Here is a 57,474-nt window from a genome sequence, read left to right as displayed (position 1 = left end):
CTTGCGTTTCCGACTCTATCAGATCTTTCCGATCCGATTTCCTCGGTGCTTTCCAGGTTCCCGCTTCCGCGTTTCCCTTTCCGGCGGTTCCGACTTTATCAGAAGCTCTGAGTCGGATTTCCCTCCCCGGCCGGACATGGTCCCTGGTGCCTGAGTTGGCCCGGGTGCCCCGTCGGGAGGAGTTGTAAACCTACTGGAGCGGGGCGCCTCGATGCAAATCGAGGCGCCCCGCTCCCAGTTGGCGTGGGCTCAGGCCCTACGGACCGTCAGACCTCCACCACCACAGGCAGGATCATCGGCCGACGCCGGTAGGTGTCCGACACCCACTTGCCCAGCGTGCGGCGCACGAGTTGCTGAAGTTGGTGGGGTTCGACCACGCCGTCCTGCGCGGAGCGTTCCAGCACCTCCGTGATCCTTGGGATCACGTCAGCGAAGGCCGAGTCCTCGATGCCGGAGCCCCTGGCCTGGATGTGCGGACCGCCGGTGATCTTCCCGGTGGAGGAGTCGATGACCAGGAACACCGAGATGATGCCCTCGTCTCCGAGGATCCTGCGGTCCTTCAGGGCCGGCTCACCCACGTCACCGACGGAAAGGCCGTCGACGTAGACGTAGCCCGCCTGGACCTTGCCGGAGATCTTGGCCCTGCCCTCGACGAGGTCGACGGCGACGCCGTCCTCGGCGATGACGATGCGGTCGTGCGGGACACCGGTCAAGGCGCCCAGCTCGGCGTTGGCCCGCAGGTGTCGCCATTCGCCGTGCACCGGCATCAGGTTCTTCGGGCGGCAGATGTTGTAGAAGTACAGCAGCTCGCCCGCTGAGGCGTGGCCGGAGACGTGGACCTTGGCGTTGCCCTTGTGGACGACGTTGGCGCCCCAGCGGGTGAGGCCGTTGATCACGCGGTAGACCGCGTTCTCGTTGCCGGGGATCAGGGACGACGCGAGGATCACCGTGTCGCCCTGGACGATGCGGATCTGGTGGTCGCGGTTGGCCATGCGGGACAGGGCGGCCATCGGTTCGCCCTGGGAGCCCGTGCAGACCAGGACCACCTCGCTGTCCGGGAGGTCGTCGAGCGTCTTGACGTCCACGACCAGGCCCGGCGGGACCTTCAGGTAGCCCAGGTCACGGGCGATGCCCATGTTGCGGACCATGGAGCGGCCGACGAAGGCGACACGGCGGCCGTACTCGTGCGCCGCGTCCAGGATCTGCTGGATGCGGTGTACATGGCTGGCGAAGCTCGCGACGATGATGCGCTTGCCGGCGCCGGCGAAGACCTGGCGCAGGACGTTGGAGATCTCCCGCTCGGGCGGTACGAAGCCCGGTACCTCGGCGTTCGTCGAGTCCGAGAGGAGGAGGTCGATGCCCTCCTCGCTCAGGCGTGCGAAGGCGTGGAGGTCCGTGAGGCGGTTGTCCAGCGGGAGCTGGTCCATCTTGAAGTCGCCGGTGTGGACCACCATGCCCGCGGGGGTGCGGATGGCCACGGCCAGCGCGTCCGGGATGGAGTGGTTGACCGCGATGAACTCGCAGTCGAAGGGGCCGATGCGTTCGCGGTGCCCCTCCGCCACCTCCAGCGTGTAGGGGCGGATGCGGTGCTCCTGGAGCTTGGCCTCGATGAGGGCGAGGGTCAGCTTGGAGCCGATCAGCGGGATGTCCGGCTTCTCGCGCAGGAGGAAGGGGACGCCGCCGATGTGGTCCTCGTGCCCGTGCGTGAGCACGATGCCCTCGATGTCGTCGAGGCGGTCCCTGATGGACGAGAAGTCCGGCAGGATCAGGTCGATTCCGGGCTGCTCCTCCTCGGGGAAGAGCACGCCGCAGTCGACGATCAGAAGGCGGCCGCCGAATTCGAAGACGGTCATGTTCCGGCCGATTTCGCCGAGGCCGCCCAGCGGGGTGACGCGCAGGCCGCCTTCGGGAAGCGGCGGAGGCGTGCGGAGTTCGGGATGCGGATGACTCAAAAGACTCTCCTCAACCACGCACGCCACGTACCGGTGGGGCACGTGGCGCGCGTGACGTTCGTGCAGAAGCAATTGTCTGTGTGGGGTGCGGGCACCGGTGGCCCGCTTATTCAGTTGTGAAGCAGTTGCGCGGAGACCCGCGCGAAGTCTGATGTCAGAGCTGTACCCCGCCGGCGACAAGATCGATCTTGAGTTGCTCGATCTCGTCGGGCGCGCACTCGACCATGGGGGCGCGCAGCGGCCCACCGGGCAGTCCCTGCAGGGCGAGTGCCGCCTTGGTCGTCATCACGCCCTGGGTGCGGAACATGCCCGTGTACACGGGGAGCAGCCGCTGGTGGATCTCGGTGGCCTTCTGGACGTCGCCCGAGGTGTACGCCTCGACCAGAGCTCTCAGCTCGGGGGTGACGACGTGGCCGACGACGGAGACGAAGCCGACCGCGCCGACCGAGAGCAGGGGGAGATTCAGCATGTCGTCGCCGGAATACCACGCGAGGCCGGAGCGGGCGATCGCCCAGCTGGCGCGGCCGAGGTCGCCCTTGGCGTCCTTGTTGGCCACGATCCGGGGGTGCTCGGCGAGACGGACGAGCGTCTCGGTGTTGATCGGGACGCCGCTGCGGCCGGGGATGTCGTAGAGCATCACCGGGAGGCCGGTGGTGTCGGCGACGGCCGTGAAGTGCCGGTAGAGGCCTTCCTGCGGGGGCTTGTTGTAGTACGGGGTCACGACGAGAAGGCCGTGCGCGCCGGTGCGCTCCGCCGCCCGGGCGAGCTCCATGCTGTGGTGCGTGTCGTTGGTGCCGACTCCGGCCACCACGTGGGCGCGGTCTCCGACCGCCTCCAGGACCGCCCGTACGAGATCCGCTTTCTCCGCGTCGCTGGTGGTCGGGGACTCGCCGGTGGTGCCGTTGATGACCAGGCCGTCGTTGCCTGCGTCCACCAGGTGGGCGGCGAGCCGCTGCGCGCCGTCGAGGTCGAGTGCGCCGTCCGCCGTGAAGGGCGTGACCATGGCGGTGAGGACCCGCCCGAAGGGGGTCTGCGGAGTCGAGGTCGGAGCCATGGGTTACACGCTACTCGTTGCTCAGGACCGGGTCTGCCCGCGGGGCAGGTGACAAGTCGCGACAAAGGTGGAGCCCGGCACTGCCTGCTCGGGGGTTCAAGCAGTGCCGGACCCGTTTGATCAGGCTAGATGAACTTCTCCAAATGCCGCAATACGGACACTTCGCTCGGCTGAACCGTACATCTGTACCTGACGGGGGGACCGGGGCGTGGTCAGGGCGCCACGCGTCCGTTCGCGTTGAAGGCGGCGTACGTGAGCGGCATGAGCCGGGACCACTCGGCCTCCATCTTCTCGCCGACCATCTCGATCTCGCGCTGCGGGAAGGAGGGGACCTTCGCCAGCTCGTGCTGGGTGCGCAGACCGAGGAAGTGCATCAGCGAGCGGGCGTTGCAGGTGGCGTACATCGAGGAGTACAGGCCGACCGGGAGGACGGAGCGGGCCACCTCGCGGGCGACACCGGCGGCGAGCATCTCCTGGTAGGCCTCGTACGCCTGCCGGTAGGAGTCCTCCATCACACGGCCGACGAGCTCCTGCTGGGCCTGGGTGCCCTCCACGAAGACGTACTTGCCCGGGCGGCCCTCCTGGACCAGCTTGCGGGACTCGTCCGGGACGTAGAAGACGGGCTGGAGCTCGCGGTAGCGGCCGCTCTCCTCGTTGTACGACCAGCCGACGCGGTGCCGCATGAACTCGCGGAAGACGAAGATCGGGGCGCTGATGAGGAAGGTCATCGAGTTGTGCTCGAAGGGGCTGCCGTGCCGGTCCCGCATCAGGTAGTTGATCAGGCCCTTGGAACGCTCGGGGTCCTTCTTCATCTCGTCCAGGGACTGCTCGCCGAGGGTCGAGACGCGGGCGGCGAAGAGGACGTCCGCGTCGGACGCGGTGTGCTTGACCAGCTCGACGGTGACGTCACTGCGGTAGCTGGGCTTGAGGTCGTCGGCGGGGGTGTCGGTCACGGTTGGCAGGGCCTTCCCATCTCGTCGTGTGGCGACGCCACTCTACGGCCCGGCCAATTCAGTGCGATCGGTGCCGTGCCGCAATGAAGTCGGTGAAACAGGGCACCTCTGAGGGAGTTCGTTCGTCTCTACAGACGAAAGTGATCCGTTCCATCCTTGAAGGAGACGTACCCCTGATGTTCGGTCGGCGTGAACCCGTACCGTTTGCCTTCGTCGCAGAGGCCGACAGGTTCCGCAGCAATGTCACTCCCCCACCGCGCGAGCGGTCGTCCGTCGGTCAGATGGCCGGCCGCTGGCTGCTGGGTCTCACCATCGTGGCGGGGCTCGTGGGGTCCCTGGTCATCGGGACGCCCGCGCTGACGCCCGACAAGACGGCTGATCAGCCGCAGCAGTCGCAGGCGTCCGAGAAGCGCTGAACCACACCGCACCGACGGTGACTCATCCGGCCCCCCGCCAGTGGTGACCGGGGACGCAGATCGGTAGCCTCACCGGGCACAGCCCACGCATGGATCGAGTGAGGACCAGCCGTGCCCCTGCCCTTCCTGACGGCCGACCGCGTTTTCGAGGCGGCGGACGACGTTCCGTTGCCCTACGACGACCGTGACCGCTGGCGGCGGCCGTACCGGCCCGGGCCGTGGCGCGTCGGAGTCGCGGCGCTCGCGCTGCTGCTCGCCTCGTTCGTTCTGTTCGCGGCGGTCATCATCGCCGCGACGGCCGAACTGACGTCGGCCGGGGTCGTGTTCGCGCTCGCCCTGCTCGTCATCGCCGCGGCTCTGCGGCTGCTGCGCATGGGCGTGTGGGTCAGCGCCCGCGGGCTGCGGCACGTGGGTTTCCTCGCGACGCGCACGGCGTCCTGGGAGCAGGTCGTCTCCGTGCGTACGGTGCAGCAGCCGGTGCGCTGGCTGGGGCTGCCGCGGACCGTGCAGGGACAGGCGCTGCTTGCCGGACGCCAGGGCCGGGAAGCGGGCGGCCTGCCGCCCCTGATGACGACGCACAACGCGGACTTCCTGGGCCGCTCGGTGGCCTTCGACCGGGCAGCGGACTCGGTCGAGGCGTGGGCCGACGAATACGGCCCGCGCTGACCTCTTTCGACCTCATGCCGGCGGGGCCGGACCGTAGGTACGGTCCGGCCCCGCCGGCATGTTCGGGGTTGCGGGTCAGGCCGCTTCGGGCTGCTTGCCGTCGTGCAGCGCGATCGCGCGCTGCATCGCCTTGCGGGCGCGCGGGGTGTCGCGGGCGTCGTGGTAGGCGACGGCGAGGCGGAACCAGGTGCGCCAGTCGTCGGGGGCGTCCTCGGTCTCGGCCTTGCGCTTGGCGAAGACCTCGTCGGCCGAGTCGCGGTCGATGCGCCCGCTGGGGGTGCGCCGCAGTTCGTCGACGGGCAGGCCGCCCTCGGCGTCCAGTTCAGCGGCGAGTTGGTTGGCCCTACGGGCGAACTGGGTGTTCTTCCACAGGAACCACAGGCCGATGACCGGCAGGATCAGCACCGCGACACCGAAGGTGACGGTGAGGGGTGTGCCGGTCTCGATGAGCAGCACTCCGCGGCTGCCGACCAGGACGAAGTAGACGACCAGGACGGCGGCGGTGAGGGCGTAGGTGAGCTTCGCGCGCATGACGGTCAGGGGCTCAGTTCAGGTCCAGGAAGTGTTCCAGGCCGAACGTGAGGCCCGGGGTGCTCACCACGCGGCGGGCGCCGAGCAGGATGCCCGGCATGAAGCTGCTGTGGTGGAGCGAGTCGTGCCGCACCGTGAGGGTCTCGCCCTCGGCGCCGAGCAGGACCTCCTGGTGGGCGAGCAGTCCGCGCAACCGGACCGCGTGGACCGGGACACCGTCGACGTCGGCACCGCGGGCGCCGTCCAGGGCGGTGGCCGTGGCGTCGGGGGCCGGGGCGGTGCCGGCGGTGCGGCGGGCCTCGGCGATGAGCTGGGCGGTGCGCGTGGCGGTGCCGGAGGGGGCGTCCACCTTGTTCGGGTGGTGCAGCTCGACGACCTCGACGGACTCGAAGTAGGGGGCGGCGAGCTGCGCGAACTTCATGGTGAGGACGGCCCCGATGGAGAAGTTCGGCGCGATGAGCACGCCCGTCTCGGGGGAGGCGGACAGCCAGCCGTTCAGCTGGGCGAGGCGCTCGTCGGTCCAGCCGGTGGTGCCGACGACCGCGTGGATGCCGTGGCCGACGCAGAACTCGAGGTTGGCCATGACCGAGTCTGGCGTGGTCAGTTCGACCACGACCTGGGCGCCTGATTCGGTCAGCGTCTCCAGCTTGTCGCCCCGGCCGAGGGCGGCGACCAGTTCCATGTCCTCGGCGGCTTCGACGGCTCGTACGGCTTCCGAGCCGATCCGGCCCTTGGCGCCGAGGACCGCCACGCGCAGCTTGCTCATCTCTTGTGCTTCCTTCACCAGGGGATCTTCAGGCGACGGCGTCGTTCAAGCGGGCCGCCTGTTTGTCCTTCAGCGGGCCGATGACCGACAGGGAGGGCCGCCGTCCCAGGATCTCGTGGGCGACCTCGCGGACGTCGTCCGGGGTGACCGACGTTATCCGGGCCAGCATGTCGTCGACGGACATCTGCTCGCCCCAGCACAGCTCGCTCTTGCCGATACGGTTCATCAGCGCGCCGGTGTCCTCGAGGCCGAGCACCGTGGACCCCTGGAGCTGGCCGATCGCACGCCCGATCTCGTCGTCGGAGAGACCGTGCTCGGCGACGTGGTCGAGCTCGTCGCGGCAGATCTTCAGCACGTCGTGCACCTGCGAGGGCCTGCAGCCGGCGTACACGCCGAACAGACCGCAGTCGGCGAAGCCGGACGTGTACGAGTACACGCTGTAGGCCAGGCCGCGCTTCTCCCGGACCTCCTGGAAGAGGCGGGAGGACATGCCGCCGCCGAGGGCGGTGTTCAGCACGCCCAGGGCCCAGCGCCGCTCGTCGGTGCGGGACAGGCCGGGCATGCCGAGCACGACGTGTGCCTGCTCCGTCTTACGGTCGACCAGCTCGACGCGGCCCGCGGTGCGCAGGGCACGCTTGCCGCTGCGTGGGGCGACGGGGTCGGCGGCGAGGTCCTTGAGGGCACCGGCCTTCTCGAAGGCGGCGCGGACCTGCCGTACGACCTTGGCGTGGTCGATGTTGCCGGCACAGGCGACGACCAGGTGGGTCGGGTCGTAGTGCTTCTTGTAGAAGCGGCGGATGCGGTCGGCGGTGAGGGCGTTGACCGTGTCGACCGTGCCGAGGACCGGGCGGCCGAGGGGGTTGTCGCCGAACATCGTGTGCGCGAACAGGTCGTGCACGCAGTCGCCCGGGTCGTCCTCGGTCATGGCGATCTCTTCGAGGATCGCGCCGCGCTCGACGTTGACGTCCTCTTCGAGGATGAGGGAGCCCGTGAGCATGTCGCAGACGACGTCTATGGCCAGCGGCAGGTCGTTGTCGAGCACGCGTGCGTAGTAGCACGTGTACTCCTTCGCCGTGAACGCGTTCATCTCGCCGCCGACCGCGTCGAGTGCGGCGGAGATGTCCAGGGCGGACCTTCGGCCGGTGCCCTTGAAGAGCAGGTGCTCCAGGTAGTGGGTGGCGCCGTTCAGGGCCGGGGTCTCGTCGCGGGAGCCGACGTGCGCCCAGATGCCGAAGGTCGCGGAGCGGACCGAGGGCAGGGTTTCGGTGACGATGCGCAGGCCGCCCGGGAGGGTGGTCTTGCGGACCGTGCCGATGCCGTTGTGGCCCTTGATGAGGGTTTGGGTACGGGCGACGGCCCGCGCCTCCGAGGAGGTGCGGGCCGTCGCCTGGAAGCCGCGGGACGTCACTTGTCGCCGTCGTCCTTCTTCTCGTCGCCGTCTTCGCCCTCGATGACCGGGATCAGGGAGAGCTTGCCGCGGGAGTCGATCTCGGCGATCTCGACCTGGACCTTGTGGCCCACACCGAGGACGTCCTCGACGTTCTCCACGCGCTTGCCGCCGGCCAGCTTGCGGATCTGCGAGATGTGCAGCAGGCCGTCCTTGCCCGGGAGCAGCGACACGAACGCGCCGAAGGTGGTCGTCTTCACGACCGTGCCCAGGTAGCGCTCGCCGACCTCCGGCATGGTCGGGTTGGCGATGCCGTTGATCGTGGTGCGGGCGGCCTCGGCGGACGGTCCGTCGACCGCGCCGATGTAGATCGTGCCGTCGTCCTCGATCGTGATGTCGGCGCCGGTGTCCTCCTGGATCTGGTTGATCATCTTGCCCTTGGGGCCGATGACCTCACCGATCTTGTCCACGGGGATCTTGACGGTGATGATCCGCGGGGCGTTGGGGGACATCTCGTCCGGCGTGTCGATCGCTTCCATCATCACGTCGAGGATGTGGAGGCGGGCGTCGCGGGCCTGCTTGAGGGCCGCGGCCAGGACGGAGGCCGGGATGCCGTCCAGCTTGGTGTCGAGCTGGAGGGCGGTCACGAAGTCCTTCGTGCCGGCGACCTTGAAGTCCATGTCGCCGAAGGCGTCCTCCGCACCGAGGATGTCGGTGAGGGTGACGTAGTGCGTCTCGCCCTCGATCTCCTGGGAGATCAGGCCCATGGCGATACCGGCGACGGGGGCCTTCAGCGGCACACCGGCGTTCAGCAGCGACATGGTGGAGGCGCAGACCGAGCCCATGGACGTCGAGCCGTTGGAGCTCAGCGCCTCGGAGACCTGGCGGATCGCGTAGGGGAACTCCTCGCGCGTCGGCAGGACCGGTACGAGGGCGCGCTCGGCGAGGGCGCCGTGGCCGATCTCGCGGCGCTTCGGGGAGCCGACGCGGCCGGTCTCGCCGGTGGAGTACGGCGGGAAGTTGTAGTTGTGCATGTAGCGCTTGCGCGTCACCGGCGACAGCGTGTCGAGCTGCTGCTCCATGCGGAGCATGTTCAGGGTGGTGACGCCCAGGATCTGGGTCTCGCCACGCTCGAACACGGCGGAGCCGTGGACCCGCGGGATGGCCTCGACCTCGGCGGCCAGGGTGCGGATGTCGGTGACACCGCGGCCGTCGATGCGCTTCTTCTCCTTGATGACGCGCTCACGGACCAGGGTCTTGGTCAGCGAGCGGTACGCGGCGGAGATCTCCTTCTCGCGGCCCTCGAACTCCGGCAGGAGCTTCTCGGCGGCGAGCGCCTTGACGCGGTCCAGCTCGGCCTCGCGCTCCTGCTTGCCGGCGATGGTCAGCGCGGAGGCGAGCTCCGGCTTGACGGCGGCGGTGAGCGCCTCCAGGACGTCGTCCTGGTGGTCGAGGAAGATCGGGAACTCGCCGGTCGGCTTGGCGGCCTTGGCGGCGAGGTCCGACTGGGCCTTGCAGAGCACCTTGATGAAGGGCTTCGCGGCGTCCAGACCGGCCGCGACGACCTCCTCGGTCGGCGCCTCGGCGCCGCCCTCGACCAGCTTGATGGTCTTCTCGGTGGCCTCGGCCTCGACCATCATGATCGCGACGTCGCCGTCCTCCAGGACGCGGCCCGCGACGACCATGTCGAAGACGGCGTCCTCGAGCTCGGTGTGCGTCGGGAAGGCCACCCACTGGCCGCTGATCAGCGCGACGCGGACGCCGCCGATCGGGCCGGAGAAGGGCAGGCCGGCCAGCTGCGTGGACGCGGACGCGGCGTTGATCGCGACGACGTCGTACAGGTGGTCGGGGTTGAGCGCCATGATCGTGGCGACGACCTGGATCTCGTTGCGCAGGCCCTTCTTGAAGGAGGGGCGCAGCGGGCGGTCGATGAGGCGGCAGGTGAGGATCGCGTCCTCGGAGGGACGGCCCTCGCGGCGGAAGAAGCTGCCGGGGATCTTGCCGGCGGCGTACATCCGCTCCTCGACGTCCACCGTGAGGGGGAAGAAGTCGAGCTGGTCCTTGGGGTTCTTGGAGGCGGTGGTGGCCGACAGCACCATGGTGTCGTCGTCCAGGTACGCCACGGCGGCGCCGGCGGCCTGCTTGGCCAGGCGGCCCGTCTCGAAGCGGATGGTGCGGGTGCCGAAGGTGCCGTTGTCGATGACGGCCTCGGCGTAGTGGGTCTCGTTCTCCACTAGCGTTTTCTCCTCGTCCTCGTCGCCCTGCCCGTGTGGCAGGGGGACGGTTGCGGAGAAGCGCGCCGTGCTGTGCGGGCCGGTCTTCGATCGAAGCACCCGGGGTTCTCTCTCCCGGGGGCCACTACCGAGGACCGGCGGCGGCTGGGTGCGCCTCTCCTCTTCTTGTCGTGCTGTGTCGTCTTCTTGTCGTGCTGAGTCGTCCGTATTGCGTTGTGCTACCACACTACAAAGCAGTGGTGACACTCCGCACGTACAGCAAAAGGAGCGGTCCCCCGATTCTTCGGGAACCGCTCCCCTCACGGCGTCTTACTTGGCGCCCGCCGCACCACGGCGGATGCCGAGGCGCTCGACCAGCGCGCGGAAGCGCTGGATGTCCTTCTTCGCCAGGTACTGGAGAAGGCGGCGGCGCTGTCCCACGAGGATCAGCAGACCACGGCGGGAGTGGTGGTCGTGCTTGTGGGTCTTGAGGTGCTCGGTCAGGTCCGAGATGCGGCGCGAGAGCATGGCGACCTGGACCTCGGGGGAGCCGGTGTCGCCCTCCTTCTGGCCGAACTCGGTGATGATCTGCTTCTTCGTAGCGGCGTCGAGCGGCACGCGTACTCCTCGTAGTCTGTGATGGCCACCGAGTGCCCCCGGTCTGTGTCTCGGGGGAGCTTCCATGACTCGGAAGGCGGGGATCCGCTGGGCGCGGCCTCCAGAGCGGTGAGCTCCGGGGGTGCGTACACAAACGGCCGTCGACCAGCGTACCAGGCGGCCGGGGTCCTCTTTGCCCCGGTCTCTCGAACCTCCCGGCCGGAGCGTAGAGGGCCACTAGGGTGAGCAGATTCGGATCGTTCGTACGTCGGGAAGGGGTCGCTGCGGCATGGCGGAGACGGCTGAGGAGACCAAGGCACGCAAGGAGCGGGAGCGGGACGAGCTCTATGCCCTCGACATCTCCGGTGTCGAGTGGCACAGCGCGCCGGGCACCGAGGGGCACGAGGAGCGGGTCGAGATCGCCTACCTGCCCGAGGGGGCCGTGGCGATGCGGTCGTCGCTCGACCCGGACACGGTGCTGCGCTACACGGAGGCGGAGTGGCGGGCGTTCGTGCTGGGGGCCCGGGACGGGGAGTTCGATCTCGAGTCGGCGCCCCGCGGTGGGGGGCTCGGCGCGGAGTGACGGACGGGCCCGGGGCCCTTGGCGGGTCGTCGGGTACTTCCCGACGACCCGGTGATCGAGCCGGCGAGCTCCTGTGCGGCGCTGCTTCGTGGCGGTGGGCGGCGTGTCCGAGAGAGCGGGAAACGGGTCGCGCGGTGGCCCTGCGGCCACCGCTACCCCGCCGGACGGCGGACCGGCGCCCCGCTGCGTCGTTCGACGCTTCCCGTGGGTGTGGTGGATCCGCCGCCGGGATGCGCTGGGTGAACACGGAGCGGACTGCGTGAGCACGCAGGGACCGCGTGAGCACGGAGGGCAGTGGGGCGGGGCTCAGCTGGTCATCGAGCGGACTGCCGAGTACACGTCGAACACCGCCAGGGTCAGCGGCACCAGGGTCAGCAGCACGAAGCCCTCGGCGATCTCCAGGAAGCGTCCCCAGAACGGGGTGAGGCCGCCGCGCGAGACGATCAAACCGATCGCCGTGACGAGCGTGGCCGCCGCCGCGATCGCCGCGACGAGCCAGATGGTCCGGAGGTCGAGGTCACTGCGGTCGCCCGTGAGGGCCTCGCGGACGATCGAGTGCGGCGGATTGAGTGCCAGCCCCAGGCCGAGCAGTACGAGGGAGGCGAGACCGGCGGCCAGGAGGGGGGCCACCTGGCCGGTGTACCGGAAGAGATGGGCCCGCATCAGCATGGCCAGGCCGGTCGCCAGGGCCAGGAGCTGGGCCCAGACGTTCTCGGAGAACCCGAGGACCGCCGAGGAACCGACGGCGAGCAGCGCGCAGCCGCCCACCAGGCCGACCAGGAGTTCGTGTCCACGCCGCGCCTGGGCGGCGACCCGCTCGGCGTCGACCGGCTCCTGGGGGGCGGGGTCCGTGTCGTACGCGCTGCGCGGGGCCGTGTTCGGGGTGTCGAAGCCGATCGGGAGCCGGGCGAAGCGCATCGACAGTCCCGGCAGGAAGGCCAGGCCCCCGACGGCGATCGGGGCACACAGGGCGGCGATCTCGGAGGGCGTCCAGTCGGCGAGGATCGCCGCGAACACGGCGAGCAGGCCGATGGCGGAGGCGACGACGAAGCCGACGAACGGGCCGTCCCCGCTCGGCGAACACAGGGTGAGCAGGACCGAGGCCAGCAGCACCGCCGCGCAGGCGAGGAGGAACTGGAGCCTGCCGATGCCCTGTCCGTCGGCGAGCGGCAGGAGACCCGAGCCGGCCACGCCGACGTTGGGGAGGGCGCCGAGCCCCAGGGCGATGGCCGAGGCCCGATCGTCGTAGACCCGGGCACGCACGCAGGCCAGTACGACCAGGAGGACACCCGCGACGCCGGCGAGGATGCCGGGCAGGCTGTTCATGTCGTGCCGCGGGTCGCCCATCCAGGCCACGAAGGCCAGCAGGACCGGCAGCACGCCTCCCCCGACGAGACCCGCCGCGCGCGTCAGGTCGTCGCTCCACAGGGTGCGCTCGCTGGTCACGGCGGAGGCGACCGCCTCGGAGACGTCGTCGAAGACGGCGGGCGGCAGCGACTCGGAGAACGGGCGCAGCGCGAGGAGTTCACCGTCGAGGATGCGCTGGGCGGCGAAGGAACGGGCACTGTCGAGGACAGTTCCGTCGCGGCGGACCAGGTGGTAGCCGACGGGCGCGCCCTCGGCGGGGCTTTGCCGGGTGAGGGTGAGGATCTCCGGATAGAGGTCGGCGACCGGGATGTCGTCGGGCAGCGCCACGTCGATCCGGCTGTCGGGTGCGACGATGGTGACGCGGCAGAAACCGAGACCCGTGCCCGCCCCGGAGGGAGTTCCCGTACCGGGTCCCCTTCCGGTGGCTGCCGCGGAGGCCGTCATGCTCACCTGCTGCTCCCCCTCAGTGATGATTCTTTACCTACGGTACGGAAGCCCTGCGGCGGTTTCCCGTCCCCGGTGACCGATCGTGCGACCGGTCGTGCGACGAGGTCGCGGGAACAGCCCTGCGTGTCGTCGCCGGGCTTCCGGCAGTCGGCGGGATCTGCCGCAATGCCCCGTTTACTCCGGCTCAACTCGCGTGTGCCGACGCGAACTTACGGCACCCTATCGCCCCTTGCGTCCAGGGGAGTCAGTAGGATCGCGCGGCGGCCTGCGTCCGCCTGACACGGGGCGGCGGACGGACTCTCGGGCTGGTCGAGGGAATGGATGCCAGTGAGCCACATCGTCGTGAAGCGCCCGCCTCGGGTGCTGCCGTCCGAAGTGTCCACGCAGGACATCATCCTGCAGCCTCCACCGGAACTTCCGCGGGGCCATCGGGAGAGCGTGCTGATGCAACTCCTGCCGACGTTGGGCATGGGTGGCTCGGTGGTCTTCTTCTTCACGAGCGGGCAGCCGTTCATGCGGATCATGGGCATGGTCATGATCGCCTCGACCATCGCCATGTCGGTCGCGATGGTGATCCGCTTCCGCCGCGGCTCCCAGGGGGAGCTGGCGGACATGCGCCGCGACTACCTGAGCTATCTGGCGCAGACCCGGCGCACGGCCGTCGGCACGGCGAAGGCACAGCGGGACGCGCAGTACTTCCTCCACCCCTCCCCCGAACAGCTGTGGGCCCTGGTCGCCGAGGGCAGCCGGGTGTGGGAACGACGCTCCGGCGACGAGGACTTCGCCCAGGTCCGCGTCGGCCTCGGCGCGCAGTCCCTCGCCAGGCCCATCGTCGCCCCCGAAACCGCCCCCGTGGAGCAGTTGGAACCGCTGACCGCTGGTGCGATGCAGCGCTTCCTCGCCGTCCACGGCACCCTGGACGACCTGCCGATGGCGGTCTCGTTGCGGGCGTTCTACCACGTCACGATCAGCGGCGATCCGCAGTCCGTACGGTCCTCCGCCCGGGCCGTCACCGGCTCGCTGGCCGCGCTGCACTCCCCGGAGGATCTGCTCATCGTGGTGGCGGCGGGACGTGAGGCCCTGCCCCACTGGGAGTGGGCCAAGTGGCTGCCGCACGTCCAGGCGCCCGGCGCCGTGGACGGAGCGGGCAGCCGCAGGCTGATCGACAGCGACAGCCGCGAACTGGAGAACCTCCTCGCCACCCGGCTGACCGGCCGCCCGCGCTTCCATCCGAACGCGGCGCCCCTGCCGGAGGAGCCCCATATCGTCGTCGTGCTCGACGGCCTCACCCTGCCGCCGGACTCGGTCCTGGCCAATCCCGAAGGGCTCCAGGGCGTCACCGTCCTCGAGGTGGTCCCCGGCGAGCTCATCACGGGCGGCGGCGAGCTCTCCATCGTCGTACGGCCCGACGCGCTGCACCTGGAGTCGGGACACGGTGTCGTCTACGAAGGAACCCCCGACGTCCTCTCCCACGAGTCCGCCGAAGCCCTCGCCCGGCAGCTGGCCCCGCTGCGGATGGCCTCGGGCGGTGACGACGACGAACCGCTGCTCGCCAACCTGGAGTTCACCGACCTGCTGAACCTCGGTGACGCGGCGTCCGTCGACACCCAGCGCACCTGGCGGCCGCGGTCGCTGGCGGAGCGGCTGCGGGTGCCGATCGGTGTCGGCGAGGACGGACGCCCCGTGATGCTGGACCTCAAAGAGGCCGCGCAGGAGGGCATGGGCCCGCACGGCCTGTGCGTCGGCGCCACCGGCTCAGGCAAGTCGGAGCTGCTGCGCACCCTGGTGCTGGGCCTCGCGGTCACCCATTCGTCGGAGACGCTGAACTTCGTCCTCGCGGACTTCAAGGGCGGCGCGACCTTCGCCGGCATGGCGCAGATGCCGCACGTCGCGGCCGTCATCACCAACCTCGCCGACGACCTCACCCTCGTCGACCGCATGGGCGACTCCATCCGCGGCGAACTCAACCGCCGCCAGGAGATGCTGCGCGACGCGGGCAACTACGCCAACATCCACGACTACGAGAAGGCCCGCGCGGCCGGTGCCGCCCTGCGGCCCATTCCGTCACTGGTACTGGTCATCGACGAGTTCAGTGAGCTGCTGACGGCGAAGCCCGACTTCATCGAGATGTTCGTGCAGATCGGCCGCATCGGCCGGTCGCTCGGTGTGCATCTGCTGCTGGCGTCGCAGCGCCTGGAGGAAGGCCGCCTGCGCGGTCTGGAGACCTACCTGTCGTACCGAGTCGGTCTGCGCACCTTCTCCGCCGCCGAGTCCCGCGCGGCGATCGGCGTACCGGACGCCTACGAACTGCCGAACGTCCCCGGCTCCGGCCTTCTGAAGTTCGGTACGGACGAAATGGTGCGCTTCAAGGCCGCCTACGTCTCCGGCGTGTACCGCTCGGGCACGCAGCGCACCGCGCTGAGCGGCGGTCCGCTGCCGATGAACCGGCGGCCGGTGCTGTTCACGGCTGCCGAGGTGCCGGTGCAGTACATGGCCGTGCCACAGCAGCGCCCCTCCGCCTCGGACGGCCCGGAGGTCGACGACGCGCTCGCCGACACCGTGCTCGACGTGATCGTGCGCCGGCTGGAGGCCCAGGGCCCGGCCGCACACCAGGTGTGGCTGCCGCCGCTGGACAGTCCGCCGCCGCTCGACGCACTCCTGCCCGGCCTCACGGCGGTACAGGGCCGCGGCCTTACGCAACCGGGCTATGAGGGCGCCGGCCGCCTGGTCGTACCGGCGGGCCTGGTGGACAAGCCCTACGAGCAGCGCCGCGACCCGCTCTGGGTCGACTTCTCCGGCGCGGCCGGCCACATGCAGATCATCGGCGGCCCGCAGTCCGGCAAGTCGACGCTGCTGCGCACCCTGATCTCGGCGTTCGCGCTCACCCACACGCCGTACGAAGTGCAGTTCTACGGCCTCGACTTCGGCGGCGGCGGCATGGCGGCGGTGGCCGGCCTGCCGCACGTGGGCGGCGTCGCCTCACGCCTGGATCCGGAGCGGGTGCGACGCACGGTGGCCGAGGTGTACGGCGTGCTGAACCGTCGCGAGGAGTACTTCCGCTCCGCGGGCATCGCCTCGATCGCGGACTTCCGGGCCAGGCGGGCCCGGGGCGAGATCCCGGTCACGGACCAGCCCTGGGGCGACGTGTTCCTGGTCATCGACGGCTGGGGCAACTTCCGTGCGGACTACGAGGCGATGGACCAGGTGATCCACGACATCGCGGCGCGCGGTCTCGGCTACGGCGTCCACCTGATCCTGACGGCCTCACGCTCGATGGAGGTCAGGGCCAACCTCAAGGACCACCTCATGAACCGCCTGGAGCTGCGGCTCGGCGACACGATGGACTCCGAGCTGGACCGCAAGGTGGCCGCGAACGTCCCGGCGGGGGTGCCCGGCCGCGGACAGGCGCCGCAGAAGCTGCACTTCATGGCGGCGGTGCCGCGCATAGACGGACTCACCTCCGACACGGACCTGGCGGACGCCACGGCGGCCCTCGCAACCGAGGTCTCCCGGCACTGGCAGGCCCCCGGCGCCCCCGAAGTCCGCCTGCTGCCGCGCGAGTTCCCGGCCGACCGGCTTCCTCCGGGCGATCGCTTCCCCCGTCGCGGCGTCGCCTTCGCCCTCGATGAGGACAACCTCGAACCGGTCTTCGTGGACTTCGAGCAGGACCCGTTCTTCCTCGTCTTCGGCGAGAGCGAGTCGGGCAAGTCGAACCTGCTGCGGCTGCTGATCCAGCAGCTGACGCAGCGGTACTCCGGCGACGAGGCCAAGCTGTTCGTCATCGACAACCGGCGCTCACTGCTGGACGCGACGCCGTCGTCGCACCTCGCCGAATACATCCCCATGTCCAACTCCATGGACCACCACATGGCCGCCCTGGCCGACCTGATGAAACGCCGCACACCGACAGCCGACGTCACCGCCCAGCAGCTGCGGGACCGGAGCTGGTGGCGCGGACCCACGGTGTACGTCGTCATCGACGACTACGACCTCGTGGCCACGTCGAGCGGCAACCCGCTGGCTGGATTGACGGAGCTGCTGCCGTTCGCACGGGATGTGGGGGTGCGGTTCATCATCGCGCGGTCGACGGCGGGTGCGGGGCGGGCGGCTTACGAGGCGTTCATGCAGCGCGTGAAGGAACTGGGCGCGCAGGGCGTGGTACTGGCCGGCGATCCGGGTGAAGGTGACCTGCTCGGTGGGGTCCGGCCGCGGCCCATGCCTGCGGGGCGGGGGGTCTTTGTGTCTCGGCGGAGGGGGAAGCCGTTGGTGCAGGTGGGGTTGGTGGCGGAGGGGGTCTACTGAGGTGGTTGTAGGTAGCGTCCCGAGGGACGAACTCAGCAGTGGGACTGGCGTGTTCTACCCCACCGACGTCACGCCGTACGGCAGCGAATTGTGGAAAGTGCGGTGAGATCCGCGAACTCACTTGAACTGAGCTCACGAATCTGACGTGTTTGTAACTCGACCAGAAACATCCCGTTCGACAAAACGAGCTTCACGGGGACACGGGAAGGGGTCCACGCATGGCGTGGGATGAGTGGGAGCAGCTCAAAAGTGCGGCAGCAGAGCAGCACCCAGCGCAGATGCAACTGAACCAGGTACCGCTCGACCCAGGCGGCAGCGGCACCGGCACGCTGGTTTCGAACAAGCCGTCCTGGACGAAGGCCGGTCACGACATCGGCTCGCTGCGTGACGACATCAGCAAGGCGATGGGGAGGCTGGAGGACGGCCAGAAGGGCCTTGGCGAGGGTTCCGGCTGCCTGACAGCGGGCGCCCAAAAGGACGTCCATGACTCGTGGGTGCGCTATGTCAGGAATGTGAGCGGGCGCTGCGCGAAGCTCTCGGGTCTGCTGGAGAAGGCGGGCAATGACCAGCTGAAGACCGATGAGGCGATCGAGGTCGAAATCGGCAACCTGAAGGTGGAGTACGCGGACACTCCGGCTGTCGGCGGTCAGGAAAAGGGCCGGTAACGACACGCCATGGACCTCTCAACACTCAAAGCTCTCAAGCCGAACGAGTACTCGCAAGCAGCCGACGGATACCGAAGCACCTCTGACATGGCGAGCGCGGCCAAGGACCGCATAGACAACCAGATCACCGTGGCCATGAGGAACTCCCTGAAGGGCGAAGCCGCGACCGCGGCGATCAAGCAACTGGGAGAGTTGAGTAAGAATTTCCACTACGTCCAGGTCGAATGTGGTCTCGTCAGTACAGCTCTCGAAGCGTTCTCGTATGAGATGGGAGCGGCTAAGACCAAGCTCGACGCAGCCCTCGAAGGTGCACAAGCCGCGAAGCTCACCGTGAACAGCGACGGCTCGATCACTTATCCGCCAGGTGGAGAGAAGGCCGCCGACGGCAAGATCCCCGAGGGTGGCACAGTGAGCGGCCTGACGGATGACACGGCCGCCGCGGTGGGCCGTCAAGCGGCCAGCTTCGACCCCAACCCCAGCCACCGCCTCGCACAGGACTACGCGGACCAAATCGCCGCTGCCCTCAAGGAGGCGACGGAGGCCGACGAGAAGTGGTCCCCGAAGCTGCGGGCGTTGAAGGCGGACGACGATCTGACCGTCTCCGACAAGGACTGGGCCGACGCGTCCTCGGACACGAGCGGAGTGAGCGAGGCGAGTAAGGAGTATCTCGACTCGCTGCCGCAGCCGCCCAAGGACGGCAGCCCACAGGACAACGCGGAGTGGTGGAAGAAACTCAGCGCGGAGGAGCAGGCCGCCTGGATTTCCACGCACCCCGACTCTGTGGGGAAGCTCGACGGGTTGCCGGCCACGGTTCGGGACGAGGCGAACCGCATCGTGTTCGACGAGACGCGGGGCAAGCTGCAGACGGAATTGAACTCGATCCCGGCGCCTCCGATAAATGAGTGGACCTGGATTACCTCCGGGCCTTACCCGTCCAAAGTCCATACCGATGAATGGATGGAGTGGAACAACAAATACGGGGGCCGCTATGAGCAGCTCACCAAGTCGCTCAAGGGCATGCAGGGCATCCAGGAGCGTTTTGACGCAACCGGCAAAGGCGGGCTGCCCGAGGCATATCTGCTGGGATTCAGCACGGAGGGCAATGGCCGGGCCATCGTCGCCAACGGGAATCCCGACACAGCTGATCATCAGGCGGTATATGTGCCTGGCACGACGTCGAACCTGGGGAAGGTCGACGGCGACATCAACCGGATGACAGATCTGTGGCGTGTAGCCAATACCGAGGCGCACGGACAGTCCGTATCCACGATCACTTGGCTTGGCTACGACGCGCCTCAAAACCTCGCCAAGGACTCACCATTCGAACATTACGCATATGACGGAGCACCGACGTTTCGCAACTTCATGGACGGACTCGACGCGTCGCATTCCGATGATTCGACCCCGCACCGTACTGTGATCGCCCACTCGTACGGATCCACCCTTGTCGGCGCCGCAGCCGAGACAGGGCATCTCAACGCCGATGACGTCATCCTGGCGGGCAGCCCCGGCGTCAAAGTGTCGCACGCCACGGACTTGGATGTCCCCGAGGGACATGTGTGGAACGAAGAAGCTGACGGAGACCCTGTTCCGGACGTAGGCCGCTACGGTCATGGCGGGGATGGCTTCATTGTCCCCAGCGATCCGAGCTTCGGCGCCAACCAGATGACCACGGACACGGAGGGTCACAGCGGCTACTGGGACGTGGGCTCCGACAGCCTGCGGAACCAAGCCAGGGTCGCGGTCGGAAATGGGGACGACGTACAACTGAAGCCGCCGCCGAACCCCTGGGCGCATGTGAAATAGGAAGCAGCCATACCCAATCAAACACCGGCCTGTGTCCCGGTTCGATCAAGTGAGGCCCCAACTTGAAGATCAAACTGGGCGCAGCCGCGCTCGCCCTGCCCATCGCTCTCATGACTCTCACCGGATGCAGCATGACTGAAGCCAGCAATTCCGACGACATCCCATCCTCCGGCACCAGCACCTCGAGCGATGCCGCCCAGGAGGCGGAGAAGGCCTCCAGTGAGCTGTACAACCTGATCGGGCTTAAAGGGAAGGCAAGCGACACCGGGCCCGGAGTCAAGGAGTGCGGCAAGAAAGACCCGGAGAAATATTTCCAGATCTTTCATTCCTGGTCCTTCACCCCCACCTCGCCCCAGCAACTCGAGAGCGCGATGGAACGCCTCAAAGCGAATCTACCCAAGCATGGCTGGAAGGTCGTCGATTACGGGCCCGACACCAGCCGGAACAAGAATCTCAACCTCACAGCCGACAATGACACGAAGAAGTTCAGCGTCAACATCACCTACCGGGCCAAGGACAATTCACCGCATCTGAACTTCTTCGTCGTATCAGGCTGCTATCAGGTTCCGGACGGCGAGAAAATCGAACAGTTCTAAGATTCAGCAGAACCATAAAGCTGCCCAGGGGAACCACCTGGGCAGCACAAATCGATCGAAGGAAGATTCACGAATCATCGCCATCGATGACTATGACCTCGTGACCAGGTCGAGATGCGGTGACCGACTTCGCCTACCAACTCACCGAACACACCTACGACCTGACGGAATGCCGGGGCCCTCGCACTCTCCCCGAGGAGCTCCCCCGCTACGAGGACGCCAAATGACGGACGAGGAGATTATCAGACACTTCGACGGACGCGGCCGCGTGCAACTGCAGTATCCCTACACCACGAGTGTCGAACGCTGTCGCCGTATGGTGGCGCGATTGCCCATGCGCTCGGCTACAAGCCGCTGTTCACCGACGCTCTCGGCCGCCGAGAATTCCCCCGTTTTTACGAACGCGACGACACTCCCGACGCCCGCCGCCGGGCAGAGCGGACCATCGAACGGCTGCGTGCGGGCAACCCTGTATTGCCGGCAATAGAGCCGCCTCCGCCTTCACCTCCACCGGTTCCACCACCCACACCGCGGAAGTCACCATCACGCCCCAGGCAGTCTTTGGAGCCCAAACCGCCTCCACCGCCGAGGCCCCCAGGGCCTCGGATCCCGTCCCGGCCGACCTATCCGCCTCCGCCGCCACCTCCGCCTTCCGTCGTCCCGGACCATCCGTTGCAACAACGTTCAAACACCGGCTTCAGTAGGGAGGAGCTCGGCACTCGGCCGCGCGGATCAATGGAGCTGACGGAATGATGACAACGCCTTCTCGCCTGCTCGATCCCGAGTTGCGTCCGCGCCGGGAAAGAGAACGGGGCGGCCTTAAGCCCGCCCCTCTACCCGCGTGACCGCACCACAAGCACACGCGAGCGAAAAGGTAGCGCCTGGGAGCGGCCCGACGGGCGTTATGCAGAATGAAGGGATTTGAGCTCAAATGCCGACGAGGAAGGCAGAGGTGGCTGGGGGCCTATCACGGAGTATTCCGGAACTGTACGGCCAGAACCGGCCGCCGCCACAAGGATCTACCATGCCGACATCGCCGGCCCGGGCAAGCTGAGCCACGGTGTATGTCGTCATCGACGACTACGACCTCGTGGCCACGTCCAGCGGCAACCTACTGGCGGGACTCACCGGAACTCCTGCCGTTCGCCCGGGATGTGGGGTGGGGTTCATCATCGCGCGGTCGACCGCGGGCGCCGGGCGGGCGTCTTACGAGGCGTTCATGCAGCGGGTGAAGGAACTCGGGGCGCAGGGTGTGGTGCTGGCCGGCGATCCGGGCGAGGGGGATCTACTCGGCGGGGTTCGGCCGCGGCCCATGCCTGCGGGGCGGGGGGTCTTTGTGTCTCGGCGGAGGGGGAGGCCGTTGGTGCAGACGGGTTTGGTGCAGCTGGACTACTGAGTCTATGGGCAGCGGGGATGGTCCCTGTCGCCCATAGGAGGTGGCCAAGTTGCTCGCCTGACGGGCGCACGTCAACCGACCACACGGGGGCAAGGAACCATGACGGAACCTGTCGCAGAGCAGTACGGCGACGGTCGCACAGCTGCACATGGCGTCGGCATGCGACTGAACCAGTACCCCGCTGATTCGGGCCCCTCAATGGGTTCCTGGGGCGGTCAGAAGGACCTGGCGTCAAGACAGAGACCGGATCGGATGAATAGTGTTCAATATCAACCCAGGGCCGCTGATCTTCTTCATTTTCGGTTGGCTTTTTGCGCTGAATACTATGGGGCTCGCGGATCGGGTATATCAGTTCGCTTCCCGCTTTGTGCCGATGATTGGGACCTCCCTGACCCTCCGGATCATGGGTGTTATCTGGATCTTCGTGGGCGGCACTCTCGTCACTCTGGATCTGCTGAGCTGAGTCAGATACCGAGGTTGAACTTTTGATGCCGCAGGCTCGTAGCATAGCTTGATCCCCTGGTATGCCATCGCTATGAGGTACGCGCTCGCGGGCTGCCTCCGAAGCGGCAACAAGCCCGCGAGCAGGTGCGCATGGAGGCCGCGAACCGGTTCGGGACGGGTGACCCGCCAGTCCCGATATCGACTGATCACGGAGCCTTCTTACCCGCGCCTCAACTTGCCAACCGAGGCGGCAGCTTAAGCAGTCGAACGTCAACCCGCATCACTGCTTCACACTTATCCTGAGCCGCGCGATGCTGCGCTGACGCCACAGTGAACCTCTCTCCTCTCACCAAGGAGAAGAGCGGCTGATTGATGTAATACAGGGTGGGCACCTCCCGTGCGTGCCCACCCTGGTTTTGCAGACTGTGCGCTCTACTGGAAGTAGCTGGCGCCCTTCAGGTCGCCGCCTCGGTAGTCACCGCCGGCGGTGCTGACTCGCTGTGAGATGTTGACCAGCGCCTGGTGGATGCCCCGTGCGTGTGTGTCCCACTGCTTGGACTTCTTCTGGAACTCCTCGTACGCTTCGCCGCCCCAGCCCGCGGACACGTTGAGCACGGCCTGCTTCAGGGCCTCGAGGTCCTCCTCGAGCTTCTTTGCCTGATTGCCGAGCTCGGTGGCGAGCGCATCCATGGTGCCGTACGTGACGGCAAGTTCGTCGTAGTGTGCTCCGGACATGTTTCCCTCGTTTCTGTGCAGATTTCAGCCGGACTGCGCAGCCCGGACCGCGGTGCGGCTCGCTGCCGCCGATGGCTCGTCAGTAGCCTCAGTAGCTGTTGAGCGCCGAAGTCTTTCCACCGAGATCGTCTACCGAAATCTGCTTGAGGTCGGCTTCGATCTGATTCTCGAGGTTGCGCTTGTCGGTCTTGTTCAGGTTGATGCCCTCGAGGAAGTCGTCGAGCATCTTGCCGATCGCGACCATGTGCTGGTTGATTTCCGTCTGCTTCGTGTTGAACGCCTGGGCGCCCTGTCCCCTCCAGGCCTTCTCGATCATGTCGATCGTGCCCTGCAGCTTCGCGAGCGATCCCCTGATGTTGTCGTATCGATCGACGACCTCGGTCTGAAGCCTCTGTACGTCGCCTTCATTTAGCTTGCGGTCGACCATTTCGGCATTCCCCTTCGTAAGAGCTGTGGTTCGATTCCGAGCGCGTCATCGCGCCGGAGAGGTCCTGTGTGACTGGTTGACCGGTTGACGTGCGTGAGTCGTCATGCCTTTCGCCGCGAGCGAATCACCGCGAAGGCGCTGCCCCCGATCAGCACGGCCGCCCCTGCGGCTCCTAGAGCGACCCACATCGTGGTGTTGTCGGACGACTCCGAGGTTGATCCTGCCGCCGAAGTCTGGCCGCCAGAAGTGTTCTTGGGGGCCTGTGACGAGGTTGATGCGGGAGCAGAGGGTGAGGCGGTGACGCCCGTGACGCCGGTTCCGTTCTCGAAGCTGAGGGGGTCGGTGGCGGCCGACCCCGGGTTGATGTCGCTGTTCTCCAGCACCTTGCGGGGGCGGACGGCACCGTAGCCGACGTAGTTGCTCCGCTCGCCCTTCGCCCAGGTGCGGCCAGCTGTATCGATCATGGTGCGCAGGACCTGGTTGGCCGTCCAGTCGGGGTGGGCGGACCAGATGAGGGCAGCTGAGGCGGAGGCGATGGCCGTTGCCATACTTGTTCCATCACCGCCGTCGCAATACGAGCGAAATGTCGCGTCGCACCAATAGGGAACGTTGAGACCTGGAGCCGCCAGATCGACATAGTTGCCGAACTCCGAGAAGCCGCCCACTTTCCCCTTGTCGTCTGTGGCAGCCACCCCCACTACGTAGGGATAGGCGGCTGGATAGTCAATATAGTTTTTGGATTCAGCGTCGTTTCCGGTAGCGGCGAACATCAGCTTTCCCTTGGAGTGGGCGTATTTGACGACCTTCTCCACATCCGGGTCGATGATGTCACTGCCGATGGACATGCTGATGATTTGAGCATCACTGTCAGCCGCAGCCTTGATCGCATCGGCGACAGCAGGTGTTTCCTTCTTGACGGTGCTACTCAAGCCTTTGGAGAGCACTCGATAGGGGATGATTCTCGCGCCGGGGGCCAAGCCCTGCAGCCCACCTCCGGCGCCGGTACCGGCAATCAACTCCGCCATGCTGGTGCCGTGGCCGTTGTAGTCTTCGGTGGCCTTGTACGAGACCCCGTTCGGCACCTCATCTGCGAGTACCTGGTCCTTCAGGGAAGGTGTATCCGGATTCACGCCGGTGTCCAGCACGGCAACTTTGACTCCTTTGCCTGTGCTGATCTTCCACATGTCTTCGGCGTGCATCGCGTTCAAGTACCACTGCTTCGGCTGAGCGTCTGCGGCGGCCGCGCTCGGAGCCAGCCCCGAAGACATGGCTGCGAAAGCACCGAGTGCCGCGCACGCGGTGGACACTCGTCTTCCGGCACGTCCCGCGAAGAACGCCGTCAATCCGCCACGTGGGCTGGTCCCTGTCATGCCTCTGTAGATCCTCGCTCTGATCAGTCAGTCACTGGTGGCGTGTTGCGTCGCGGGGTCTGCGGTTGAGACTCGCCCTCACGATCCCTGCGGTTCGTGTCTTGTCGGTTTCCCGGGCGGCCGTGCGGCGCGCCTGCACCGCCTCCGGTCGGTCCACCGCTTCTTCCTGCTGGGGCTTGCCCCTTGGGTGTACCGACGACGCCGTCGGCATTGCCCGCGGCTGGACGCGCAGTCTGGCCCGGACGCGCGCCAGGGGCGGACTTCGGCGCCCCGATCACTCCGCGCTGCCCGATTTGGCCGGCGGGCGCACTGGAGCCGGTGGTGCCGCCGGCGCCGACGACCGTACCGCGCGGGACCTTGGAACCGGTCGTCCCTTGAGGACCTGTGGCGGGTCTTCCTCCGACAATTCCATTACCGCGCGCCGCACCTGTGGAACTCGCACCGCCCGCGCGGTCGCTCGCCGGTCCTCCGACGGGGCGTGGCATTCCGCCGGAGACGCCTCGGCCCATGGGGGAAGCGCTACTACCTCGGGCACCTGACTGCCCCGTGGTGGTGGCCTGACCCATCGGGCCAGTCGTACCGCGACCGCCGACGGTGCCGCCGCTCGAAGCGCCTGTACGACCCTGAGCCGAGAGCGGCCCCCTGTTGCCGTTCGCTCCGCTGAAGCCCGAGGTGCGGCCGGCCATCCCGCTCTGGGCAGGAGGAACCGTGCCGGAGGGAAATGGAGAGGTGATCCCACCATTGCCGCTCGGACCCGTCACCGTATGTGGCGCATTGGCTAGCGGCCTTGTGGTTTCTTGGGACGGCAGGGTGCCCACGCTGTCGATCTTCGTGCCGATGTTCGCATCCGAGAAAACGGTCGGGGCGTCCACTTGCCTGAGCGGCGGCGTAGGGTCTCCGGATCGCGCGTGCCCAGTCGCCGTACTCGAGGAGTCATGTGCGGCCACCAGGGACTGGTGTGCGGCCCCTAGCCCCCCACTGCCTTGCCCTCCCTCGATTCTGAGATCCCCATAGGTCGGATCCGGCTTAGGCACCCCCACATCCGGCATAGGCTCGAACGTCGGCGGCTCCTGCGCTGCCATGATCTCTTCCGACACCGCGTAGAAGGACGCCAGCCGGTTCATCTGGTTGATCGCCTCTTGGCGGTCCTTCTCGGCTTTGACCGCAGCCGCGTACTCCGCGTTGCTCTCGATCTGCTTGGGCGTCGGAATGTCGGCGACCGCCTTGGGGTCCTCTCGGGTGTCGCGCGGTGGCATGGCGCTGCGGACGGAGGCGAGGCCCGTGGCCGCTGCCGTGACCTGGGTGCCGGCGGCGTCGGCGAAGGCGGCGAGTTTACGGGCGTGGATCACGAGATTGGCGCCCCACTTGCGGAAGGCCTCACCCGACTCGCCTTCCCAGTCGACCCGGGTGATGTGGCCTTCGAGTTCCTCGGCGGCGTCTTCGATGGCGGTCTGGGCGTTCAGCAGGGCAGTGCCCGCAAGCTCCAGGTCCTCCGGCTTCGCGGACTCGACCATGTCGATCATGGCGTTCAGGTCGTGGCCCTCGAAGTTCGTCTTGCCGAAGACACGGGGGACGTTCCAGCCGAAGGGGAGGAACTGGGCGATCCCAGTCGCACCATTCACCATGTCGATGGCGCTGACCTGCGCCGCGGCCTGCTCCTTCTCCGCCTGGTGCGATTCCTGGGGCTTCTGCTTGTCGCTCACTAGTAGGTGACCGTCCGCTCGTCGGTGTCCTTCGGCGCGGACGCGCCCTGCTTCGCAGCCTCCGCCGCTTCCCTCTCCTGCTTCGCTTCAAGCTGCTGACGGCCGATGTCCGCCGTGATCGCCCAAAACCGCCGCCGCTCCTCCTCGTCGATGTTGCTGAAGTTTCCGCCCGCGCCCATGACGGCGATCTGCATCGCCTCGATCTGAAGGCCCAGGTTCTTGGAGAGTGCGGTGAGACGTTCGTGGACGCGCTCGTACTGGCTGTGGAGGCCCTTGGCCTCGGCGAAGCCGCCCGAGCCGCTGAAGGAGGCCTGGGAGAGGGCGTGCGCCGCGATCTTCTGAGGACTGCCGGGTGAGCCCTCGAACGTGGAGAGCACGGCATCGACACGCTTCTTGAAGGTTCCCAGCGCCTCCAAGCCGACTTTGAAACCCTCCGCAGGCAGCATGCCGTCCCTCCCCGTTCCCCGTTTGTAAGTCATTGAGTGGTGCGCAGGTGATGACCCGATCGGCACACTCGATCAACCACTGTAGTCAACGTGTGAGACGCAACCAACTGAACTTCGTGGTATGCGAGTTACGGGATGGACGGAAACGGGCCGCCCCACGGAGTCAGCACCCGCCCTCAGCCGTCGTCACCGCGAAGTCGTACGCAGGGACCGTCACCGTCCCCTGACCTCCGCCGATTCCCGGCGGCTCATAGTCCCCGTCCTTCGACCGGGTGCGGGTGACCTGCATGCAGAAGGCCGAGTCGCCGCCGGTGACCGTGTAACGCGCCTCGGAGGCCGAGTTCGAGTCGGCGGGCGTCGCTGTCACGCCGTACTGCGGGGCGTCGCCGCCACCGTGCTCGACGACCTCCTGCTCGATTCTTGTCGCGTATTCGTCGATCCAGCCGGTGTCCTTGTCTTCGGCGTAGATGTCGCCGAAGCCGGAACTGCCGTCCAAGGCGTCCGTGGCGCCCTGCACGGCAGTCGTCAACTCGGCGTCGTCCCACGCCGTGTCATCGGAGACATTGAAGCCCTGCACACATAGGTAGATGCCGACGCCGGCCAGGGCGACGAACACGACGCGGGCGGCTACGAAGGCGGCGTCGGACAGGTCTTCGGCCGACGGGTTGATGCCGGCGCGCCAGGCCCGGACGCGGTCCGCCTTGACGCAGGCCATGGCCAGCAGCAAGGCGGACAGGATGAGGCCGAGGACGTTCAGTTCGGTCAGCGCGTCCATGATCCGCCCTCCCCCCGTCGCCTATGCCTGCGCCGCGCGTCCCGGAGCGCCACCGCCGTGCCGCCCATCCCCGCGACGAGGACCACCGCGCCCACGGCCACGTAGGTGGCGAGGCGGGCGTTGCGTTCCTCGGCGGTTTCGCCGATCTGGAACTTGGCCGGGGTGGGGGCTTCCGGTTTGCCCAGGCCTGCCTGGGGGTTGGGGGACTCTATGGGGTGTTCGTCCTGCGTCAGGGCCCGTACGGGGTCGACCACACCCCAGCCGACGAGGCGGTCGTGGCCGGCGGTGGTGCGCTCCGCGGTCTGTTCGATCTGGGCGACGATCTGCCGGGCCGTCCAGTCGCGGTGTTTCGCCTTGATCAGCGCCGCGAGGCCGGCGACGTACGGTGCCGAGAAGCTCGTGCCGTTGTCGGAGCAGTGGCCGCCCTTGGGGACGGTGGAGATCATGTCGACACCGGGGGCCGCGACGCCGACGAACTCTCCGGACTGGGAGAAGGAGGCGCGCTCGTTGTTGCGGTCCGAGGCGGCGACCGCGAGGACACCCTCGTAGGAGGCCGGGTAGGTCTCCTTGACGTTGCCGCCGAGGCCGTCGTTGCCCGCCGAGGCCACGATCACGATCCCCTTGTTCAGGGCCTGGTCGATCGCCAGCTTCAGCTCCGACGTCGACGTCATCGGTCTCGTGGTGTCCTGGGAGATGTTGATGACGTCGGCCCCGGCCTGGACGGCGTAGCGGATCGCGTCGGTCAGGGTGCCGACGTCGCCGTTGCCCTCCGCGTCGTTCTGCTGGATGGGGATGATCGTCGCATCGGGGGCCAGGCCCACGAAGCCGGTGCCCTTGGCGGGCCGGGCCGCGATGATGCCGGCGACCTTGGTGCCGTGGCCGACCGTGTCCGTGGTGCCGTTCTCCTTGCCCCGCTCGATCGGGTTGCCGTCGTCGTCCTTGAGGTTCTCGGGCAGGAGATTGCGGCCGCTCTTCACGTCGACGGCGTCGGTGAGTTGGGGGTTCGTCACGTCGACGCCGGTGTCGATCACCGCCACCCGCATGCCCTTGCCCGTGGACTGGCTCCACAGCTCGTCCAGGAGGACGCGCTGCAGGGACCAGGGGCGGCCCGGGTACTTGCCGTTGGGGAACGCGCACTGGTCCGAGTACGGGAGGTCGGCCGCCGCCGCGGGGGGCGCGAGGGCGACGGGGGCGGCCGTGAGCACGGTCGCGGCCACCACTGTGGTCGCCGTCCGGAGGAGGGAGGGCACGTGAGGCATGTCCGGCCCCCTCAGGAACCCTGCGGCTGGCGTGCCGCCGTCGTCGACAGGCGCGGGCCGGTGGGCAGGAACTCCGACCAGGCGGCGGGGATCGGCGCGGGGTCCACGTCCTTGTAGCCGAGGCGGGTCTGGGCCTGTTGGGCCTCCTGCTGTGCCTGCTCGCGGTCCTTGGCCGTCGTGCCGATCCCGGCGTCGTCCGCGCCGCTGTCGGCGTTGGACTGCAGGACGTAGCGCAGGCCCGTGTCGGTGACGAGGAAGACGGGGCCGGCCTTGGTCTCCCTGCCCTGGAACTGGCGGTAGAGCTGGCCGGAGCCGGGCGTGACGTAGGCGCTGGAGGAGCCGGTGGGGAGCTTGGCCGGGAAGTCCGTGCCGGCCCAGGTGCTCAGGGTCGTGGCGCCCGAGCCGGCGTCGACGCCGCGCAGGACGTTGCACACGGTGCCGCGGCTTCCCGCGGTGCCGGAGGCGTCGTTGACGGGCTGGGGGTCTTCGGTGGGCCAGCGGTGCTCGGTGCCGAACGGCTTGCCGGGGACGATCGCACCGGGGCTCATGTCCTTGGCCGAACCGGCCTGGCCGAGGGAGGCCAGGTCCTCGCTGAACAGCAGGAGTTGGGCGACGAAGGCCGAGACGGGGGCGACCCGGCCGGGCAGCACCACGTAGTACTGGTCGCTGTTGAGGTCGGACGCCTTGAGGACCATGCCGACCTTGTTGGTCTTGTCGTCCAGTTGGCCTGGGGCGCCGGCCGCGGCACCGATCTGGTCGGGGATCTTCGGGAAGGAGATCGGGTCGCCGGTGTGCAGGGTCTGCAGCCACTCGTCGGAGACCTTCTGCGGCTTGCGTCCGGAGCCGACGACGGCGCGCAGCAGCAGTTCGTTGCTCTTGTCGACGGGGTAGGAGCGTCCGCTCGCGTCCACCACGTGGTGCTTCCCGTCCGGGGCCACGACGTAGAGCAGTTGCCCGCCCGTCAGTTTCTCGCCCTTGCCCTCGGTCGCCTTCAAGTCGCGGGAGGCGAGGACCAGGGCGGCCTTCTGGATGGAGTCGCCGCCCGCGCTGCGGCGTTCGCAGACCGCCCAGCGCTTCTCGCCGCCCGCCTCGGACGCCGAGGGGAGGCGGTCGGGCGCGTAGGGGATGCCGATGGTGGCCCCGTGGGGGATCTTGCCGTTGTCGAGGACGGACTCGGCGACGGTCACCACATCGCCCTGGCCCTCGTTGAGGAGCAGCTTCGCGGAGGCCATGTTGAGGACCGGGTGCAGCTGGACCTGTTTGCCGGTCTTCAGGACGACGTAGCGCGTGGTCGAGTCGCTGGCGACGATCACCTTGGCGTTGGGCTCGTCCCAGCCCTTGGGCGCGGTGGGCTTGAACATGCCCCAGGCTCCGAAGACGGCCATGACGACCACACCCACGATGGCGCCGGGGACGACCGCGCGCAGTGGACGCGGCGCCCCCTCCTCCGAACCGTCGGGCGACGACTGCAGGAAGGCCGCGAGCATGCGGCGCTTCGCGAAGGTGTAGGCATTGAGCTGGTCGCGCCGAGATGCCATCTCTGCTTGTCTCTCCCCGTGTTCAGATGTGCCGCGCTCGCCTGGTGTGCCATGGCCGACCGCCCCGGTGTCAGAGCGGCCCCCTACTATGCCTGGTATCCGCGGGGACTTGTGGAGCGGGTAGGGTGCCCGGGCCTTCAGGGCACGGTGCGGTGCTGAAACGCCAGTGAGTTGTCAGCAGAACGGGGGGATGGAGTCATGGTTTCCGGAACGCGCGCCCGGTCCCGTGACCGATCGCGGACGCGGGGTGCTGCGGCGTCCGGGCAGGGACCGGCGCAGCGGTCGGCCTCGCCGGGCGCGCTCCACTCCAGGGTGCGTTCGGGTCAGCTCGGGGCATTCCGGTTGCAACGTCTTGTCCTGTTCGAGGTGGCGGCGGCCATCCTGCTCGTCGGGTGGGTGATCGATCCCGTGGCCGTGGTGCCTGCGGCTGTCCTCGCCGGCTGTCTGGTGCTGCTCTCCTTCCTCCGCCGCCGCGGGCGTTCCCTGCCCGAGTGGCTGGCCACGGCTCGGGCGTTGCGTGCGCGACAGCGGCGGGCCGCGAGTACGCCGATACCGGAGGGCACGGAGCCGGGGCTGGCGCCGGCCGTGGAGTGCGACCCGAGTCTGCGGACGTACACGTACGCCGGCCGCGACCGCCGGCCCGTCGGAATCGTCGGGGACGGTACGTTCGTCACCGCGGTCCTGCATGTCGAGGCCGACGCCACGGCGCTGCGGGCCGAGCGGAACAAGCAGCCCTTGCCGCTCTCTCTGGTGCACGACGCGTTGGAGGTGGACGGTATCCGGCTGGAGTCGGCGCAGGTCGTGCTCCACACCCAGCCCGCGCCCGCGATCCATCTGCCCCGGCAGTCCGTGGCCGTCGCCAACTACGCGCCCCTGCAGGAGCAGACGGGTGCGCCGGCCGTGCGCATCACGTGGATCGCGTTGAAGCTCGATCCGGAGCTGTGCGCGGAAGCGGTGGCCGCGCGCGGGGGCGGCCTGGTCGGAGCGCAGAAGTGCGTCGTGCGTGCCGCCGATCATCTCGCGAGCCGGCTCACCGGATCCGGATTCCGGGCGACCCTCCTCGACGAGGAGCAGCTGATCTCCGCCATCGCCACGTCGGCCTGCGCCAACCCGTTGGTGACCGCGGAGGCCGGGCGGACGGAAACGCGGGAGCGGCGGACCGAGGAGTCGGGTCGGAACTGGCGCTGCGACAACCGCAGACACACCACGTACTGGATCCGTCGGTGGCCCGCCCTGGGTGGGGAGAGAGCACCGTCGCTGCCGCAGCTCGTCGCCCTGGTCACGGCCGTTCCCACCCTCGCCACCACCTTCAGCCTCACGCTCAGGCGGGGGGAGCGGAAGGAGGTGTCCGTCTGCGGGCACCTGCGGGTGACCGGGCGCAGCGACGACGAACTCGTCGCCGCCCGGAGCGCGGTGCAGGCGGCGGCCCGGCACACGGGCATGGGGCTCTCCCGGCTCGACCGGGAGCAGGTACCCGGCATGCTCGCCACTCTGCCCCTCGGAGGTGTCCGGTGACGGCGACGACCCCGCGCGCAGGACAAGCGACTGCCACCGGACGGGGTGAGCCGCAGGCCTCCGCCCCCGAGCGGGCGCGTGAACTGCTGCGCCGCGGCTTCGGGTTGATCGGCCCGAGACACCCGCGGCACTCCGTGACCGTCGACCAGTTGGACACCCTCGCCCTTCCCGTGGCCGACGACGGCGTCGTCATCGGCGTGGACGCGGAGAACCGGCCCGCCGTACTCGGGCTCAATCGGCCGCTGCCGTACGACGTCGTACTCATCGGCGGGCTGTGGACCGTGCAGGTCATCGCGCTCAGGGCGGCGGCGACGGGGACGCGGGTCGCCGTGGAGACGGCGCGGGCGCAGGTCTGGATGCCGATGGTGCACGCCATGGGGGGCGGTCAGAACGGGATGGCCGTGTACGACGTCGGGCGGGTGCCGCCGCTGGGCGCCTCGGCCGGTACGCCGGTGCTGGTGGTGCGGGACTGCGGGATGCGGCCACCTCGCGGTCGCGTGGTCTCCGGGCCCTGGCAGTCGGTGCTGACCCTGTTGCCGTACGTCAGCCCGGTCGCTCCGCGGCTCGTGCGGCAGGCGCGGCTGGTCGGGATTCAGAGGGTGTCGCCCGACGAGGCCGCGGAACTGGGCCGCACGATGGCGCTCACCCGGGCCGAGATGGACTCCCTGCCGGGGCTCTCCGACGGCCTCACCCTGTGGTGTACCGACCGCGATCGGCAGTACGTGATGACACAGCCCACGGACGCGGAGACGGGGTTGTTGGGTACGCCACGTCGGATGGACTGACAGGCCTGGCAGCGAAACCGTTCGCAGCACCCGGTTTGTCAACTGTTGCGCCAGCAATTACGTCGCATTTGCCTGGTATTTGAGGTCCGGCGTTGCTGTGGAGGGGCAGACGGGGCCTGCCGGGCCGGGGCGTGTGGTGATTAGGCTGGGACAGGGCTCGACGTCAGACCCCGTGGAGGGGGCGTCGGCGTCCCAAGGGGCAAGCGGGGGAGCCTGTGGAGCGGACGGACCTCGGACGACCTCGATACGCCTCAAACGACTTCACACGACGTCGGACGACAAGCAAGGGTCGCCCCAGCACGGCATGAGGGTGCTCGACCACACCAGGAGGAACACTGTGAGCAGCGATCGGGACGGGAACCGCGGGGGCTGGGCGACACCCGGCGATGACCAGCCCGACGCGGAGTCCGCAGCAGAGATGACGGGCGAGTTCACCATCGACTACGCGCCGCCCGCCTGGTACACGCAGAACGCCTCGGGCAACGCGAGTTCCGGGCAGGGGGCGGGGGCGTCCGAGCATTCCGGTGCTTCGGGGGCGCCCGGGGGTTCCGGGCCGGGGGCTTCCGGCGCGCCCGGGGGTCCCGGGGTCGACGGGGCTTCCGGTGCCCGCGGGAGTTCCGGAGCCGCGGGGGCCGGGACGCCTGGAGTTTCCGGGATGCCGAGGGGGCCCGTGCCGCCGCTCCCCGGACTGACTCCGCCGCCCCATGCCAACCCTTCCGGTGGACCTTCGTCCCTTCCGCCGTCCGTGCCGGGGCAGGCCTCCGCACCGGCTCCGGCGCCCGGGGCGCCCTTCACCCCGCCCGCGCCGGCGCCCGCTCCGGGCGCTCCGTTCACACCTCCCGCGCCCGCGACGGGGACGCCCTTCACGCCGCCGGCGCCGCCCGCGCCTTCATCGGGGGGACCCTCGGCCGTGCCCAGGCTTCCGATGGGGAGCGGATTCGAACCGCAGGGCTCGCAACCGCAGGGCTCACAGCCGCAGGGCTCACAGCCGCAGGGCTCGCAGCCGGAGAGTTCGCAGCCGCAGGGCCGGCCGCAGGGGCAGACCGAGGCGCCCGCGGGTGGCGCGGCCTCTCCCACGGCTGTGCCGAACATCCCCGTCGGTGGCTTTCAGTCGCCGTGGACGCCGCCGGCTCCGCCGGAGGCACCGGCCGTTCCCGAGGCTGCGGCGACTCCGCCTGCCGCTCCGGAGACTCCGGCCACCCCCGGGACTCCGACCACTTCCGAGGCTCCGGCCGGCCCCGGAACTCCGCCCACCTCCGAGGCTCCGGCCGCCGCGGCCTCCGGTGATGCCGCGGAGCCGGAGAACGGCGATCTGGAGAGCGGTGCCACCATGCGCTTCTCCGCCGTCGCCCTGAAGCGGGAGATCGAGGAGCATGCCGCTGCTCAGGCGGTTTCCGCGCCCGATGCACCCGACGTCACCGATGCGGAGGACGCCGACGGGGCCGGCAGCAGGACCCGTGCCGATGACGTGGAGGACGAAGGCCCCGGTGCGCAGGCCGACGACTCCGCCGCGGTTTCGGAGTACGCGCTGGACGCGGATTCCTTCACCGACGTGCCGCCCATCGAGGAGCCTGAGCCGCAGGACACCCGGCCGCAGGCCGAGGACGCGGCCCCCGAGGCCCTTGAGCCGCAGGTCGCAGCACCCGAGGGAACCGAGACCCCGGACGCCGGGCCGGGGGACGCCGAGGCCGAGGACGCCGAGGGCGACGACGCGGAGACCGAGCAGGCACAGCCCGACGACGCGCAGCGGGACTCCGACGAGCCTGACGACGCGGCGCCGGCCGGGGCCGAGCAGGAGCGCGAGGACTCGGTGGCGCCTGCCGCCGAGCCGGCCGACGTGCCTCCCGCCGACGCCGCTCCCGCGCAGAACGAGCCGGAGGACGCCGCACCGGCCGTAGCGGCCTCGTCCGATGCCCGGCAGAGCACTCCGTCCGACTCCGCTCCCCCGCCCCCGCAAGGCGTGCCACCGCTGCCGCCGTCGTACCAGCCGGCCGCTCCGGCCCCGGCGGGCGAGTGGCCCGTGCCGCCGCCGCAGCAGCCCCAGGCCCGGCCCTCGGGCGCAGACGCGCCCGCTCAGCCGCAGCCGACGGCCGCCCAGGGACAGCCTCCGGTGCCGCCGCAGCCCTACGTCCCGGCACAGCAGCCGCCGTTCCAGCCGCAGGCGCCGCAGCCCGCGCCCGCCGCATGGAACCAGCAGCCCGGACCGACGCCGCCCGCCCAGCCCGTACCGCAGGCCGGGGCTTACGGCTTCCCGCACCCGGGGGCCCAGGCCCCGGCGGCGCCGAACGCCCAGGGCGGCTACGGCTTCCCACAACAGGGCGCCCCCGCCCCGGCCGCACAACAGCCCTCGGCCCAGCACCCCGCCCCTCCGCCCGCCCCCGCCCCGACCCCGCAGGACGGCTACGGCTTCCCACAGCCGGGCGCCCCCGCCCCGGCCGCGCCCAACCCCCAGGGCGGTTACGGCTTCCCGCACCCCGGCGCCCCCAACGCCCAGGGCGGTTACGGCTTCCCGCAGCCGCCGGCCCAGCAGCCACAGCCCCAGACACAGCCCGGCGTACCCCCGCACGCCCAGCCACAGCCCGGGGCTCAGCCGCCGCACGCCGGGCAGCCCGACCCGTCGGGGCAGCCGCACGCCGGGCAGCCGCAGCCGCAGCAGCCGGTGGACCCCCGTTCCGGTGCCGCCTGGCCGCAGCCCATGCAGCACGACCAGCGGCAGCCGACCAACCCCGGTGCGGCACCGCTCGGTTACACCGCCGCCGTTGAGCTGTCGTCCGACCGGCTGCTCAACAGCAAGAAGCAGAAGGCGAAGAGCAGCCGTCCGGCGGCCGGTGGCGGCCGGTTCAAGATCGGTGGCAAGAAGGAGGAGGCCGAGCGGCAGCGGAAGCTGGACCTGATCCGTACGCCCGTGCTGTCCTGCTACCGGATCGCGGTCATCAGTCTCAAGGGCGGTGTCGGCAAGACGACCACGACCACCGCGCTGGGCTCCACGCTCGCCACCGAGCGGCAGGACAAGATCCTCGCGATCGACGCCAACCCGGACGCCGGCACCCTCGGGCGCCGAGTTCGGCGGGAGACCGGGGCCACCATCCGCGACCTCGTCCAGGCGATCCCGTACCTCAACTCGTACATGGACATCCGGCGGTTCACGTCCCAGGCGCCCTCCGGTCTGGAGATCATCGCCAACGACGTCGACCCGGCCGTGTCCACGACCTTCAACGACGAGGACTACCGGCGCGCGATCGACGTGCTGGGCAAGCAGTACCCGGTGATCCTCACCGACTCGGGTACCGGTCTGCTGTACAGCGCCATGCGCGGTGTGCTGGACCTCGCCGACCAGCTCATCATCATCTCGACGCCGTCGGTCGACGGGGCGAGCAGTGCGAGCACGACGCTGGACTGGCTGTCCGCGCACGGGTACGCCGACCTCGTCTCGCGGTCCATCACCGTCATCTCCGGGGTCCGCGAGACCGGCAAGATGATCAAGGTCGAGGACATCGTGTCGCACTTCGAGACGCGCTGCCGGGGCGTCGTCGTCGTGCCGTTCGACGAGCATCTCGCCGCCGGTGCCGAGGTCGACCTCGACATGATGCGGCCGAAGGTGCGCGAGGCGTACTTCAACCTCGCGGCGATGGTCGCCGAGGACCTCACCCGCCACCAGCAGGCACACGGCCTGTGGACCTCCGACGGCAACCCGCCGCCGGTCGCGGCCCCGCCGATGCCCGGACAGGCCATGCCCGGACAGGCCATCCCGGGACAGCCCGTGCCCGGTCAGCCCTACGCCCAGCCGGGGCAGCCCCCGTACCCCGGGCAGCAGCAGCCGGCTCCCGGTCAGCCTGGCCCGTACCCGCAGCAGCCACAGCCACAGCCACAGCAGCCGTACGCCCACCCCGGACAGCCGCATCCGCAGCCCGGCCAGCCGTACGCCCACCCCGGACAGCCGTACGCCCAGCCTGGGCAGCCGTACCCACAGGCCGCGGGACAGCCGTACCCACAGGCCGCGGAGCAGCCGCCCTACCCGCAGCCCGGGCAGCCCGGGCAGCCGGGGCAGGAACCGGGCCAACCGGCAGCCCACCCCGGCCAGCCCTACCCCCAGCCGGGCCAGCCCCCGGCCGCTCCCCCGCAGCCCGGCTACGGCTACCCCCAGCCCGACGGACAGACCCCACCGCCCCCGCCTCCGACGCAGTAACCGCCTCACCCGATCGGCCCCTTTTCGAGGGGCCGATCCCCGCCCGGCCCGCGCCGTTCGACTCGGCGCGGGCCTCGGCGCGTTCAGGGGCGAAATCCGTTGCCAGGCCCTGGCCAGGAGCGCGTCAGTGGTCTCGACCAATGAGTGCGAAATGCTCGCCAATTCGTTATTTCCGCAGGCCACAAGGGGTGAACACGCCGTTGACGGGTGGAGACGGCCGCTGGTACACACACATCACGCATCTGACAGCTGATCAACCCGTCCTTCCCGTCCGAGCGATGACGCGAGGTCCGACCATGGGCACGAACGATCAGAAGCGCAGCCTCCCGCACGGCCTCCGGCTCGTCGCCCTGGCCGGGGCCGCCGCGCTCACCCTCACAGCCGGTCTCGCGACCCCGCTCGATCCGGCGCCCCGGCAGGCCCGGGCGGCCGACGACGGCAAGAAGGTGCTGACCGTCGCCGTGGCGCAGAGCGTGGACTCGCTCAGCCCGTTCCTGGCGGTTCGGCTGCTCAGTACGAGCATCCACCGGCTCATGTACGAGTACCTGACCAACTACGACCCCAAGGACAACCACGCCATCGCGGGCCTGGCCACCAAGTGGGAGCCGTCGCCGGACAAGCTGACCTGGACGTACACGATCCGCTCCAACTCGAAGTGGTCGGACGGCGAGCAGGCCACCGCCGAGGACGCGGCGTGGACCTTCAACAAGATGATGACCGACACCGGCGCGGCCACGGCGAACGGCAGCTACGTCGGGAACTTCCGGAAGGTGACGGCCCCGAGCCCCACCGAACTGGTCATCGAGCTGAAGAAGCCGCAGGCCACGATGGCCGCGCTGGACGTGCCGATCGTGCCGAAGCACGTGTGGGAGAAGGTCTCGGACTTCTCCGAGTTCAACAACGACAAGAACTTCCCCGTCGTGGGGAACGGGCCGTTCGTGCTGAGCGGCTACAAGGCCGACAGCTACGTCCGGCTCAAGGCCAACAAGAGTTTCTGGCGCGGCTCGCCGAAGTTCGACGAGCTGGTCTTCCGCTACTACAAGGACCAGGACGCGGCCGTGTCGGCGCTGCGCAAGGGCGAGGTGTCCTTCGTCGCCGGGTCCCCGTCCCTGACGCCCGCTCAGGCGGAGTCCCTGAAGGGCGCGGAGGACATCCAGGTCAACGACGCCCCCGGCCGCCGCTTCTACGCCCTCGCCACCAACCCGGGCGCGAAGGCGAAGAACGGCAAGAAGTTCGGTGACGGCCATCCCTCCCTGCTGGACCAGCGGGTGCGCAACGCCCTGTTCCGGGCCGTGGACCGCGAGGCCATCATCGACAAGGTGTTCCGGGGCCACGCCGTCGAGGGCGAGGGCTACATCCCGCCGCGCTTCCAGGACTACTTCTGGAAGCCGTCCGCGAGCCAGAAGCTGGCGTACGACCCGGCCGAGGCGGCCCGGCTGCTCGATCAGGCGGGCTACAAGAAGAACGGCGACGGCAAACGCGTCGGCAAGGACGGCAAGCCCATCACCTACCGCGTGCTGTGCCACGCCACCGACCCGAACGACAAGGCGGTCGGCAAGTACCTCCAGGAGTGGTGGGGCGAGCTCGGCATCGGCGTCCGGCTCAACTGCCTGGACAACGTGACCGACCCGTGGCTGGCCGGCAAGTACGATCTGGCGTTCGACGGCTGGTCGGTCAACCCCGACCCGGACTTCGTGCTGTCCATCCACACCTGCGGTGCCCTCCCGGCGACCCCCGAGGAGACGGGAGCGACGGACAACTTCATCTGCGACAAGAGGTACGACGAGCTCTACGCCCGGCAGCTCACCGAGTACGACCCCGCCAAACGGGCGGACATCGTCAAGCAGATGGAGTCGCGGCTGTACGACCTCGGGTACATGAACGTCATGGCGTATCCGAACGCGGTCGAGGCCTTCCGGACGGACCAGATCAAGTCGATCACGACCATGCCGGCGAAGGCGGGCAACATCTACGGCCAGGACGGCTACTGGAGCTGGTGGTCGGCGGTCCCGGCCGACTCCGGCGGATCATCGGACAACGCGTCGTCGACGGGCGTGGTGGTCGGGGTCGTCGCGGGTGTCCTGGTCCTGGCCGGGCTGGGCGCCTTCGCGGCGATGCGGCGGCGGGCCACCGCCGAGGAACGCGAGTGAAGCGGCGAGCGGGTACCCATGACCGCTGACGCGACCCCCGCGCTGGTCGAGGACGAGCAGCGGACGGCGGCCGGGCCCCGGGTGCGCAAGAGCTCCGCGTACCCGCGGTACCTGGCGGGCAAGGTGGCCGGTGCCGCCGTATCGCTGCTGGCCGTCCTCGTGACCAGCTTCTTCCTCTTCCGGCTGATCCCGGGGGACCCGGTGAAGACCATGACGGGCGGCCGTCAGGTGTCGGCGGAGCAGCTGGCCGCCTATCGTGAGGAGTTCGGGCTCGACCTGCCGCTGTGGCGGCAGTTCACGGGCTACTGCGGCAAGGCGCTCACGGGCGACTTCGGGACGTCCTACCAGTTCCGCGCCCCCGTCGTCGACAAGATCACCGAGGCGCTGCCGAACACCCTGCTGCTCACCGGTACCGCCTTCGTCCTCTACACGGCGCTGGGCATCTTCCTCGGCACCCGGTCGGCATGGCGGCACGGCAAGCTCGGCGACCGCTTCAACACGGGCCTCGCGCTGACGCTGTACTCCATCCCGTCCTTCTGGCTGGGACTGTTGCTGATCATCGTGCTGTCGGTGGGCATCGGCCCGCTGCCCGGCATGTTCCCGACCGGCGGCATGGAGTCGGGCGGCGAGGAGGGCTTCGCATACGTGCTCGACGTGGCGCACCATCTGGTGCTGCCGGTGGTGACGCTGGTGGCCGTGGAGTACGGGCAGACGCTGCTGGTCACGCGGTCGGCGCTGCTCGACGAGATGGGCAGCGACTACCTGACGACCGCGCGGGCCAAGGGGCTGCGCGACGACCTCGTCCGCCGTCGGCACGCCGTGCCGAACGCGTTGCTGCCGACCGTGACGCTGATCTTCATCAACCTCGGGCGGACGGTGGCGGGTGTGATCCTCGTGGAGACGGTGTTCTCCTGGCCCGGCCTCGGCGGGCTGTTCTACCAGGCGCTGAGCGTGCCCGATCTGCCGCTCGTGCAGGGGCTCTTCTTCGTGTTCGCCGCCGCGGTGATCCTGATGAACACCCTCGCCGACCTGGTCTATCCGCTGCTGGACCCCCGGGTGGCCCGATGACGACGTCGACCGGCACGGCCACGAGCCCGCGCGCCCTCGCCCGGCAGCGCCGCAGGGCGTCCGTCGCCCGCTTCTGGCGGCAGTACCGCTCCGAACGGGCGGGGCTGTACGGCCTGACCGCGCTCTCGCTGTGCGCGCTGCTGGCGCTGTTCGCACCGCTGTTCGTCGGCTCCGACGTGAGCAGCGTGACGGACGCGCCGGGGCGTCCGATGCAGAGCCCGAGCGCCGCGTTCCCGCTCGGCACCGACCAGTTCGGGCGGGATCTGCTGGGCCTGGTGATCTGGGGCTCGCGGGTGTCGCTGCTGGTCGGGCTGCTCGCCGCCGTGCTGTCGGTGGCGATCGGCACGCTGATCGGGGTGACGGCGGGGCACTTCAAGGGCTGGTACGCGACGGTGATGATGCGGATCACCGACTGGTTCCTGGTCATGCCGACGCTGGTGCTGGCGATCGCCCTGGCGACCGTGATGTCCCGGTCGCTGACCACGACCGTCGTCGCGATCGGCGTCACCACCTGGCCGACCACGGCCCGGCTGGTGCGCGCCCAGACCCTCGCCGTGGAGACCCGGCCGTACATCGAGCGGGCGCAGGCGCTGGGCGGCGGCCACGGGCACGTCATGTCCCGGCACGTCCTGCCCAACGTGATGCCGCTGGTCCTGGCCCAGACGACCCTGATCATCTCCTCGGCCATCCTCGCCGAGGCGACCCTCGCCTTCCTCGGCCTCGGCGACCCCACGGTCGTGTCGTGGGGCGGGCTCCTCCAGGACGCGCGGGAGGCGGGCGCGGTCAGTGCCGGGGACTGGTGGTACCTGGTGCCGCCGGGCATCGCCATCGCCGTGGTGGCGCTGGCGTTCACGCTGTGCGGGCGGGCCGTGGAGTCCGTCCTGAACCCCAGGCTGGGGGTGTCGCGTTGAGTCTGCTCGACGTCAGGAACCTGACCGTGACGTACGCGGGCGGGGCGGCCGCCGTGCGCGGGGTCGATCTGCGCCTGGAGGCGGGCCGGAAGCTCGGCCTCGCCGGCGAATCGGGCTGCGGCAAGTCGACGCTGGCGCTGGCCCTGCTGCGGCTGCTGCCGGCGGGCGCGCGGATCACCGGGGAGGTGCTCCTCGACGGCGAGGACGTGCTGGCCATGAAGTGGGGCCGGGTCCGGGCGGTCCGCTGGGCCGGGGCCTCCGTCGTCTTCCAGGGCGCGATGCACTCCCTCAACGCCGTGCACCGCATCGGCGACCAGATCGCCGAGCCGATCGTGCTGCACCGGAAGGCCACCGCGGCCGGTGCGAAGAAGAAGGCCGGTGAACTGCTGGAGCAGGTCGGTCTCCCGGCGGCCCGTGCCGGCGCCTACCCGCACGAGCTGTCCGGCGGCCAGCGCCAGCGCGTCATGATCGCCATGGCCCTGGCCTGCGATCCCCGGCTGATCATCGCGGACGAGCCGACGACCGCACTCGACGTGATGATCCAGGCCCAGATCCTCCGGCTCATCGAGCAGCTCGTCGCGGACCAGGACCTCGGCCTGATCATGATCAGCCATGACCTGGCGGTCCTCGCCGACACCTGCGACCGGCTCGCGGTGATGTACGCGGGCCGGGTGGTCGAGGAGGGGCCGGCTCAGCAGGTCTACGAGGACGCCCGGCACCCGTACGCCCGGTCCCTGTCGGCCGCGTTTCCGCGCATCGGCGACCCGGCGTCCCGGTTCGCCCCGCAGGGGCTGGCGGGCGACCCGCCGGACCCGGCGGCGTTGCCGTCCGGCTGCACGTTCCATCCCCGGTGTCCGGTGGCGCTGGAGTCGTGTGCCGAGCAGGACCCGGCGCTGCGCGCTGCGGGGCCGGAGCGCCGGGCGGCGTGTGTGCTGGTCGGGCCGCCGGGAGACAGGGCCCGTGAGGAGCGGGCGACGGCGGCACCCGCAACCGGCGAGGCAGTCCGGGAACCGGTGACCCGCGGTGAGGGCTCGGCCGGGGAACCGGAAGCCCTGGAGGAAGCGAGGCCCAGCACGCCATGACCATCTCCCCCACGTCCCCCGAGGTCACCACGGCCCCACTGCTCAGCGCCCAGGGCCTCCACGTCACCTTCCCCGGACGGCACGGCGGCCCCCGGGCCCGCGCGGTGGACGGGGTCGGCCTCGACATCCGTCCGGGCGAGATCGTCGCGCTGGTCGGCGAGTCCGGCTGCGGCAAGACGACCCTGGCCCGCAGCCTGCTCGGTCTGGTCGAGCCGACGGCCGGCCGGGTCACCTTCGACGGCCGCCCCCTGGACTACTCCGGCCGGTCCCTGAAGGCCTACCGCAAACGCGTCCAGCTGGTCCTCCAGGACCCGAGCGGCTCGCTCAACCCCCGGCACACGGTGTACGACGCGGTCGCCGAGGGACTGCGCATCCACCGCTACGGCGGCGACGAACGCACGGCGGTCGCCGAGGCCCTGTCCCGGGCGGGGCTACGGCCCCCGGAGCGCTTCTTCCTGCGTTACCCGCACGAACTGTCCGGCGGGCAGCGCCAGCGCGTCGTCATCGCGGGCGCGCTCGTCCTGGAGCCCGAACTCCTCGTCGCCGACGAGCCGGTGGCGTCCCTCGACGCCTCGGTACGCGGCGAGATCCTCGCCCTGCTGCTCCGGCTGCGCACCGAGCTGGGCCTGTCCGCCCTGGTCGTCACGCACGACCTGGGTCTGGCGTGGAACATCGCCGACCGGGTCGCCGTGATGTACCTGGGCCGGATCGTGGAGACGGGGGCGGTGGAGCAGGTGCTGACGGCCCCCCGGCACCCGTACACCCAGGCACTGCTGTCCGTCCTCCCCGAGGCCCCGGGCGCCCCGGTGGTCCTCACGGGCGAGCCCCCGGATCCCTCCCGCGTCCCGTCGGGCTGCCGCTTCCACGCCCGCTGCCAGATCCTCGCGGGCGGCGAGGCGGAACGGGCGGGTGTCGCGGACGCGTGCCGCACCCAGGATCCGGAGATCCTCGACGGCGGCGGCACGGCCCAGGTGGCATGCCACTGGGCGACGCGCTGAAGGCGAAGCCGGGCGGACAGCCCGGCTAGTGCTGTGGCCCCCCGGCGTGGGCGAGGGCGCTGGGGGTCCGGCAGCCGACGATCGCCGGGGCCTCCTGGACGAGCGTGTCGTCGGTGAGGGCGTGCACCATGAACAGGGCGAAGTCCACCCGCCGCGTCAGGTTGCCGGCCAGTACCGGGTCGCCCACGTGCCGGCTCCACACGGGCAGGCCCTGGCTCTCGCCCTCCTCCAGGGAGCTGCCGCGCACCACGGTCCACCGGGTGTCGCTGGCGAACACCCGTCGGCACGCCTCGACCTGGTCGTCGAGTTCGACGGCGCGGACGAGCTTGGCCAGCACGGTGGCGATCCGTACGCCCAGGACGAACAGCCGTGAGTACCTGTCCTTGCCGTCGCGGGTGATGTGCCAGCCGCAGGAGAAGACCAGGCGCGCGCCCGGCCGTGCGTGGTCGAGCACCGCCTGCGCCGTGCCCGACGCGTACTGCCGTACACCCCACGGCACCAGCACCGTCAGCACCCCGTCGCACCCGGCGACCGCCCGCCGGATCACCTCCGGGTCGTTCGTGTCTCCGGGGACGACGGTGATCCGGCCTTCGAACGCGGCCAGCTTCGGCACGCTGCGTTCCCGGCACACCCCGACCACTTCGTAGCCGCGCTCCAGCGCGTGCCCGACCATGTACTGCCCGAGCTTCCCCGAAGCCCCGATGACGCAGACCTTCTTCACGCGTTCCGTGTCCATGGCGCAGCCCCCTTCGCCGGGATGCCTACCTTATGTTGTAAGGCAAGCTAGCCTTATGCCGTAAGGCGGTCAAGGGAAGCGCACGGCGAAAAGCGAGCAGGAGGGCCGGATGGGTGCGGGGAAGAAGGGCCGGCGGGGGGCGTCGGAGCGCACTCCGCTCAGTCGCGAGCGCGTGATCCGCACAGCGGTGGCGGTGGCGGACGAGAAGGGGGCGAACGCGCTCACCATGCGGGCCATCGCCGAACCACTCGGCGTCGAGGCGATGTCGCTCTACCACCACGTCGCGGGCCGGGAAGACATCCTCGACGGCATGGTGGACGCGGTGTTCGACGAGATCGACCTACCGCCGCGCGACACGGACTGGAAGAGTGCCCTGCGCCACCGCGCGGACTCCGCCCGTGCCGTACTGCGGCGCCACCCCTGGGCCGTCGGCCTCATGGACTCCCGCTCCCAGCCCGGCCCGGCGACCCTGCGCCATCACGACGCCGTCATCGGAACGCTGCGCGCCGGAGGATTCTCCGTCCCCATGGCGGCGCACGCCGTCTCGCTGATCGACAGCTATCTGTACGGGTTCGTGCTCCAGGAGCTGAGCCTGCCGTTCAGAGGCGCCGCCGAGCTGGACGAGGTGGCGGGCGCCATCGTGCGCGACATGCCCGCCGACACCTACCCCCACCTCACCGAACTGGCCACCGAGCACGTCCTCAAGCCCGGCTACGACTACGCCGACGAGTTCGCCTTCGGTCTCACCCTCATCCTCGACGCCCTCCACCCGGACGAGGCCGCGAGCGCGTAGCGAGTCGGCGGCGGTGCCAGGGAGGTCAGGCGGACCGCTCGGCCGCCGCCACCAGTTCCCGGCAGCGCTTGACGTCCTCGGCCATCTGCTCCAGCAGCGCGTCCAGCGTGTCGAACCTGGCCTGCCCCCGCACGAACGACAGGAAGTCGACGGCGACATGGAGGCCGTACAGATCGAGCCCCACCCGGTCGATGGCGTAAGCCTCCACCGTGCGCTCGGTTCCCTCGAACTGCGGATTGGTCCCCACGGAGATCGCGGCCGGCATCGCCTCGCCCTGAGCGTGCAGCCAGCCGGCGTACACACCGTCGGCCGGGATGGCCGTGTGCGGCAGCGTCTCGACGTTGGCCGTGGGGAAGCCCATTTCGCGCCCCCGCTGGGCGCCCCGGACGACGACGCCCTCCACCCGGTGCGGCCGGCCCAGGATCTCCGCCGCGCCCTCGACGTCTCCCCCGGCGACCAGCCGCCGCGTCAGCGTGGAGGAGAACGGCTCGCCGCCGCCCGCCGCACCGGTCACGTACAGGTCGACGACCTCGACCTCGAAGTCGTAGGTCTTGCCCTGCGTGGACAGGAACTCCACGTTCCCGGCGGCCTTGTGACCGAAGCGGAAGTTGGGGCCCTCGACGACCGCCTTGGCGTGCAGCTTGTCGACCAGGACCTTGGCGACGAAGTCGGCCGGGGACAGCTTCGAGAACTCGGTCGTGAAGGGGAGGATGAGCACCGCGTCCACGCCCAGGCCGGCCATGAGTTCGGCGCGGCGGTGGTGCGGGGCGAGCAGCGGCGGGTGGCTGCCGGGGCGTACGACCTCGCTGGGGTGCGGGTCGAAGGTGACGACGACGGCGGGCACGCCCAGCTCCCGGGCGCGGTCCACGGCATGCCGGATGATCAGCTGGTGCCCGCGGTGCACTCCGTCGTAGGAGCCGATGGTGACGACGCTGCGCCCCCAGTCCTGGGGGATGTCCTCCAAGCCACGCCAGCGCTGCACTGTGCCTGCTCCTTGTCGAAAGCTCGTCGAACCCGTGTCCGGTCGTTGTCCCTGGTTGCCTCGTGCGCAGGACTAAGGGTGCCATGCCGGGTGCCCGCTGCCCGCATCGGCATGGGGGCTGTGACAGGGCGCACGACACCGTACGGCGGCCCGGCGACCGGGAGCCCGCTCACGCGGGGACGCCCGCACCCGCCAGGTTCTCGATCATCCGGTGCGAACTCGGCCCGACCAGCGCCGCCCACTCCTCGGGCGCCTCGGCCAGCCAGGCGGCCGCGCGGGCGGCGAAGCCGGGCACGTGCCGACCGAGGTCGACCAGGGCGCGGTCGAAACGGGTGGCGCCCTCCGGGGTGCGCACGAGGAGCAGTCCGATGCGGCGGACGAGGTCGCGCAGGTCGTCCCCGCCGTTGCGGGCGGCGGCGTGCAGGAGCGCGTCCAGGACGTCGGTGTCGTGCTCGCGGGCCAGGAGCGCGTCGCGCAGTTCACTGCGCAGCGGACGCGAGGCGGGGATGCCGGGCGGGGCGAGAGCGGCGGCCAGGGCGCAGCGCAGCCGCACCGGGCCGTCCTCCAGCAGGCCCGTGACCAGCGGCAGGAGCACGGGCCGGGCGGCCGGGCCCCGGTCGAGCCGCTGGTCGGCGTACGCGGCCGTCTGCCCGGCGAGTTCCGGCCGCAGCTCAGCCGCCCGGCACACCAGCGCGGCGACCCGCCGGGCCAGTCCGGGCGGAGCGGCGTCGGCGAGGGCCCGCAGGGCCTCCTCCGCGTCCGGCCGCTCCAGCCGGGCCGCGAAGGCCGCGAGGACCGGCTCTGGGTCGGTCAGGAGGGCACCGGCGAGCGCGTCCGGCGAGAACCGCGGGTCCCCCGCCGCGAAGTGCTCCAGTGCCCGGGGGAGGTAGCGGGCCCGGGTGTGCGGGTCCTGGACGAGGAGGGCGAGCGCGCCGCCGTGCAGGTCACGGTCGGCGGGACGGGCGAGCAGGGTGAGGGCCGCGTAGCGCAGGAGGGCGCGGTCGCCTCCGGTGCTCACGTGCGGCGCGACGCGCAGTCCGTGCACCACCGCGGCGCTCCGCCGCGCGGGCCGCTCGTCGCGCGCCCACCGGTCGACGGCCCGGCACACCGCCGACGGCTCCTCCTCGGCCAGCACCGCGAGCAGTTCGTCGGCCCGCCGGTGCGCACGGTCGACGAGCACGTCGGTCAGACCGTCCAGGGCGCCGAGGCGGTGGGTGTGCAGCAGCGCCTGCGCGGCCGTGGCCACGGTCGCGTGCGGGGTGGCGGGCAACGGCTGCTCGTCGTCGAACCAGCGGGCGAGCCGCGGTTGCACGGCGGCGGGGTCGGCGGCGAGGAGTCCGGCGACGGCGTCCAGGAAGCGGGGGCCGGCCTCGCACGGCGGCCCGTCGGCGTGGACCAGCCGCCGCAGCAGGGCGCAGCGTGCCTCCTCCGGGAGCCGTAGGCCGGTCCAGAAGGCGGGCCCGACCTCCTCGGGCACGGGCCGCTCCTGCCGCCTCCAGGCCACGATCCGGTCGGCGAGCAGCCGCAGCGCCTCTGTGTACGGCGCCGCGTCGGGCAGGGCCGACAGCGTCCCGGCGAGGAGCCGGACGGCCCACCAGGAGCGTGGATCGGCGTCCAGGGCGTGCACCAGGTCGGCCAGGCGGGAGGCCAGCCGAACCGGGCCGTGCTGGCGGCCGAGGCAGAGCAGGGCCTGGACGACCGGACCGATGCGGTGGTGCGGCACCGGGTCGGACTGGGCGTCTTCGCCGCGGTGGACGAGGGCGTGCAGGGCTTCGTCGAGGTCGAGGTGCATGCCCTGGAGCCAGTCGGCGAGCCCTTCGTGCGCGAAGCGGTAGCCGGGTCCGGCGGGCACCAGCAGGCCCTCTGCGAGCACGGCCGACGCCCAGCCGCTGCCGCCGCCGAGCCGTTCCGGAGCGGTCCCCCACGGGAACACCGCCGCGAACGCCTCCGGGTCCAGGTCCCCCGGCCCCGGTCCGAGACTGCGCCGGGCGGCCTCGTGCACCTGCCCGGCGACCTTCGCGGCCAGGCGGCGTACGGCGGTGCCGTGCAGGCCGTCGCCCGCCGCCAGGCGCTGGGCGATCCGCAGGGACATCAGGTCGAGGTAGGCCGCGAAGACGTCGTTCCGGTCGGCCTCGAACGCCTCGGGGGCCTCGGGGGCCTCGGTGAGGGCCGCCCGGACCTCGGCGAGCAGACCGAGGGTGAGGGGATGCCGGGCGTCGGCCGGGGCGAGGTCGCGACCGGCGATGCCGTGGCTCCGGCACATCTCCCGCGCCTCGCTCTCGGTGAGGTCGCCGAGACCCACGCACGGCTCCGCCGGGAAGGACGCGGCCTCCCAGTACTCCGCCCGGCACGCCACCACCAGTTTGGCTCCCGTCTCCCGCAGCCACCGCGTGGTCCGGTCCGTCCAGTCGGTCAGACGGCGGGCGAGAGCCGGCGGCATCTCCTCGGGGGCGTCGAGCAGGAGCAGCAGCGGGCGGCCCGCGGACCGGGCGAGGTGGGCCAGGCGTTCGGGCGTGATGTCGCCCGGGCCGGCCGGAGCGGAGGGGGCCACGGCGGGGGCGGCCCGGTCCAGCGCCCGGCGCGCCGCGTCCGCCACCGACCCGTCGCCGTCCCGCAGTTCACAGCCGCGCAGCCAGAGCGTGGGCCGCCCGTCTCGTCGGCGCCGCTCGGCGAGCGCCGCGAGTTCCGTCGTACGGCCGCTGCCCGGGGGGCCGACGAGGCCGAGCACGGCCGCCGGGCCGTCTGTGAACGCGGTGAACCCGGCTGCCACGGCCGCCCGTTCGACCGGTTGCGGGACACCGGTGCCGCCGGGCGGGCCCGCCAGTGCCACCGAGGCGGCGGTGAGGTCCAGCACCCCGGCCGGGTTGAGGTCCGCGCCGTACGCGGGAACCGTCGCCGCGTTCTCGGCGAGCACGTGGGCCAGTGGCTGCGGGGCACCGGGGAGCCGGGAATGCAGCGGTACGGCGAACCCGACATCGCGGTGATCGGAGCTGAGGGCGGTGCCCAGCACCCCGACCACGGCACCGGTCCCGGCGTCGAGCACGGGGCCGCCGGCCGCTCCGCCGCCCAGCCGCAGCGCGTCCCGTCCTGCGGTGCCGACCGCCAGTTCCAGTGCGTCGAGGCGGTGGCAGCGGTCCGTGGCCGCGTACGTCACGGCGGTCGCGCCCAGCAGCCGTGCCTCGCGCCAGCCGCCGGCGGCGATCCGCACATAGGTGCCGGTTCCGGCTTCCTCCCGCACGGTGACGGGCAGCGGCCGCAGGCCGAGCCCCTCGGTCCGCACGAGGGCCAGGTCCAGTGCGGGCAGCGGGGTGACCGCGTCGGCGGACACGACCCGGCGGCGGTCCCCGGCGCCGTACAGGACGAGCCGGGGCAGGCCGTCGACGGCCTCGTGGCTGGTGATCAGCGTGCCGTGGTGGTCGGCCAGGAAGCCGGTGCCGCGCGGGCGGCCGGCCAGGTCGTGGATGCGGACGAGGGCGTCACCGGGATCCGCCCCGTCCTCGTGCCGTGCTGGTCCGGAGACGTCCGGGGAGCCTTGTGGGCCGTCGTCCGTCTCCCGGGACCGGTTCCGCGACGCCATCGTCGAGCCTCCCCGCCGTACACCCGTGCCCTTGTGTTCGACAGTAGGGGCGGGATGATCAGCGGGACAGATCGCTCCGTGAAAGCGCCCCCCTCCGCTCCCCCGGTTCACTCCGAGCGCCTGCACGAACGGGTGAAGGAACGGGGACGGCTGGATACACCTAGGGGTGGGGGAACCGAGGGGGACCGTGGAGCGGCGGCAGTGGAGGTACCCCGTGGCTGCCGCTCCACGGGCGGACACCGGCCCCGGGTTCCTCCGTCAGGCGAAGACGGCCAGGCTCTTGGCCTTGCCCCGGTGCTCCTCGACGAGCGCGAGGAAGCGGCCCTCCGGGTCGAAGACGGCGACCGGGCCGGCGCCCCCGTACGTCTCGGGCATCTCCAGCCGCACGCCGTTGGTGAGCAGCTTGGCCCGCCGGGCGTCGACGTCCCAGCGGGGGAACGCGGAGGTGGCGGCCTCGGCGATCGGCATCACGGTCAGCTCCTGCTGGAGCTGGTCGAGGGTGCGGGCCGCGTCCAGCTTGTAGGGGCCGACGCGGGTGCGGCGCAGGGCGGTGAGGTGACCGCCGACGCCCAGACCGGCGCCCAGGTCGCGGGCCAGGGCCCGGATGTAGGTGCCGGAGGAGCAGACGACCGAGACGACCAGGTCGAGTACGGCCGTGCCGTCGTCGGCGACGGCGTCCCGGACGTCGTACACGCCGAAGGAGGAGACCGTCACGGGCCGGGCCGGAATCTCGAACTCCTCGCCCTCACGGGCCCGCTTGTACGACCGCACGCCGTTGATCTTGATGGCGCTGACCTTGGACGGCACCTGCATGATGTCGCCGGTCAGCTCGGCGATGCCGGCGTCGATCGCGTCCCGGGTGACCTTGGAGGCGTCGGCACAGGAGGTGATGTCCCCCTCGGCGTCGTCCGTGAGGGTGTTCTGTCCGAGCCGGATGGTGCCCAGGTACTCCTTCTCGGTCAGCGCGAGGTGGCCGAGGAGCTTGGTGGCCTTCTCGACGCCGAGGACGAGAACGCCCGTCGCCATGGGGTCGAGGGTGCCGGCGTGCCCGACGCGTCGCGTTCTGGCGATGCCGCGCATCTTGGCGACGACGTCGTGCGAAGTGAAGCCCGACGGCTTGTCGACGATGACAAGGCCGTCGGGCGTGGTGTGCTTCTGGGTCATTCGGCGCTGTCGTCCGTCTCGTCGTCCTCGTCGGGCTTGCGGTACGGGTCGGCGTCGCCGGCGTACTTCGCGCCCGCGGACGCCTCACGCACCTTCTCGTCGGACATGCGCGCCTTGTCGAGGAGGTCCTCGATGGCACGGGCGTTGTCCGGGAGGGCGTCCATGACGAAGGCCAGGGTCGGCGTGAACTTCACACCGGCGGCGCGGCCCACCTCGGAGCGCAGGATGCCCTTGGCGCTCTCCAGGCCGGCGGCGGCCGCCGCGCGCTCCTCGTCGTCCCCGTACACCGTGTAGAAGACGGTCGCCTCCCTGAGGTCGCCCGTGACCCGGGTGTCCGTGATGGTGACGTGCGAGCCCAGCCGCGGGTCCTTGATCCCGCGCTGCAGCTTCTGGGCCACCACCTCTCGGATGAGGTCCGCCAGCCTCTTAGCCCGCGCGTTGTCGGCCACTGGTCCGTCTCCTTAAGTGCTTACTTGTTGCTTCAGTCTTCGTCGCTGTGGAGCCTGCGTCGAACCGAGAGCAGTTCGACTTCGGGCCGCCCGGCGACGAGCCGCTCACAGCGGTCCAGGACGTCGGTGAGGTGTCCCGTCTCCCCTGAGACCACCGCGAGCCCGATCTCTGCCCTGCGGTGGAGGTCCTGATTGCCCGTCTCGGCCGCGCTCACCCCGTACTTGCGCTGGAGTTCTGCCACGATCGGACGGACGAGAGAGCGTTTCTCCTTGAGCGAGTGGACGTCGCCGAGGAGCAGGTCGAAGGACAGAGTCCCCACGTACATGTGTGTATCCGGATGTCCCGCCGGTTCGGGGTACGGGCGCCACGCTTCGACGCCGATACGGGAACCGTACACGCAACGGCCGGGGCCGATCGACGGAATAAACCCCGCCGATCGGCCCCGATCGTGACTCAGGTCAGACGCGCGGCTTCTCGCGCATCTCGTACGTCGCGATGACGTCGTCGACCTTGATGTCGTTGAAGTTGCCGAGGTTGATACCGCCCTCGAACCCTTCGCGGATCTCGGTGACGTCGTCCTTGAAGCGACGCAGGCCCTCGATGTTGAGGCTCTCCGCGATCACCTTGCCGTCGCGGATGAGGCGCGCCTTGGTGTTGCGCTTGACCTCGCCGGAGCGGATGAGAACACCCGCGATGTTGCCCAGCTTGGACGACTTGAAGACCTCGCGGATCTCCGCCGTGCCGAGCTCGACCTCTTCGTACTCCGGCTTGAGCATGCCCTTGAGGGCCGCCTCGATCTCCTCGATCGCCTGGTAGATGACCGAGTAGTACCGGACGTCGACACCCTCGCGCTCGGCCATCTGCTGCGCACGCCCGGCGGCGCGCACGTTGAAGCCGATGACGATGGCGTCGGAGCCCATGGCCAGGTCGATGTCGGACTCCGTGACCGCACCGACGCCGCGGTGCAGGACCCGGATGTCGACCTCTTCGCCGACGTCCAGCTGGAGCAGCGAGGACTCGAGGGCCTCGACCGATCCGGAAGCGTCACCCTTGATGATCAGGTTCAGCTGCTGGACCTCGCCGGCCTTCAGCACCTTGTCCAGGTCCTCCAGCGACACGCGGCGCGTGCGCTTGGCGAACGCGGCGTTCCGCTCGCGGGCGGCGCGCTTCTCGGCGATCTGACGGGCCGTACGGTCCTCGTCGACCACCAGGAAGTTGTCGCCCGCACCCGGGACGTTGGTCAGGCCCAGGACCTGGACCGGCGTCGACGGGCCGGCCTCGGCCACGCTGTTGCCGTTGTCGTCGTGCATCGCCCGGACTCGGCCGTACGCGTCGCCGACCACCATGGTGTCGCCGACCCGGAGGGTGCCGCGCTGGACGAGGACCGTCGACACGGCACCGCGGCCGCGGTCGAGACGGGACTCGATCGAGATGCCCTGCGCGTCCTGGTGCGGGTTGGCCCGCAGGTCGAGCGAGGCGTCGGCCGTGAGGACCACGGCCTCCAGCAGGGAGTCGATGTGCAGACCCTGCTTGGCGGAGATGTCGACGAACATGGTGTCGCCGCCGTACTCCTCGGCCACCAGGCCGTATTCGGTCAGCTGACCGCGCACCTTGGTCGGGTCGGCGCCCTCGACGTCGATCTTGTTGACCGCGACGACGATCGGGACCTCGGCCGCCTTGGCGTGGTTGAGCGCCTCGACCGTCTGCGGCATGACGCCGTCGTTGGCCGCGACGACCAGGATCGCGATGTCCGTCGAGCGCGCACCACGGGCACGCATGGCGGTGAACGCCTCGTGACCCGGGGTGTCGATGAAGGTGATCTTGCGCTCTTCTTCGTTGACCTCGGTCGCGACCTGGTAGGCACCGATGTGCTGGGTGATGCCGCCGGCCTCGCCCGCGATGACGTTCGTCTTGCGGATGGCGTCGAGGAGCCGGGTCTTACCGTGGTCGACGTGACCCATGACGGTGACGACGGGCGGGCGGACCATCAGGTCCTCCTCGTCGCCCTCGTCCTCGCCGAACTCGATGTCGAAGGACTCGAGGAGCTCGCGGTCCTCCTCCTCGGGGCTGACGATCTGAACCGTGTAGTTCATCTCGCCGGCGAGGAGGTGCAGCGTCTCGTCGGACACGGACTGCGTGGCCGTGACCATTTCGCCGAGGTTCATCATGACCGCGACGAGCGACGCCGGGTTGGCGTTGATCTTCTCCGCGAAGTCGGTGAGCGAGGCACCGCGCGACAGGCGAACGGTCTCGCCGTTGCCGCGAGGCAGCATCACACCGCCGACCGACGGGGCCTGCATGGCCTCGTACTCCTGGCGCCTCTGCCGCTTCGACTTGCGGCCACGACGCGCGGGACCACCGGGACGACCGAAGGCACCCTGCGTGCCACCACGGCCACCGGGACCACCGGGACGGCCACCGAAGCCGGGACGGCCACCGCCGCCGGGACCACCGGGACGACCGGCGAAACCGCCGCCACCGCCACCGGGACCACCGGGACGACCGGCGAAACCGCCACCGCCGCCACCGGGACGGCCGGCGAAGCCGCCGCCACCCGGACGACCGCCGCCGCCACCACCGGGACGACCGCCGCCACCGGGACCGCGGCCGCCGGGGCCACCGCCGCCGGGACGCGGGCCGGCAGCAGGACGCTGCGGCATCATGCCGGGGTTGGGACGCGGACCACCGGGACCGCCGCCGGGACGCGGGCCGCCGCCCTGCGGGCGGGGCATGCCGCCCGGAGTCGGACGCGCGCCGCCCGGAGCCTGCGGACGAGGACCGCCGCCGGCGCCCTGCGGACGGGGGCCGCCCTGGCCCTGGCCCTGCGGACGCGGGGCGCCACCGGGCGCACCGGGGCCGCCGGGACGCGGGGCACCGCCCGGACGGGGCGCCTGCGGGCGCGCCATGCCGGTGGAGCCACCAGAGGTGAACGGGTTGTTGCCCGGGCGGGGGCCCGCCGGACGGGCACCCGGACGCGGGGCGCCGCCACCCTGGCGCGGAGCGCCGGGACGGTCGCCACGGTCACCGCGGCCCTGGCCTCCCTGGCCGGAACCGCCCTGACGCGGAGCACCCGGACGCGCCTGGCCGGCCGGACGCGGGGCGCCCGGACGCGGGCCGGAGCCCTGGCCGCCCTGGCCGCCCTGGCCGCCCTGGCCCTGAGAGGCGGCCGGTGCGGCGGGAGCCGCCGGGGGTGCCGTGAACTCGGGCGTGGTCGGAGCCGGGGACGCCGGGGCGGGCCGCGGCGCGGGCTTCGGGCCCGGGGTGGGACGGGGGCCGGGAGAGGCGGGCGCGGCCGGAGCCGCGGGCTTCTCTTCGGCGGCCGGCTTGGGGGCCGGCGGGCGCGGGGCGGCCGGACGGGCCGCCTGCGCCGGAGAGGGGGCGCCCGGCTTCGCCGGGGCAGCCTTGCGGGCAGGGGCGGACTTGCCGCCTCCGCTGCCCTGCTGGAGGGCGTCCGTCAGCTTGCGTACAACAGGCGCTTCGATCGTCGAAGACGCCGAACGGACGAATTCACCGAGTTCCTGGAGCTTGGCCATGACGACCTTGCTCTCGACGCCGAACTCCTTGGCGAGTTCGTAGACCCGGACCTTAGCCACTTCGCTCCTTTGAGGTCCGGGTTGCGTCCGGACCGTCGCTAGTTCATGGGCGTACTCATCGCGTACTCATCGAGTGCTCATCGCAATCTCGACCTGCTTTCGACTCGCGAGGTACCTAGCCGCACGGGGTTCCGTACGGCACGTCTTACCGTGTTGCCTGCTCGGCAACTGTCGTCTGCTCGACGTATCGGCGCAACGCCTTTGTGTCGAGCGGTCCCGGGACGCGCAGTGCCCTCGGGAACGCACGGCGGCGTACCGCCTGGTCGAGACAGACCGGTGCGGGGTGTACGTACGCACCCCGGCCGGGCAGCGTACCGCGTGGATCAGGGACGCATGTGTCCTTGATCGCTACGATCCGCAGCAGTTCGGCCTTGGTCGCTCGCTCCCGACACCCCACGCAGGTGCGTTCAGGGCATGCGCGGGCGCGCGTCCGGCCAGACACTGCTAAGTCTACCTCCCCGTACACCCCTCACCCCTTTGGGGCAGGGATCGAACAGTTGGCGCGCGTGAACCTGTCGTGATCTGAACGGCGCGCGGCTTGGATCTATTCCTCGGAGCTGTTCCCGGCGGGCTCCGTGTCCGGTCGGATGTCGATCCGCCAGCCGGTCAGCCGGGCCGCGAGGCGGGCGTTCTGCCCCTCCTTGCCGATGGCCAGCGACAGCTGGTAGTCGGGCACGGTCACCCGGGCCGACCGGGTCGCCATGTCCACGATCTCCACCTTGGAGACCCGGGCCGGGGACAGCGCGTTCGCCACCATGTCGCCCGGGTCCTCCGACCAGTCGACGATGTCGATCTTCTCACCGTTGAGCTCGCCCATGACGTTGCGCACGCGGCCGCCCATGGGGCCGATGCAGGCGCCCTTGGCGTTCAGGCCGGAGCGGGTGGACCGTACGGCGATCTTCGTGCGGTGGCCGGCCTCACGGGCGATCGCGGCGATCTCCACCGATCCGTCGGCGATCTCCGGCACCTCCAGGGCGAAGAGCTTCTTCACCAGGTTGGGGTGCGTGCGCGACAGCGTCACGGACGGACCGCGGACGCCCTTGGCGACTCGGACGACGTAGCTGCGCAGCCGCATGCCGTGCTGGTAGGTCTCCCCCGGCACCTGCTCCTGCACGGGCAGGATGGCCTCCAGCTTGCCGATGTCGACGAGCACGTTCTTCGGATCGCGGCCCTGCTGGACCACGCCGGTGACGATGTCGCCCTCGCGGCCGGCGTACTCACCGAGCGTCGCGTCGTCCTCGGCGTCGCGCAGGCGCTGCAGGATGACCTGCTTGGCCGTGGTGGCGGCGATACGGCCGAAACCGGACGGGGTGTCGTCGAACTCGCGGGGCTCCTGGCCCTCCTCGAGGTCGTCGGGGTCCTCCTTCGCCCACACGGTCACATGGCCGGTCTCCCGGTTGAGCTCCACGCGCGCGTGGCGGCGGCTTCCCTCGGTGCGGTGGTAGGCGATGAGGAGGGCCGACTCGATCGCCTCGACCAGCAGGGGGAAGGAGATCTCCTTCTCCCGAACCAAGCCCCGCAGGGCACTCATGTCGATGTCCACGGCTACGCCTCCTCTTCCTTCTTGTCCTTGCGGCTGAATTCGACCTGGACCCGCGCCCGGACGATGTCGTCGAAGGCGAGTCTGCGCGCGGTGGCCTTGCGGCCCTTCACCCCGGGCACCTCGGTGTCGACACCCTCGTCGTCGACCTTCAGGATCCTGGCGACCAGCTCGCCGCCCTCGGCCAGCTGGAACTTCACCAGCCGCTCCGTGGCGCGGACGTAGTGCCGGTGTTCCGTGAGGGGGCGCTCCGCGCCCGGGGTACCGACCTCGAGGGTGTACTCGCCCTCGCCCATCGCGTCCGTCTCGTCGAGCTTCGCCGAGAGCACGCGGCTCACATCGGCGATCTGGTCCAGGTCGGCGCCCGTGTCCGAGTCGACGACGACGCGCAGCACACGCTTGCGTCCGACGGAGTCCACTTCGATCTCTTCGAGGTCCAGGCCCTGAGAGGTGACGAGCGGCTCCAGCAGTCCTCGCAGCCTCTCGCTCTGGGTGGTGCTCATCCGGGTGACTCCTCGGCCGCGTGTGCTGTTGTGGGATGGGTCGCGTGTCTGATCAAAGGGTATCCGGTCGCGGGGTGTGTTGCCGTCCACCCGGTCACGAACGGTGCCGCTGAGTGATGCGGGGCGGGGGCCCGGGTACCGTGATCACGGGCGTGCAGCCCTCGCAGTCCCTTCTTTCTCGAATGTTTCTCGAAACGAGCCCCGAGGACGTCTGACGTGCCGTTCCCCCTATCGCCGCCCGCCCGCTCGGGGCCGCGCAGAAGGAGCCTGCTCGCCGTCGCCCCGGCGGCCCTCGCCCCGGCGGCCCTCGCCCTGACGGGCTGTACCGGCGGGGATTCCGGCGGCCCGGCCGGCGACGGTCAGCCTGCCGCTGACCGGGCACGCGCGCGTGCGGCCCGGGACAGCGAGGCCCTCGTGGAGCGCTACGACGCGGTGATCTCCGCCCGGCCAGGGCTCGAGGGCCGGCTGCGGCCGCTGCGCGAGGAGACCGTGCGGCACGCGCGGGCCCTCGGCGGTGGCCGGAAGGCATCGCCCTCGGCGTCCCCTTCGGCTTCGGCGTCCTCCTCGGCCACGCCCTCGGCGTCCGCGGCCGTGCCGGGCAACGACAAGGACGCCCTCGCCGGGCTCGCCGCGGCGGAGAAGAAGCTCGCCGACCGGCGGGCCAGGGCGCTGGGCGGAGTGCCGGGGGAGCTGGCGCGACTGCTGGCGTCGGTGGCGGCGGCCGGGGCGGCGCACGTGTATCTGCTGACGGAGGGGGACGCGTGAGCGAGGAGAAGGACCGGGAGCTGCGGGCCCTGCAGGCCGCGCTGGCGGCCGAGCACGCGGCTGTGTACGGCTACGGCCTCGTCGGCGGGAGGATCGGTGACGGGCGGCGCGCCGAGGCGGTCACGGCGTACGACGCGCACCGGGCACGCCGGGATGCGCTGGTGCGTGAGGTGAAGGACCTGGGGGGCCGGCCGGTGGCCGCGTCCGCCGGATACGCGCTGCCCTTCCAGGTTCCCGACTCGGCGGCGGCCGTGCGGCTCGCCGCCGAGCTGGAGGACCGG

General features: G+C 70.2%; 46 protein-coding genes and 1 pseudogene (1 of these 47 running past the window's edge). 20 read left to right on the top strand and 27 right to left on the bottom strand.

Features of this window, described 5'->3' with window-relative positions:
• Nucleotides 1–266: 266 nt before the first annotated feature.
• The 3 genes from ACFY9S_RS24635 to thyX form a co-directional block, all read right to left on the bottom strand.
• The gene (locus tag ACFY9S_RS24635; protein ID WP_391131974.1) at nucleotides 267–1,952 is read right to left on the bottom strand and encodes an RNase J family beta-CASP ribonuclease; all 1,686 of its coding nucleotides are present in this window, start codon (nucleotides 1,950–1,952) and stop codon (nucleotides 267–269) included.
• Nucleotides 1,953–2,106: 154 nt separating this feature from the next.
• Nucleotides 2,107–3,006: a 4-hydroxy-tetrahydrodipicolinate synthase gene (gene dapA, locus ACFY9S_RS24630; RefSeq protein WP_391131972.1), complete on the bottom strand. Its 900-nt coding sequence runs from the start codon at nucleotides 3,004–3,006 to the stop codon at nucleotides 2,107–2,109.
• A gap of 212 nt (nucleotides 3,007–3,218) precedes the next feature.
• The gene (thyX, locus tag ACFY9S_RS24625; RefSeq protein WP_102911919.1) at nucleotides 3,219–3,959 is read right to left on the bottom strand and encodes an FAD-dependent thymidylate synthase; all 741 of its coding nucleotides are present in this window, start codon (nucleotides 3,957–3,959) and stop codon (nucleotides 3,219–3,221) included.
• Nucleotides 3,960–4,135: 176 nt separating this feature from the next.
• Here thyX and ACFY9S_RS24620 point away from each other — a divergent pair, with 176 nt between their 5' ends.
• Entirely contained in the window at nucleotides 4,136–4,375 is a 240-nt protein-coding gene (locus ACFY9S_RS24620) for a hypothetical protein (RefSeq protein ID WP_102911920.1), read from the top strand.
• A gap of 111 nt (nucleotides 4,376–4,486) precedes the next feature.
• Complete coding sequence (locus ACFY9S_RS24615) at nucleotides 4,487–5,041, top strand: hypothetical protein (protein ID WP_391131970.1); 555 nt, start codon at nucleotides 4,487–4,489, stop codon at nucleotides 5,039–5,041.
• A gap of 75 nt (nucleotides 5,042–5,116) precedes the next feature.
• On the opposite strand, the gene ACFY9S_RS24610 is transcribed toward ACFY9S_RS24615, so the two are convergent.
• The 5 genes from ACFY9S_RS24610 to rpsO all read right to left on the bottom strand — a co-directional run bounded on the left by ACFY9S_RS24610 (nucleotide 5,117) and on the right by rpsO (nucleotide 10,556).
• Nucleotides 5,117–5,572, bottom strand: a complete 456-nt coding sequence (locus tag ACFY9S_RS24610; protein WP_391131968.1) for a hypothetical protein — start codon at nucleotides 5,570–5,572, stop codon at nucleotides 5,117–5,119.
• 13 nt (nucleotides 5,573–5,585) lie between these two features.
• Nucleotides 5,586–6,338: a 4-hydroxy-tetrahydrodipicolinate reductase gene (gene dapB / locus ACFY9S_RS24605; RefSeq protein ID WP_391131966.1), complete on the bottom strand. Its 753-nt coding sequence runs from the start codon at nucleotides 6,336–6,338 to the stop codon at nucleotides 5,586–5,588.
• A 28-nt stretch (nucleotides 6,339–6,366) separates the two neighbouring features.
• Nucleotides 6,367–7,746, bottom strand: a complete 1,380-nt coding sequence (locus ACFY9S_RS24600; RefSeq protein WP_391131964.1) for an insulinase family protein — start codon at nucleotides 7,744–7,746, stop codon at nucleotides 6,367–6,369.
• Nucleotides 7,743–9,959, bottom strand: coding sequence for a polyribonucleotide nucleotidyltransferase (locus ACFY9S_RS24595; protein WP_391131962.1), 2,217 nt, complete (start codon nucleotides 9,957–9,959; stop codon nucleotides 7,743–7,745). The genes ACFY9S_RS24600 and ACFY9S_RS24595 overlap by 4 nt, the downstream gene beginning before the upstream one ends.
• Nucleotides 9,960–10,268: 309 nt before the next feature.
• The gene (rpsO, locus tag ACFY9S_RS24590; protein ID WP_286065081.1) at nucleotides 10,269–10,556 is read right to left on the bottom strand and encodes a 30S ribosomal protein S15; all 288 of its coding nucleotides are present in this window, start codon (nucleotides 10,554–10,556) and stop codon (nucleotides 10,269–10,271) included.
• 268 nt (nucleotides 10,557–10,824) lie between these two features.
• Here rpsO and ACFY9S_RS24585 point away from each other — a divergent pair, with 268 nt between their 5' ends.
• On the top strand, nucleotides 10,825–11,118 hold the full coding sequence (locus ACFY9S_RS24585) for a DUF397 domain-containing protein (protein WP_391131960.1): 294 nt from the start codon (nucleotides 10,825–10,827) through the stop codon (nucleotides 11,116–11,118).
• 306 nt (nucleotides 11,119–11,424) lie between these two features.
• On the opposite strand, the gene eccD is transcribed toward ACFY9S_RS24585, so the two are convergent.
• Nucleotides 11,425–12,936, bottom strand: coding sequence for a type VII secretion integral membrane protein EccD (gene eccD / locus ACFY9S_RS24580; protein WP_391131959.1), 1,512 nt, complete (start codon nucleotides 12,934–12,936; stop codon nucleotides 11,425–11,427).
• 324 nt (nucleotides 12,937–13,260) lie between these two features.
• Here eccD and eccCa point away from each other — a divergent pair, with 324 nt between their 5' ends.
• The 6 genes and pseudogenes from eccCa (at nucleotide 13,261) to ACFY9S_RS24550 (ending at nucleotide 22,161) form a co-directional block, all read left to right on the top strand.
• A complete protein-coding gene (eccCa, locus tag ACFY9S_RS24575; protein ID WP_391131957.1) occupies nucleotides 13,261–17,235 on the top strand; it encodes a type VII secretion protein EccCa in 3,975 nt (1,324 codons plus the stop codon).
• Between the two features lie 218 nt (nucleotides 17,236–17,453).
• The gene (locus ACFY9S_RS24570; RefSeq protein ID WP_391131955.1) at nucleotides 17,454–17,900 is read left to right on the top strand and encodes a hypothetical protein; all 447 of its coding nucleotides are present in this window, start codon (nucleotides 17,454–17,456) and stop codon (nucleotides 17,898–17,900) included.
• Nucleotides 17,901–17,909: 9 nt separating this feature from the next.
• Nucleotides 17,910–19,706: an alpha/beta hydrolase gene (locus tag ACFY9S_RS24565; protein ID WP_391131954.1), complete on the top strand. Its 1,797-nt coding sequence runs from the start codon at nucleotides 17,910–17,912 to the stop codon at nucleotides 19,704–19,706.
• A 62-nt stretch (nucleotides 19,707–19,768) separates the two neighbouring features.
• Nucleotides 19,769–20,302 (top strand): hypothetical protein, encoded by a 534-nt coding sequence (locus ACFY9S_RS24560; protein WP_391131952.1) that lies wholly within the window; start codon nucleotides 19,769–19,771, stop codon nucleotides 20,300–20,302.
• Nucleotides 20,303–21,359: 1,057 nt separating this feature from the next.
• Nucleotides 21,360–21,698, top strand: a pseudogene (locus ACFY9S_RS24555) (hypothetical protein); the annotation flags it as partial.
• 259 nt (nucleotides 21,699–21,957) lie between these two features.
• Nucleotides 21,958–22,161 (top strand): hypothetical protein, encoded by a 204-nt coding sequence (locus ACFY9S_RS24550; protein WP_391131950.1) that lies wholly within the window; start codon nucleotides 21,958–21,960, stop codon nucleotides 22,159–22,161.
• A gap of 413 nt (nucleotides 22,162–22,574) precedes the next feature.
• Here the strand turns inward: ACFY9S_RS24550 and ACFY9S_RS24545 are convergent, their stop codons facing one another.
• The 8 genes from ACFY9S_RS24545 to eccB all read right to left on the bottom strand — a co-directional run bounded on the left by ACFY9S_RS24545 (nucleotide 22,575) and on the right by eccB (nucleotide 30,395).
• Nucleotides 22,575–22,877: a WXG100 family type VII secretion target gene (locus tag ACFY9S_RS24545; RefSeq protein ID WP_062929397.1), complete on the bottom strand. Its 303-nt coding sequence runs from the start codon at nucleotides 22,875–22,877 to the stop codon at nucleotides 22,575–22,577.
• Nucleotides 22,878–22,965: 88 nt separating this feature from the next.
• Nucleotides 22,966–23,304: a WXG100 family type VII secretion target gene (locus ACFY9S_RS24540; RefSeq protein WP_031138371.1), complete on the bottom strand. Its 339-nt coding sequence runs from the start codon at nucleotides 23,302–23,304 to the stop codon at nucleotides 22,966–22,968.
• Between the two features lie 101 nt (nucleotides 23,305–23,405).
• Nucleotides 23,406–24,572, bottom strand: a complete 1,167-nt coding sequence (locus ACFY9S_RS24535; protein WP_391131947.1) for a S8 family serine peptidase — start codon at nucleotides 24,570–24,572, stop codon at nucleotides 23,406–23,408.
• 125 nt (nucleotides 24,573–24,697) lie between these two features.
• Complete coding sequence (locus ACFY9S_RS24530) at nucleotides 24,698–26,377, bottom strand: hypothetical protein (RefSeq protein WP_391131945.1); 1,680 nt, start codon at nucleotides 26,375–26,377, stop codon at nucleotides 24,698–24,700.
• Complete coding sequence (locus tag ACFY9S_RS24525) at nucleotides 26,377–26,823, bottom strand: hypothetical protein (protein ID WP_180989702.1); 447 nt, start codon at nucleotides 26,821–26,823, stop codon at nucleotides 26,377–26,379. Before ACFY9S_RS24525 ends, ACFY9S_RS24530 begins: the two co-directional genes overlap by 1 nt.
• A gap of 163 nt (nucleotides 26,824–26,986) precedes the next feature.
• Entirely contained in the window at nucleotides 26,987–27,598 is a 612-nt protein-coding gene (locus ACFY9S_RS24520) for a hypothetical protein (protein WP_391131944.1), read from the bottom strand.
• A complete protein-coding gene (gene mycP, locus ACFY9S_RS24515) occupies nucleotides 27,586–28,857 on the bottom strand; it encodes a type VII secretion-associated serine protease mycosin (RefSeq protein WP_391131942.1) in 1,272 nt (423 codons plus the stop codon). The genes ACFY9S_RS24520 and mycP overlap by 13 nt, the downstream gene beginning before the upstream one ends.
• An 11-nt stretch (nucleotides 28,858–28,868) precedes the next feature.
• On the bottom strand, nucleotides 28,869–30,395 hold the full coding sequence (gene eccB / locus ACFY9S_RS24510; RefSeq protein WP_391131940.1) for a type VII secretion protein EccB: 1,527 nt from the start codon (nucleotides 30,393–30,395) through the stop codon (nucleotides 28,869–28,871).
• A 198-nt stretch (nucleotides 30,396–30,593) separates the two neighbouring features.
• On the opposite strand from eccB, the gene eccE reads away from it, so the two are divergent.
• From eccE to ACFY9S_RS24470, 8 genes are all read left to right on the top strand, one after another.
• Nucleotides 30,594–31,910, top strand: a complete 1,317-nt coding sequence (eccE, locus tag ACFY9S_RS24505; protein ID WP_391131938.1) for a type VII secretion protein EccE — start codon at nucleotides 30,594–30,596, stop codon at nucleotides 31,908–31,910.
• On the top strand, nucleotides 31,907–32,695 hold the full coding sequence (locus tag ACFY9S_RS24500) for a hypothetical protein (RefSeq protein WP_391131936.1): 789 nt from the start codon (nucleotides 31,907–31,909) through the stop codon (nucleotides 32,693–32,695). Before eccE ends, ACFY9S_RS24500 begins: the two co-directional genes overlap by 4 nt.
• 304 nt (nucleotides 32,696–32,999) lie before the next feature.
• Nucleotides 33,000–36,881 carry an SCO5717 family growth-regulating ATPase gene (locus tag ACFY9S_RS24495; RefSeq protein WP_391131934.1) on the top strand — a complete coding sequence of 1,294 codons (3,882 nt, stop codon included), beginning with the start codon at nucleotides 33,000–33,002 and terminating at the stop codon, nucleotides 36,879–36,881.
• 296 nt (nucleotides 36,882–37,177) lie between these two features.
• Nucleotides 37,178–39,031 carry an ABC transporter substrate-binding protein gene (locus ACFY9S_RS24490; RefSeq protein ID WP_391131932.1) on the top strand — a complete coding sequence of 618 codons (1,854 nt, stop codon included), beginning with the start codon at nucleotides 37,178–37,180 and terminating at the stop codon, nucleotides 39,029–39,031.
• Nucleotides 39,032–39,049: 18 nt separating this feature from the next.
• On the top strand, nucleotides 39,050–40,099 hold the full coding sequence (locus tag ACFY9S_RS24485; RefSeq protein ID WP_391131930.1) for an ABC transporter permease subunit: 1,050 nt from the start codon (nucleotides 39,050–39,052) through the stop codon (nucleotides 40,097–40,099).
• Nucleotides 40,096–41,010: an ABC transporter permease subunit gene (locus ACFY9S_RS24480; RefSeq protein ID WP_391131928.1), complete on the top strand. Its 915-nt coding sequence runs from the start codon at nucleotides 40,096–40,098 to the stop codon at nucleotides 41,008–41,010. Before ACFY9S_RS24485 ends, ACFY9S_RS24480 begins: the two co-directional genes overlap by 4 nt.
• A complete protein-coding gene (locus ACFY9S_RS24475) occupies nucleotides 41,007–42,092 on the top strand; it encodes an oligopeptide/dipeptide ABC transporter ATP-binding protein (RefSeq protein ID WP_391131926.1) in 1,086 nt (361 codons plus the stop codon). The genes ACFY9S_RS24480 and ACFY9S_RS24475 overlap by 4 nt, the downstream gene beginning before the upstream one ends.
• Nucleotides 42,089–43,090 carry an oligopeptide/dipeptide ABC transporter ATP-binding protein gene (locus ACFY9S_RS24470; protein WP_391131924.1) on the top strand — a complete coding sequence of 334 codons (1,002 nt, stop codon included), beginning with the start codon at nucleotides 42,089–42,091 and terminating at the stop codon, nucleotides 43,088–43,090. The genes ACFY9S_RS24475 and ACFY9S_RS24470 overlap by 4 nt, the downstream gene beginning before the upstream one ends.
• 25 nt (nucleotides 43,091–43,115) lie before the next feature.
• On the opposite strand, the gene ACFY9S_RS24465 is transcribed toward ACFY9S_RS24470, so the two are convergent.
• The gene (locus ACFY9S_RS24465) at nucleotides 43,116–43,826 is read right to left on the bottom strand and encodes an NAD(P)H-binding protein (protein WP_391131922.1); all 711 of its coding nucleotides are present in this window, start codon (nucleotides 43,824–43,826) and stop codon (nucleotides 43,116–43,118) included.
• 109 nt (nucleotides 43,827–43,935) lie between these two features.
• Here ACFY9S_RS24465 and ACFY9S_RS24460 point away from each other — a divergent pair, with 109 nt between their 5' ends.
• A complete protein-coding gene (locus ACFY9S_RS24460) occupies nucleotides 43,936–44,619 on the top strand; it encodes a TetR/AcrR family transcriptional regulator C-terminal domain-containing protein (protein ID WP_391131921.1) in 684 nt (227 codons plus the stop codon).
• A 25-nt stretch (nucleotides 44,620–44,644) separates the two neighbouring features.
• Here ACFY9S_RS24460 and ACFY9S_RS24455 read toward each other — a convergent pair whose 3' ends face one another.
• From ACFY9S_RS24455 to rimP, 9 genes are all read right to left on the bottom strand, one after another.
• The gene (locus tag ACFY9S_RS24455; protein ID WP_391131919.1) at nucleotides 44,645–45,601 is read right to left on the bottom strand and encodes a bifunctional riboflavin kinase/FAD synthetase; all 957 of its coding nucleotides are present in this window, start codon (nucleotides 45,599–45,601) and stop codon (nucleotides 44,645–44,647) included.
• A 169-nt stretch (nucleotides 45,602–45,770) separates the two neighbouring features.
• On the bottom strand, nucleotides 45,771–49,178 hold the full coding sequence (locus ACFY9S_RS24450; RefSeq protein WP_391131917.1) for a trypsin-like peptidase domain-containing protein: 3,408 nt from the start codon (nucleotides 49,176–49,178) through the stop codon (nucleotides 45,771–45,773).
• A gap of 258 nt (nucleotides 49,179–49,436) precedes the next feature.
• Nucleotides 49,437–50,342, bottom strand: a complete 906-nt coding sequence (gene truB, locus ACFY9S_RS24445) for a tRNA pseudouridine(55) synthase TruB (protein WP_391131915.1) — start codon at nucleotides 50,340–50,342, stop codon at nucleotides 49,437–49,439.
• Nucleotides 50,339–50,791: a 30S ribosome-binding factor RbfA gene (gene rbfA, locus ACFY9S_RS24440; RefSeq protein ID WP_102912767.1), complete on the bottom strand. Its 453-nt coding sequence runs from the start codon at nucleotides 50,789–50,791 to the stop codon at nucleotides 50,339–50,341. Before rbfA ends, truB begins: the two co-directional genes overlap by 4 nt.
• 32 nt (nucleotides 50,792–50,823) lie before the next feature.
• Nucleotides 50,824–51,117, bottom strand: coding sequence for a DUF503 domain-containing protein (locus ACFY9S_RS24435; RefSeq protein ID WP_030853207.1), 294 nt, complete (start codon nucleotides 51,115–51,117; stop codon nucleotides 50,824–50,826).
• 133 nt (nucleotides 51,118–51,250) lie between these two features.
• On the bottom strand, nucleotides 51,251–54,385 hold the full coding sequence (infB, locus tag ACFY9S_RS24430) for a translation initiation factor IF-2 (RefSeq protein WP_391131913.1): 3,135 nt from the start codon (nucleotides 54,383–54,385) through the stop codon (nucleotides 51,251–51,253).
• A gap of 145 nt (nucleotides 54,386–54,530) precedes the next feature.
• The gene (locus ACFY9S_RS24425; RefSeq protein WP_102913855.1) at nucleotides 54,531–54,827 is read right to left on the bottom strand and encodes a YlxR family protein; all 297 of its coding nucleotides are present in this window, start codon (nucleotides 54,825–54,827) and stop codon (nucleotides 54,531–54,533) included.
• 102 nt (nucleotides 54,828–54,929) lie between these two features.
• Entirely contained in the window at nucleotides 54,930–55,928 is a 999-nt protein-coding gene (gene nusA, locus ACFY9S_RS24420; protein WP_062929377.1) for a transcription termination factor NusA, read from the bottom strand.
• Nucleotides 55,929–55,930: 2 nt separating this feature from the next.
• Nucleotides 55,931–56,428 carry a ribosome maturation factor RimP gene (rimP, locus tag ACFY9S_RS24415; RefSeq protein ID WP_391131910.1) on the bottom strand — a complete coding sequence of 166 codons (498 nt, stop codon included), beginning with the start codon at nucleotides 56,426–56,428 and terminating at the stop codon, nucleotides 55,931–55,933.
• A gap of 216 nt (nucleotides 56,429–56,644) precedes the next feature.
• Between rimP and ACFY9S_RS24410 the strand changes: the two genes are divergently transcribed.
• Both ACFY9S_RS24410 and ACFY9S_RS24405 read left to right on the top strand, forming a co-directional pair.
• A complete protein-coding gene (locus ACFY9S_RS24410; protein ID WP_391131908.1) occupies nucleotides 56,645–57,193 on the top strand; it encodes a hypothetical protein in 549 nt (182 codons plus the stop codon).
• On the top strand, nucleotides 57,190–57,474 hold the 5' portion of the coding sequence (locus ACFY9S_RS24405) for a DUF4439 domain-containing protein (RefSeq protein ID WP_391131907.1). Its footprint extends 180 nt past the window's final position; only the first 285 of its 465 coding nucleotides appear in the window; it begins with the start codon at nucleotides 57,190–57,192; its stop codon lies off the right edge, out of view. The genes ACFY9S_RS24410 and ACFY9S_RS24405 overlap by 4 nt, the downstream gene beginning before the upstream one ends.

It is taken from the genome of Streptomyces sp. NPDC012474, from assembly GCF_042955185.1.
In the GTDB taxonomy this organism is placed as follows: Bacteria; Actinomycetota; Actinomycetes; order Streptomycetales; family Streptomycetaceae; genus Streptomyces; species Streptomyces cahuitamycinicus.
The sequence above is the reverse complement of the archived record's forward strand: the minus strand, read 5'-3'. Positions and strand labels throughout refer to the sequence as shown.

Coding starts and splice junctions, on each gene's coding strand:
- dapA (WP_391131972.1), bottom strand. CDS start 3,006: ATGGCTCCGACCTCGACTCCGCAGACCCCCTTCGGGCGGGTCCTCACC.
- ACFY9S_RS24620 (WP_102911920.1), top strand. CDS start 4,136: ATGTTCGGTCGGCGTGAACCCGTACCGTTTGCCTTCGTCGCAGAGGCC.
- ACFY9S_RS24610 (WP_391131968.1), bottom strand. CDS start 5,572: ATGCGCGCGAAGCTCACCTACGCCCTCACCGCCGCCGTCCTGGTCGTC.
- dapB (WP_391131966.1), bottom strand. CDS start 6,338: ATGAGCAAGCTGCGCGTGGCGGTCCTCGGCGCCAAGGGCCGGATCGGC.
- ACFY9S_RS24585 (WP_391131960.1), top strand. CDS start 10,825: ATGGCGGAGACGGCTGAGGAGACCAAGGCACGCAAGGAGCGGGAGCGG.
- ACFY9S_RS24570 (WP_391131955.1), top strand. CDS start 17,454: ATGGCGTGGGATGAGTGGGAGCAGCTCAAAAGTGCGGCAGCAGAGCAG.
- ACFY9S_RS24565 (WP_391131954.1), top strand. CDS start 17,910: ATGGACCTCTCAACACTCAAAGCTCTCAAGCCGAACGAGTACTCGCAA.
- ACFY9S_RS24545 (WP_062929397.1), bottom strand. CDS start 22,877: ATGTCCGGAGCACACTACGACGAACTTGCCGTCACGTACGGCACCATG.
- ACFY9S_RS24540 (WP_031138371.1), bottom strand. CDS start 23,304: ATGGTCGACCGCAAGCTAAATGAAGGCGACGTACAGAGGCTTCAGACC.
- ACFY9S_RS24535 (WP_391131947.1), bottom strand. CDS start 24,572: ATGTCTTCGGGGCTGGCTCCGAGCGCGGCCGCCGCAGACGCTCAGCCG.
- ACFY9S_RS24525 (WP_180989702.1), bottom strand. CDS start 26,823: ATGCTGCCTGCGGAGGGTTTCAAAGTCGGCTTGGAGGCGCTGGGAACC.
- ACFY9S_RS24520 (WP_391131944.1), bottom strand. CDS start 27,598: ATGGACGCGCTGACCGAACTGAACGTCCTCGGCCTCATCCTGTCCGCC.
- mycP (WP_391131942.1), bottom strand. CDS start 28,857: ATGCCTCACGTGCCCTCCCTCCTCCGGACGGCGACCACAGTGGTGGCC.
- eccB (WP_391131940.1), bottom strand. CDS start 30,395: ATGGCATCTCGGCGCGACCAGCTCAATGCCTACACCTTCGCGAAGCGC.
- eccE (WP_391131938.1), top strand. CDS start 30,594: ATGGTTTCCGGAACGCGCGCCCGGTCCCGTGACCGATCGCGGACGCGG.
- ACFY9S_RS24495 (WP_391131934.1), top strand. CDS start 33,000: ATGAGGGTGCTCGACCACACCAGGAGGAACACTGTGAGCAGCGATCGG.
- ACFY9S_RS24490 (WP_391131932.1), top strand. CDS start 37,178: ATGGGCACGAACGATCAGAAGCGCAGCCTCCCGCACGGCCTCCGGCTC.
- ACFY9S_RS24485 (WP_391131930.1), top strand. CDS start 39,050: ATGACCGCTGACGCGACCCCCGCGCTGGTCGAGGACGAGCAGCGGACG.
- ACFY9S_RS24480 (WP_391131928.1), top strand. CDS start 40,096: ATGACGACGTCGACCGGCACGGCCACGAGCCCGCGCGCCCTCGCCCGG.
- ACFY9S_RS24470 (WP_391131924.1), top strand. CDS start 42,089: ATGACCATCTCCCCCACGTCCCCCGAGGTCACCACGGCCCCACTGCTC.
- ACFY9S_RS24465 (WP_391131922.1), bottom strand. CDS start 43,826: ATGGACACGGAACGCGTGAAGAAGGTCTGCGTCATCGGGGCTTCGGGG.
- ACFY9S_RS24460 (WP_391131921.1), top strand. CDS start 43,936: ATGGGTGCGGGGAAGAAGGGCCGGCGGGGGGCGTCGGAGCGCACTCCG.
- ACFY9S_RS24450 (WP_391131917.1), bottom strand. CDS start 49,178: ATGGCGTCGCGGAACCGGTCCCGGGAGACGGACGACGGCCCACAAGGC.
- truB (WP_391131915.1), bottom strand. CDS start 50,342: ATGACCCAGAAGCACACCACGCCCGACGGCCTTGTCATCGTCGACAAG.
- ACFY9S_RS24435 (WP_030853207.1), bottom strand. CDS start 51,117: ATGTACGTGGGGACTCTGTCCTTCGACCTGCTCCTCGGCGACGTCCAC.
- rimP (WP_391131910.1), bottom strand. CDS start 56,428: ATGAGCACCACCCAGAGCGAGAGGCTGCGAGGACTGCTGGAGCCGCTC.